The sequence below is a fragment of the Stenotrophomonas sp. B1-1 genome, assembly GCF_010894375.1.
Lineage (GTDB): Bacteria > Pseudomonadota > Gammaproteobacteria > Xanthomonadales > Xanthomonadaceae > Stenotrophomonas.
On record NZ_JAAIUZ010000023.1, the window covers coordinates 1 to 57,059 of the forward strand.

A 57,059-nucleotide genomic window follows, 5' to 3' on the forward strand; every position below is an offset into this window, starting at 1 on the left:
CCGTGCCTGTCTGCCAGACGGCCAAAATCCCATCCCACAACACAGTTGCTCCATGGATGGATTCACGGCGTCCCCCGCGCAACCCACCCGCCCGACCAAGCGCAGGGTTTTGCTTTCCGCGACCAACCCACAGCCACGAGGGGCTCAGCCGTTGGCCGGAACCCTCACCAGCCTTCCAGCACGATCTTGCCCTTGGCGCGGTGGCTTTCCAGCAGTGCGTGCGCGCGGCGCAGGTTGGCCGCGTTGATGCGCCCGAAGTGCTCGCCCAGCGTGGTCTGCAGCACGCCAGCATCGATCAGTTCGGCCACCCGGTTCAACAGATCGTGCTGCTTCTGCATGTCCGCCGTCTTGAACAGCGGGCGGGTGAACATCAGTTCCCAGTGCAGCGACAGCGCCTTGCGCTTGAGCGCCATCACGTCCAGTTGGCCCGGGTCATCAATCAGCCCCAGCTGGCCCTGCGGTGCCAGCACCTCCACGATCTGCGCGTAGTGCTGGTCGGTGTGGGTCAGGCTGGCCACGTGTTCCACCTGGGGGATGCCCAGCCGGGCCAGGCCTTCGGCCAGCGGCAGGCTGTGGTCGATCACGTGGTGGGCGCCCATGGCGTACACCCAGTCCTGGGTATCGGGGCGCGAAGCGGTGCCGACCACCGTCAGCTGGGTCAGCTGGCGCGCCAGCTGCACCAGGATCGAGCCGACGCCGCCAGCGGCGCCGATCACCAGGAGGGTCTGGCCCTCACCACCGCCCTCGGCGATGCGCAGGCGGTCGAACAGCAGTTCCCAGGCGGTGATCGCGGTCAGCGGCAGGGCTGCCGCCGCGGCATCGTCCAGCGTGGCGGGCTTGCGGCCAACACTGCGCTCGTCCACCAGCTGGTATTCGGCATTGCTGCCGGGGCGGTCGATCACGCCGGCGTAGTACACCGCGTCGCCCGGCTGGAACAGGGTCACCTCGCTGCCCACGGCGTCGACCACGCCCACCGCATCCCAACCCAGCACGCGCGGGCTTTCTGTGGCGGCGCTGCGACGAACCTTGGTGTCGACCGGGTTCACGGCCACCGCGCGCACGGCCACGCGAAGATCGCGCGGGCCGGGCTGGGGCAGGTCCAGATCGATATCGACCAGGGCCTGGGGGTCATCGATGGGCAGGCCGGCGTGGGTATAGGCAATGGCGCGCATGGGGCGGTCCAAGGGGGAAAGGAAGGCACAGCGTGCGCCGCGCACGCCTGCCGGGAAAGGCGCAGAATCAGTCAGCACTTTCACTCTGGCGATGAAAATGATCCGCTTCGACGACCTGCAGCTGTTCGTCCGCACTGCCGCCCTGGGCAGCTTCTCGCAGGCCGCGCGCGAGGCCGACCTGCTGCCTGGCCAGGTGGCTGCGGCCGTGGCGCGGCTGGAACGCGAGCTGGACCTGCGCCTGTTCGTGCGCACCACCCGCAGCCTGCGCCTGACCGGCGAAGGTGCGCTGTACCTGCCCTATGCGCAGGAAGTGCTGGCCACCCTGCGCGAGGGCCAGGCACGGGTGCAGGGCGACGCGGCCGAACTGCACGGCACCCTGCAGTTGTCGGCGCCGTCGGATTTCGGCCGCAACCTGCTGCTGCCGTGGCTGGCGACCTTCCGCGCCGCACATCCGAAGCTGCGCCTGCACCTGCGGCTGTCCGACGAAGTTGCCGATGTATTCCGCGACCCGGTGGACGTGGCGATCCGCCTGGGCCAGTTCGACGATGCCAACTACGTGGCCCTGCCCCTGCTGGAGGGCAATCGCCGCGTGCTGGCCGCATCACCGGCCTATCTGCAGCGACGCGGTGTGCCGGCGCGGCTGGAGGATCTGCGCGAGCACGACTGCCTGGCCTACCAGCTCGGGGGACGCACCTACGACCGCTGGGCCTTCGAGGTGGACGGGCGCCGGGTGGTGGTGCCGGTGCGCGGTCCACTGGTCTGCGACGACGCCGACGTGGTGCGGCGTTGGGCGGTGGCCGGTGAAGGCATCACCTACAAATCCTGGCTGGACCTGCGCCAGGACGTGCAGGAAGGCCGCCTGCAGGTGCTGCTGGGTGGCGTGGGCAGCCATATTCCGCTGCAGCTGGTCTGCCCGCACCGCAAGCAGTTCTCGCCGGCGGTGCGGCAACTGCACGCGCAGCTGCACCAGCACCTGCAACCGCTGCTGTCCGGCCTGCCCGCTGGCGACGGCGGCCCCCTGTCCGCGGCCAGCGCGGTGGCCGACAATGGCGCCCCCCCGCAACAACAATGAGCCAAGCCATGCCGTGGATGGGCATCCAGGACCTGTGGACGTTCCTGCTCGCCGTACTGGTGTTCCTTGCCCTGCCCGGGCCCGGCACCTTCACCCTGCTCACGGCCACCGGCCGTGGTGGCGTGCGCGGTGGCTACACCGCCCTGGCCGGCCTGCTGGTGGGCGATCAGATCCTGATGTGGCTGGCCCTGGCCGGCGTGGCCGCGCTGCTGAAAGCCAACCCGCTGGTGTTCCACGCCGTGCAGTACCTGGGCGCGGCCTATCTGGTGTGGGTGGGCATCAGCCTGCTGCGCACGCCGAAGCCTGATGGCGGCGATGGCGGCCCGATCCGCATGCAGCCCGGCCGCTATTTCCAGCAGGCGATCCTGGTCAGCCTGCTCAATCCGAAGGCGATCCTGTTCTACATGGCCTTCCTGCCGCTGTTCATCGATCCCACCGCGCACCACGGCATCGCCACGTTCGCGGCGCTGGCCGGCATCATCTTCGTAGTCAGCGTGGCCTACTGCTCGCTGCTGATCGGTGCGGGCAACCTGGCGCGGCGGCGGTTGATCCAGCACCCGCGCGTGAGCACGGCGCTGCGCCGCGTGGCCGGCCTGTTCCTGGTCGGCTTCGGTATCCGCCTGGGGTTGAACGGGTAAGACAGCCCGGTAGAGTCGAGCTTGCTCGACTGCTTCGCGCTCTTCGTAGAGTCGAGCTTGCGCGACTGATTTTCCGTGCCAGTCGAGCAAGCTCGACTCTACGACTCCTTCAGTCGAGCAGGCTCGACGCTACGGTGCCAGGTCGATGCCGCGACGCTTCGGGTCGACCACCGGCGCGGCGCCAGCCGCGGTCAACTGCGCCAGCACCGTTTCAAAGTCATGTTCGCGACCGAAGGCATGTTCTTCCAGGGTCAGCGGCAGCAGCTGCAGGAAATCGAAGCGGCCGGAGGGCAGCTGCTGTGGGCCGGGGAAATGCGGCGAGGGAATGAACACCATTGCCTGCAGTTCGCTTTCGGCACGGTCCACCGGCATGCCCAGCTTCAAACGATGCCACGGCGCCAGCGGCCCGCCCGGCATGCGCGAATGGCACAGCAGCAGCTGGTAGGCGGTGAACCAGCGCAGGGTGGTCAGTGCCCACGGCGCTTCGTCGCGCGTTTCCAGCAGCAGTTCGACACCAAAGCCCGAATCGCCGTCCTCGTGCGCACCTTCCCAAGGGTTGGACAGGCCCGAGCTGACATACACCCAGTGCCGGCGCTCGCCATGTGGGGGGCAGGCGAATACGCCCACGTGCAGCCAGCGCGGATCGATGTCCTCCTGCTGGAACACCCCGCGCAGCAGGTCCATGTCCAGCGGGTAGATGCCCGGGCCGGTGTCGCCGAAGTGCTGCTTGTACAGGGTCTCTTCGCGGATTTCCCAGCTGCGTTCGAGCAGGGTGTCGTCGTCCATGGGGGGCATCGTGCGTCCTTGGCGGTTGCGGGCGGGGCGGCAGGATAGCGCGGCCCCGCCCGTCGTTTCAGCGGTCCACCGTGGCCAGCACGGCCTGCGGGTAGCGTGCCCCGGCCGCCGCATGCAGCGGGAACACCGCATCCAGTCGAGCCAGCACGTCCGCGCCCAGCTGTACCTGCAACGCGCCCAGGTTTTCCTGCAGCCGTGGCAGGCGCGTGGTGCCCGGGATCGGCACCAGGTGCGGACCCTGCGCCAGTACCCAGGCCAGGGCCAGCTGTGCCGGAGTGATCTCCAGCTCGGCGGCCAGCGCCTGCACCTGCGACACCAGCGCCAGGTTGCGGGCGAAGTTGTCGCCCTGGAAGCGCGGCGAACTGCGGCGGTAGTCGTCGGCCTCGAAATCATCCGGGCTGCGGATGGCACCGGTCAGGAAGCCCCGGCCCAGCGGCGAATACGGCACGAAGCCGATGCCCAGTTCGGCGGTGGTGGCCAGCACCCCATTTTGTTCCGGTTCGCGCGACCACAGCGAGTACTCGCTCTGCACTGCGGTGATCGGGTGCACCGCGTGGGCGCGGCGGATCGTGGCCGCCGAGGCCTCGGACAGGCCCAGCCAGCGCACCTTGCCCTGTTCCACCAGCCGCGCCATCGCACCGACGGTGTCTTCGATCGGCACCGCCGGGTCGACGCGGTGCTGGTAGTACAGGTCGATGTGGTCCACGCCCAGCCGGCGCAGGCTGTCCTCGCAGGCGGCCTGCACGTATTCCGGGCGGCCGTCGATGCCCCGTGCCTGCGGGTTGCCCGGGTCCAGCTTCAGGCCGAACTTGCTGGCCAGGAACACCTCGTTGCGGCGCCCGGCGATGGCGCGGCCGAGCAGGCGTTCATTGCTGTGCGGGCCGTACACATCGGCGGTGTCGAGCAGGGTGACGCCACGGTCCAGGGCCTGCTGGATCAGGGTGATGGCCTCGTCTTCGCTGCCGCGCCCGCCGTAGAAGGCACTCATGCCCATGCAGCCCAGGCCCAAGGCGGACACGGTGGGGCCGGCGGGGCCGAGGGTGCGGGTGGTCATCGGTGTGGGGTTCATCGGGAAGTCTCCGGGTGGAAGTGGTCAGGCGCGCGGCTGCAGGCGGGTGCCGCCGCTCATCAACATGCGTGGCAGCGGCATCTGCAGGAAGTCGTGCGGGAAGGACGGGGCGACGGCGCTGATCGCGTCCAGTCGGGCGATGACGTCGGCAGGCAGCTGCAGGTCCAGCGCGTCCAGGTTGTGCTCGAGCTGGGCCAGGGTGCGGGCGCCAACGATGGGCAGGGCACCGGCAGCGGGGCGCTGCAGCAGCCAGGCCAGCGCGACCTGGGCCGGGGAGTGCGACAGGTCCTGGGCGATCTGTCGGACTTCATCGGCGATCTGCAGCGAACGTGGGGTCAACGCGCCGTTGATCAGGGCGACGTTGCGGCGTGAGCCCCCCGGCGTGGCATCCAGCGCCTCGGGCGGGGCCAGATCGGCGGCGCTGTACTTGCCGGTCAGCACCCCGCTGCCCAGCGGCGACCAGGCCACCACGCCCAGGCCCAGCGCCTGCGCCATCGGCAGCAGTTCGTGTTCCACGCTGCGCTGGATCAGGCTGTACTCGATCTGCAGCGCCACCAGCGGGGCCCAGCCACGCAGGTCGGCCAGGGTCTGCATGCGTGCGATCTGCCAGGCCGGTGTATCGGAAATGCCGGCGTAGAGCACCTTGCCACTGCGGACCAGATCGTCGAAGCCGCGCATCACCTCGTCCACGCCGGTGGTGTCGTCCCAGGCGTGCAGGTACAGCACGTCCAGGTAGTCGGTACCGAGCCGGCGCAGGCTGTCCTCCACCGAGCGCAGCATGCTCTTGCGGTGGTTGCCGGCGTTGTTGGGGTCGCCCGGCACGGTGGCCAGGGTGTACTTGCTGGCAATCACCAGGCGGTCGCGCCGGCCCTGGGCGAAACGGCCGAGCAGGGTTTCGGCGCTGCCATTGGTGTAGTTGTTCGCCGTATCGACGAAATTGCCGCCACGTTCGACGTAGGCGTCGAAGATGCGACGGGCCTCGGCTTCATCCGCGCCCCAGCCCCAGTCGGCGCCGAAGGTCATCGTGCCCAGGGCCATCGGGCTGACCCGCAGGCCGGAGCGGCCCAGCAGGCGGTAGTGGTCGAGCGACATTGCAGGTCTCCATCACGCAGGCGGTACATCCGCCGGGGAAGCCAGCTTCCTCCTGTCGATCATGTGGATAAACTGCGTACAACCAAACTTACCTTGAAGGAAGGCTTCACAATGGACGCCTCTGCGCCGCTTACCGCTGTGGTCGCTTTCGTCCACGTGGCCGACCATGCCAGTTTCACCCGCGCTGCCGACGCCCTGGGGGTGTCGACCTCGGCGCTGTCGCAGAGCGTGCGCGCGCTGGAAGCACGGATGGGCGTGCGCCTGCTGCAGCGGACCACGCGGCGGGTGGGCCTGACCGAACACGGCGCACGCTTCCTGCAGCGCGTGCGCGGCGGCCTGGAGCAGATCGACCAGGCCTTCGCCGAGCTGGACAGCGCGCGCTCGGTGCCGGCCGGTCGGCTGCGGGTGACCTTGCCGCGCATCGTGGCTGATCGCATGGTGCTGCCGCGGCTGCCCGATTTCCTCGCCCGCTACCCGCAGGTGCAGGTGGAACTGTGCGTGGACCCGGCGCTGACCGATCTGGTGGCCGAGGGCTTCGACGCCGGCATCCGCCTGGGCGAATCGCTGGCGCAGGGGATGATTGCCGTGCCGGTTGGACCGCCCGAGCGACAGGTGGTGGTGGCCACGCCGACCTACTTCGAACGCCATGGCGTGCCACAGACCCCGCACGACCTGCAGGACCATGCCTGCATCGTGCACCGGCTGGCCAACGGCCGGTTGATGCCCTGGGAATTCAGCCGCCAGGGCCACGACCTGGAGGTGGAAGTCAGCGGCAGGCTGGTGTTCAACGATGCCGGTGTCGCCCATCGCGCCGTGCTGGATGGTCTGGGCATGGCCCAGGGCTTCGCCTCGCTGGTGGCCGACGATATTGCCGCCGGCCGCCTGCGAAGCGTGCTGCAGGACTGGCAGCCGCCATTCCCCGGCTTCCACCTGTATTACCCGGCGCGCGAACAGATGGCGCCCAAGCTGCGGGTGTTCATCGACCACCTGCGCGCGGGAATGCCTGAGCGGTAAACGCCGCTGTCCGGGTGGTGGCCACCCTTGGTTGGCCGCCGTTGATTTACTGCAGTCGAGCAAGCTCGACTCTACCCACCCGAAGCCGTCGGGTACGCCCGACGTGACCGGGTGACCGTTTATGCCGATTCCGTCACCCTGGTCGGGGCGCAGCGCGCGACAGGGCGGGCATGACCCCCGTCAGTGGTAATGCTGCGCTGCGTTGGGTCACACTCGGGAACTTGTCGTTCCAAGTCATCCCCTTCCGAGGCCTGCATGTCCCTGCTCCGGCGCAAGTCCCTAGATTCCGTCACCGACCATGAAGCCGGCCGGCGGCTGGTCCCGACCCTCAGCTGGCCGCACCTGATCGCCCTGGGTATCGGCGCCATTGTTGGCACCGGCATCTACACGCTGATCGGCGTGGGCGCCAACCTGGCCGGTCCGGCAGTGCTGATCTCCTTCGCCATCGCCGGCGCGGTGTGCGCCTGCGCGGCGCTGTCCTACGCCGAACTGTCGACCATGATGCCGGCCGCCGGCAGCGCCTATACCTATAGCTATAGCGCGCTGGGCGAAGTGTTCGCCTGGGTGGTGGGCTGGAGCCTGATCCTGGAGTACTCGCTGGTGGTGAGTACCGTGGCGGTGGGCTGGTCGGGCTACTTCGTTGGTTTCCTGCAGTGGGTGCACACCCAGTTCGGCATCGACATCACCCTGCCCGCAGCGCTGGCCGCCGGGCCGCACGTGGCCGGCGGCTTCATCAACCTGCCGGCCATCGTCATCACCTGGCTGGTGGCGCTGATGCTGATGGCCGGCACCAAGGAAAGCGCCACCCTCAACGCGATCCTGGTGGTGTTCAAGCTGATCGCGCTGGCGGTATTCGTGGCCGTGGCCCTGCCCGCCTTCGACAGCAGCAACCTGCAACCGTTCATGCCGCACGGCTTCGCCAAATCCATGGGGCCGGACGGCGTGGAGCGCGGCGTGATGGCGGCGGCGGCCATCATCTTCTTCGCATTCTATGGCTTCGATGCCATTTCCACCGCGGCCGAAGAAACCAAGAACCCGGGCCGTGATCTGTCGATCGGCATCATCGGTTCGATGGTTGGCTGCACCATCGTGTACGTGCTGGTGGCGCTGGCCGCCGTGGGCGCGATGAGCTATGCGGTGTTTGGCCAGAGCGCCGAGCCGCTGGCACTGATCATGCGTGAACTCGGCAGCCCCAAGGCCGCCATGTTCATCGGCGTGGTCGCCATCATCGCCCTGCCCACCGTGCTGCTGGCCTTCCTGTATGGCCAGAGCCGCATCTTCTTCGTGATGAGCCGCGATGGCCTGCTGCCGCGCCGCCTGTCCAAGGTCAGCGCGCGCACCGGTACGCCGGTGGCGACCACGTTGTTTACCGCCGTGGTGGTGTCGGCGCTGGCCGGTGTGGCGCGCCTGGACGAGATCGCGGCGCTGGCCAACGCCGGTACCCTGGCCGCGTTCACCGCCGTGGGCATCTGCCTGGTGGTCCTGCGGGTGCGCGAACCCAACCGCGAGCGCAGCTTCCGCACGCCGCTGGCGTTCGTGGTGGGGCCGCTGGCCGCACTGGGCTGCATCTACCTGTTCATCAGCCTGCCGCACACCACCCAGCTGTATTTCCTGCTGTGGAACGTGGTCGGCCTGGTGCTGTACTTCGTGTACAGCCGCCGCAATGCGGTGATCGCGCGCTGATCTGTAGGGTCGAGCAGAAGCAGTCGAGCATGGCTCGACTCTACAAAGGTGCGGTCGAGCACGGCTCGACTCTACCGAGTGGCGGCGTAAGCCTGCGCCTGGCGCATCACCCGCAGCAGGTTGCCGCCCCAGATGTCGGCAATCTGCTGCTCGGTGTAGCCCTTGCGCAGCAGCCAGGCGGTGATCTTCGGCAGCTGGCTGACATCGGGCAGATCGCTCAGGCCGCCACCGCCATCCCAGTCCAGGCCGATGCCCACGTGCTCCGGGCCGACCACCTTCAGGATGTGCTCGAAGTGGGCGAAGAAGTCGTCCAGGCTCGCGTGGCGTACCGGATGTTCGTGGTCCAGTGCCTGCTCGGCCTGCTGCAGGGCGACGCCCTGGGCGATGGTCATGCCTTCCCAGCCACCCATCTGCCTGCTCAGCGCTTCTTCGGCCTGCTTGCGTTCGGGCGTCTTGCCGGTATCGATCAGATAGCCGCCGTAGGCGTTCACCTGGATCACCCCGCCGGCCTTGGCCAGCTTGCGCAGGCGCGCATCATCCAGATTGCGCGGGTGGTTGTAGACCGCCTTGGCCGAACTGTGCGACAGCACGAACGGCACCGGCATCATCGCCAGCAGATCGTCGAACACGGCATCTGAGGCGTGCGACTGGTCGATGACGATGCCCAGCTTCACCGCCGCACGCACCAGATCCTTGCCGGCCGGGCTCAGGCCCTTCCACTCCGGCCCCTTGGGATCGGTGGCCGAATCGGCGAATTCGTTGTTGGCGAAATGCACGGTGCTGAGCAGGCGCAGGCCGGCACGGTGGTAGAAGCTCAGCAGCGTGGGGTCGGCCACCAGCGGGCTGGCGTTTTCCATGCTGATGTAGACCACGCGCTTGCCTTCGCCCTTGATCCGCGCGGCATCATCGGCGGTCAGCGCCAGCGCGAAGCGCTCGGGGTTGGCGGCCAGCATCTGCCGGATCTCCAGCAGGCGCTGCAGGCCATGGTCGCGCTCGGCCAGGTGGGCGGCAGCGCTGCGGTCGCCCTGGTCGGTGTAGATGGCCCAGAAGCCGCCATCCAGTGCGCCATCCACCATGCGCGGGTAGTCGACCTGCGAGAGCGCGTTGTGGTCGTGGCGCTGCTCGATGTCAAAGCCGCTGCGGCCGAAGTTGGCTGGCGTATCCAGGTGGCTGTCCAGGGTCAGCAGGCGCTGCTGCAGGGCCTTGGCTCGGGCCAGTTCCTGCGCGCTGAATTCAACGGCATGGGCGGACAGCGGCGCACTCAGCGCCAGGGCGAGCAGCAGGGACAGGCGACGCAACGACGGCATGGGCATCCACCGGCAATGGGAAGAGCACGACCATAGCGCCGCGGCGGCCATCACCGGTAGTGCCGGGCAGCCGCGCGCACTCCATTACACTCAGCGGCAGCCGCTATCGACAGCGGCAGCCCACACGCTGCGCCACCGCTGAAACGGAATTCCAATGTCCCATCCCGTGCCGCCACCGCTTCCCACCGTACACCCTGCGCCTGACAGCGCGCCGCTCAGCGTCGAGCAACTCAAGCGCGATGTGCTGCCGGCCTTGTTCCTGGGGCGCATCGACATCGGCCGCTACGGACCGGCCGACCTGGCCAGCGCCAGTGCGGAGCCGGCGTGGCAGGAAGGCAGTGCCCACGCGCTGGCCCGGGCACTGGCCGATCTGGTCAGCCGCCTTTCCGAACACGACCCCAATGCACTGCTGGAACGCGCCAGCTGGTGGGACCGGTTCACCGGTGCCGATATCGAACGGCAGCTGCGCCGGCGCATCGCGATGGGCGGCAACGGTGACGTGCTGTCCGAAGTCGAGCACCAGGCCGCTGCGGTGCGCAGCAGCGTGGACCGTTTGAATGCGCAGTTGGATGCACACGACGAACAGGGGGCGCGCCTGCAGATCTACATTGATGCAGGCGTGCAGTTCCTGCAGGAACTGCCGGCCGACAGCGGCACCAGCGACGATCCGCTGGTGCTGGACCGCCCTGTGGAACGCCTGCAGCGGCGGGTGGCGAACCTGACCGCACTGCTGGCCAGCCATTCGATGAGCCGCATCCAGGTGCAGCTGGCGCGCAACCACGCCATTGAACTGCTCGACCGCTACTGCGAAACCGTGCAGATCCTGCTGCCGATCTGGCGGCAGACCATCCAGGCCCTGCAGAACAGCGACAACGCCAGCCCGCAGATGGTGGCGCGTGCGGCACAAGCACAGGACCAGCTGAAACAGGCCCTGCAGCAGCTGCTGCGCACCTCCGGAGCACCGGCATGACGTCTTCCAGGACCGATCCACTGCAGGTGCCAGCAGCGTTGCAGCCGCGGGTCGAAGCCATTCCCGGCCTGCGCGCGCTGTACCGCCGGGGTTCGTTCGCGCGCACCCTGGGTCTGGCGTGTTTCGCGGTGCTGCCGGCCACGGCGCTGCTGTCCATCATGCTGCTGCAGGGCCTGACCGGCAGTCCGCCCTCGGCGCACGTTCCCGCCGGCTACGGCAATGTGCCTTCCACGCTCGCCCTGCTGGCATTGGCCAACCTGAGCATCGTGGGCGGCCTGCTGGTCTGGATGGGGTTCGGCCTGCGCAGGGTGCTGCTCAACCGCGGCGTGCGCCACTTCACCTTCTCGTTCGTGATCGGTGGCTCGGTGCTGGTGGCCCTGTTGGTGGGCAACGGCTTCGTCAGCCCCGACTTCAGCCGGTCTGAGGCCGGCGATGGCAGCAAGCTCGACAGCTCTCAGCTGCCCGCGCTCATCGACAGCCCGGGATTTGCCGCGCTCAGCCCGCAATGGCAGGGCTATCTACAGGCGCAGCGCTCACTGGCACGCGCCTCCGCGCCCCTGAACGACACCGGCCTGGCCATCGCCCGCGGCGAGGATATCGGCATCGCCGTGCCCGCTGTGATCCGAGCGCGCTTCGAAGCCAAGGCCAGGCTTCCCTATTCGGCAGGCAGCCAGGCGTGGCAACGCGACCACTGGCTGCGCAACGGTGTGCAGCATGTGGTTGGCCTGGCGATCGCCTGGTCACTGCTGCTGCTGATCGTCGCCGGCATCGGCCTGACCACGCTGGGGTACCACGTGCGCGGCCGGGCGCGGGTGATCAATGGCCTGCTGCAGCAGTTGCAGGGGCCATCGGCAGCGGGTGGGGCAGATGCAGCGTCGAGCCATGCTCGACTGAACTGATCTGCACCTGTCGCGTCGAGCGCGGCTCGACGCGACAGGTCGGAATCAGTCGACCACGCGGCAGAACACGGCCTTCAGGTAGCGCGATTCCTGCACGTGCGCCATGAACGGATGGTCCGGACCGGCGCCGGCCACCTTCAGGATCTGGATCGTGCGGCCGGAGAAGTACGCCGCGCGGCGCAGCATGTCCAGGAACTGGTCCTCGGCCACCAGGCCGGTGCAGGAGAACGTGGCGAACAGGCCGCCCGGCTTCACCACGCCCAGCGCCAGCTTGTTCATGTCCAGGTACTTCTTCAGCGCGGTGATCACCTGGTCGCGGTCGCGGGTCATCTTCGCCGGGTCCAGGATCACTACGTCGTACTGCTCGCCGCGGTTGGCGGCATCGCGCAGCCACGGGAAGATGTCGGACTGGACGAACTTCGGGCGCACGTTGTTCAGGCGCGAATTGCCCTTGGCAATCTGGATCACGTCTTCATCGATGTCGATGCCGACCACTTCCGACGCACCACGCGCGGCCGCGTACACGGCGAAGCCACCGGTGTTGCAGCACAGGTCCAGCACGCGCTTGCCTTCCACCTGCTGGCTCAGCCACTCGCGGTTCTCGCGCTGGTCGGCGAAGAAGCCGGTCTTGTGCGCACCGGCCGGGTCGGCACGGAACTTGATGCCGTACTCGGTGATTACCGACGCTTCGGTGGTGGTGTTGCCGTGGAAGTCGAAGCTTTCCTGCTTCTGCACGTGTTCGTCGGCGAAGCTGTGGAAGCGGCAGCCCGGGAACTGCTCGCGCAGCGCGTCGTAGATCCACTCGCGGTGGCGGAACATGCCGGCGGCGAAGAATTCGACCACCACCAGGTCGCCGTAGCGGTCGACCACCAGGCCGGACAGGCCGTCGCCTTCGCTGTGCACCACGCGCCAGGCGTCGGACACCGTGTCGAGCTTCAGCACCTCACGGCGCAGCGACACCGCCTGGGCAATCTTGCGCGAGAACCAGCCGGCATCCACCGGCACGTTCTGATCGATTTCAAGGATGCGCACGGCAATGCGCGAGTGCCCGTTGTAGAACCCGCGGCCGATGAATTCGCCATCAATGCCGACCACGTCGACGATGGAACCGGGCTTGGGGCGGACGGTCGGCTTCTCGACCAGTTTCTGGAAGATCCACGGGTGGCTGGAGCGCCACGCGTTCTTGAGGCGGACAACGGGAAGGGGGGTATTCATCCGCCTATTGTAGCCGGGGGGCGCTTTCGTAGAGTCGAGCTTGCTCGACTGGCGTTGCTGAACGGTCCCGTTCAGTCGAGCAAGCTCGACTCTACGAGGGCCCGGGCAGCCGGGGTCGGATCCCCGCAGGGGCTCTGACCCCGATCAGCCGTGGTAGGTGCCAACCTTGGTTGGCACGCTGGTCGGGGTCAGAGCCCCTGCGGGGATCCGACCCCGGCTGGTCGGCCATTTGACGGCGGGCCGGCCAGGCCGCAGAATCGGCGCCAGAAGGGGAGTAGCTCCCAGACGTTGTCGCCGTCAATTCGAGCCCGCAGGCTCCGGTGCAACGGCAATCCCACCCGCGTGGGGTTGCGAGCGAGACCTTCGCCGTACTGGCGAAGCTCTGTCCCTGGATCCCCCTCCCGATCCTCCGTTGCAGATCCTCGCCGTACGGCCTGGCATTCATCTTTCCAACGGATATTCCCAATGCAGACGATCGGTAATGTGTGGATGTGGGGCGGCTTCGTGGCGGTGGTGATCATCGCCCTGCTGGTCGACCTGGTGTTGATGCGTCATGGCGGCCCGCACAAGGTCACCTTCAAGGAAGCCCTGTGGTGGTCCATCGGCTGGGTCGCCCTGGCCCTGCTGTTCAACGCGGGCCTGTGGTTCTACCTCAGTGAAACCGCCGGCCAGGTCGTGGCCAACAAGGTGGGCCTGGAGTTCCTGACCGGCTACCTGGTCGAAAAGGCCCTGGCGGTGGACAACATCTTTGTCTTCCTGATGATCATGAGCTACTTCGCGGTGCCGGAGGAACAGCGCCAGAAGGTGCTGATCATCGGCATCCTGGGTGCGATCGTGCTGCGTACGATCATGATCTTCGCTGGCAGCGTGCTGATCAGCCAGTTCCATTGGCTGCTCTACGTGTTCGGCGCCTTCCTGCTGTTCACCGGCTGGAAGATGTGGTTCGCCGCCGGCCAGGAACCGGATCTGGAAACCAACCCGGCGCTGCGCTGGATGCGCAAGCACCTGCGCCTGCTGCCGGGCTATGAAGGCAACGCGCTGAGTGTGAAGCGCGATGGCGTGCGCTGGTTCACCCCGCTGTTCGCGGTGCTGATCCTGATCGCGGTGACCGACGTGATCTTCGCCGTGGACAGCATCCCGGCCATCTTCGCCATCACCACCGACCCGTTCATCGTGCTCACCTCCAACGTGTTCGCGGTGCTGGGCCTGCGCGCCATGTTCTTCCTGCTGGCCGGCATGGCTGACCGCTTCCACCTGTTGCCGTACGGTCTGGCGCTGGTGCTGGGCTTCATCGGCATCAAGATGATGATCATCGACCTGTTCAAGATCCCCACCCCGGTGTCGCTGGGCGTGGTGGCGGTGATCATCGCCGCGACCGTGGTGCTCAGCCTGAAATACCCGCCGAAGGAAGGCACCGGCGCGGCCTGATCCTGGCCGGGCCTGCAACACGGCCGGCGGGATTGTCCCGCCGGCCGCGCCCACTCTCCCGCAGCGGTGGCCTTGGTTTCGCGCCAGCCACCGCCATTGCTGAAGCATGGACAACAACGCGCCCCTGCCCGCCGGCGACGTGCCGGCCCCCCGCAATGACCGCCAGCGCATCGTGCGGGCGTTCAACACCAGCCTGGCCGCCGTGCTGGTGCTGGTGGTCGTGTTCGCCCTGCAGGGCAGCTTCGACTGGCGGCCATGGGCGGTGGCCCCGCTGGAAGCCAAGGGCCTGCTGGGCCTGATCGGTGGGCCGATGCTGCACGCTTCGGTGGAGCACATCGCCGCCAACAGCATCGCGATCCTGATCCTGGGCACCTTGGCCGGCAGTGTCTATCCGAAGGCAACCCTGCGTGCCCTGCCCCTGCTGTGGCTGGGTTCGGGCGTTGGCGCATGGATGCTGGGCAACCCGGGCAGCGTGCACCTGGGCGCCAGTGGCGTCACCCACGGGCTGATGTTCCTGCTGGCCAGCCTGGGCCTGCTGCGCCGCGACCGTGCGGCCATCGCCACCGGCCTGATCGGCATGCTGTTCTACGGCGGCATGCTGATGACCATCCTGCCGCATGCCGACGGCGTGTCGTGGCAATCGCACATGGGCGGTGCCTTTGCCGGCATCATCGCCGCCCTGCTGTTCCGCAACGCCGACCCGCTGCCGCCGCGCCCGCACTACAGCTGGGAAGACGAAGAAGACGAGGTGCAGCCGCTGGCCGACGACGAGCTGGAGCCGCCGTCGCCGCAGCGCGTGCCGGTGCTGTGGCAGCCGCGCGAAGGGCAGGATTACGTGGTGATTCCGTTCCGCCGGCCGGAAGACCCGCGCGGTTGACCGGTGCCGGGGTCAGATCCCCGAAGGGGCTCTGACCCCATTCGGGGTCTTCACGGCCCGGTAGTGGCCGACCTTGGTCGGCGCGGTTGTTGTGTGCCAACCAAGGTTGGCACCTACCACGGGTGCATCAATCCGCCGCATTCCCCGCCGCGCCCGTGCCATCCACCGCCTGCCGGCCCAGTGCCGGGTCATCGGTGAAGAACGCATCGATGCCCGTCGCCAGGTAGGCGCGCATTTCCGCAATCGAACCTTCCGGGTTGCGCGCGTTGTCCGCGCCCTTGCGCAGGTTGCTGGCCTGGAAGTGGTTTTCCGGGCGGAAGGTGTAGGGAATGACCAGCAGCCCGGCCGCATGCGCATCGCGTACCAGGGTCGTGGGCGTACCCAGCGCGCCATCGGCCTGCAGCGGAATGATCGAGCGCAGCTCCGGGCCGATGCCATCGGCATAGGTGGCGATCTGCTCAAGACCGGCCGGGGTCATCATCTGTGCGTAGGTCAGGCTGCCACCGGCCTTGGCGATGTCCGCCGGCTTCACCTCGCCCTTCCACATCAGCTGCAGCAGGCGGATGTTGCTGCCGCGCCCCAGCTTGCCGCGCAGGTAGCGCAGGTTGGCGGTCTCGAACGACTGGATGGTGACTGGGCCGACGTTGGTATACGCGTTGCCACGCAGCGCGGCCAGCAGTGCGTCTTCCATCGGCAGGCCGATGGACTGGAAGTAGGTCGGGTGCTTGATCTCCGGCACCAGGCCGATGCCGCGGTTGGCACGCCCGGCCTGCTGCACCAGGAAGGCCAGGATCTCGTCCAGGGTGGCGATGCGGAACTGGCCATCGAAGGCGGTGCTGCGCAGCTCGGGCAGGCGCTCGCGGGTGTACAGGGTCTTCAGCTCGGCCAGGGTGAAGTCTTCGGTGAACCAGCCGGTCACGCGCTGGCCGTCGATCACCTTGGTGGTCTTCCGCTTGGCGAATTCTTCGTGCTCGGCCACGTCGGTGGTGCCGCCGATCTCGTTCTCGTGGCGGGCCACCATCACCCCGTCCTTGGTCATCACCAGGTCCGGTTCGATGTAATCGGCGCCATCGGCAATCGCCTGGGCATACGCGGCCAGGGTGTGTTCGGGCAGCAGCGCACTGGCGCCGCGGTGGCCGTAGACCAGCGCCTTGGGCGCGGCCGGGGTGGACGATTCAGCACTCATGGCCACCGATGGTGCCACGGCCAGCGACAACAGCAACGCACAACCCCACGACTTCACTGCGACGTCCCCAAACGGTCTGTGATGGCCGTCAGTATGCGGCGGGAATGTGACAGCCGGGGGAAGCAGGGGGTCGGATCCCCGCAGGGGCTCCGACCCTGGCTTCTGGCTTGGGCCTTATGCCAACCAAGGTTGGCATCTACCAGAGGCAGAGCCTATTTGCCGATGCAGAAGCTGGAGAAGATCCTGCCCAGCAGGTCATCGGCGCTCATCTGGCCGGTGATCTCGCCCAGCGCGTCGTGCGCCAGCCGCAGTTCTTCGGCGGCCAGTTCCAGGTGTTCGTGGGCCAGCTCGCCATCGGCGCGCTGCGCGTGTTCCTGCGCGCGTTCGATCGCATCCACGTGGCGGGTGCGCGCGGAGAACTCACCGTCCACCTGCTCCCCTGCCCCGGCCGAGGCAATGCTGCGCAGGCGCGCGTGCAGGTCCTCCAACCCCGCGCCGGTTGCCGCCGAAACGAACACCCGGTCCGGGTCGTCCAGCGCAGGCAACGCGTCCAGCAGGTCGGATTTGTTGTGGATGTAGACCTTGTGCGGCACGTCGGCCACGGCCTGCCCTAGCGCGGCCTCGCCGGCAGCCGGGTCGCGCGCGTCCAGCACGATCAGGGCCAGGTCGGTGCGCTCGATCTCCACATGGGCGCGGCGCATGCCTTCGCGTTCGATGACATCGCCGCCGTCGCGCAGGCCGGCGGTGTCGACCAGGGTCAGCTCCAGCCCGTCCAGGCGGATGGTCTCGCGCAACGTGTCGCGGGTGGTGCCGGCGATGTCGGTAACGATCGCGCGTTCGCTGCCGGCCAGTGCGTTCAGCAGCGAGCTCTTGCCGGCATTCGGCGGGCCGATCAGCACCGCATGCAGGCCATCGCGCAGGCGGCGGCCGCGCTCGGCATCACGGCGCAGCAGGGCCAGGTCGCCGCGCGCCTGTTCCAGCCCACGCCGCACCTGCGCGCCACCCAGGGTATCCAGCGGTTCGTCGGCGAAGTCGATGGCCGCTTCCACGTGGATGCGCAGCAGCACCAGTTGTTCCACCACGGTGTCGATGCGGCGCGAGAACACGCCGTCCAGTGAACGCCGTGCAGCACGCGCGGCACGGTTGTCACCGGCAGCGATCAGGTCGGCGATGGCTTCGGCCTGGGCCAGATCCAGTTTGCCGTTGAGGAAGGCGCGTTCGCTGAACTCACCCGGCCGCGCCTGGCGCGCACCGAGCGCGATGCAGCGCGCCACCAGTTGCTGCAGCAGCACCGGGCTGCCGTGGCCCTGCAGTTCCACCACCTCTTCGCCGGTGAAGCTGTTCGGCGCCGGGAACCACAGCACGATGCCATCGTCGATCACCTCGCCGTCGGCATCACGCAGACGTGCGTAGTGGGCGTGGCGCGGGCGCAGCGTGGGCGCGCCGAGCGCGGTGGCGATGGCGGCGGCTCGCGGGCCGGACAGGCGCAGCAGGCCGACACCGCCTGCGCCCGGCGCGCTGGCGATGGCGACGAGGGTATCGGTGCGGGTCACATCGTTCATGGCTCAGAGCTTCTCCAGCTGTGCGCGCGCCTGTGCGGCACCACTGCCCTGCGGCTGCAGCGCCAGGTAGGTGGTGTAGGCCTGCTTCGCCTTGGCCTTGTCGCCGGCGTTGAAGTAGGCATCGCCCAGGTTGAGATGGGCGACCGCGCGCGACGGGTCGATCTTCAAGGTGTTTTCCAGCCAGCGCGCCGCTTCGGCGTAGCGCTGCTGGCGGTAGTAGACGAAGCCGAGGTTGTTGGCGGCCTGGGCGAAGTCCGGACGCAGCTTCAGCGCCTCGGCGAACTGCGCGGCGGCTTCGTCGTACTGCTTCTCGCGGTACAGTTGCAGGCCGCGGTCGTTGGCCTGCTGCGCGCGCTGGCGGTCCGAGGCCGGGCCGGCGGTGGGCACCACCAGCTTGGCTTTGCCGCCCTGCAGGTCGGCCACGGTCACCGGCGCCTGGGTGTTCTTGGCGTCCTGCGCCGCGTCCACCTTGTTGTTCAGCGCGATCGCATCGGCGGTCAGCTGGCGGGTATCGGCGTTGAGGTATTCCTGGCTGTCCGGCACCTGGAACACGAACTCGCCGCCCTGCGAACCGGGCAGGCTGCCGAAGGCCGGGGTCTGCTGCGAAACCGCCGACACCGCCGGCGCCACGTAGGCGGCCAGCTCGGTACCGGTGATCAGGCCATCGCCATTGAGGTCGCCCTTGCCGGCCAGCGCCTGCAGCAGCACCCAGGTGAACACCGAATGGCCGTTCGGGCCGGCATCGGCCACCTGCTGGTCGGCGCCGCCGGCGGTCAGCATCTGCCGCGCGCTGCGGCGTGCATTCTCGCGCAGGAACGACGACGACGAAGGGCCGCCGCGGGTCAGACCCAGGCCGCTGTAGCAGGCATCCATCACGAACATCACGTGCTTGGCCTGCATGCTCTCGGCGATGTTCTGGATATCGGTCATCGCGATGGCGTCGGTGGCGAATTCCTTCGGGTCCGAATCGACGGGAATGATGTAGCCAAGGTCGCGTCCCGAGGCGAGCTGGCGGGTCGCGCCGTGGCCAGCGAAGAACACGAACACGCGATCGTTCTTCCCGGTGCGGTCGTCGGCCAGGCGGTCGTGGAAGGCGGCCAGGATGTTGTTGCGGGTGGCCTGTTCGTTCTTCAGCACGATCACCTGCGAAGACGGGAAGCCGAACTGCCCGGTGAGCGTATCGGCCACCGCCTGCGCATCGTGGCTGGCGTATTCCAGCTTCGGCCACTTGGCGTAGTTGTCGATGCCGACCACGATCGCCCACGATTTCTCGTAGCCGGTGGTGACGGTGGCATCGTTGCTGGCGCCCTTGCGCGGGCGCGCGACGGTGAATTCGCGGCCGTTCCAGCCGGCGAACTGGTAACCGTCGGCAATCAGGCGATCGAGGATCTGCGGCAGCGCCTTCACCGCGCGGTCGTGGATATCGTGGAACAGGATGATGCCGCGCTGTTCCTTGTTCACCTGGCCCAGCACGCGCTGCACGATCGATTCCGGCACCGGGTCGGCCCAGTCCATGGAATCGATGTTCCACATGATCGACTTCAGCCCTGCTTCGTTCAGCAACTGCAGGCCTTCGGCGTTGCGTGCCCCATACGGGAAGCGGAACAGCGGCGCGCGCTTGCTGTCCACGTCCTTCAACAGGGTGTCGGTGTCCAGCACCTGCTGTCGCAGCGCATCGCCGGTGGTGCGCGAGAGCTGGGCGTGGGTCAGGCTGTGGTTGCCCACCGCGTAGCCTTCTTCCATCAGGCTGCGGCTGATCTTGGCCATCGGCCCCAGGGTGACCTTGCCGTCGGCTTCCACCTTGCCCAGGTTGCGGCCCACTTCGAAGAACACGCCCGGCACGTCGTAGCGCTTGAGGATGGCCACCACTTCATCGGTGTAGGCCTTGTGCGGGCCATCGTCGAAGGTCAGCACCACGGTCTTCGGCGGCAGGTCGCGGCCGAAGATCTCGCGGTCGCTGTCCTTCATCGACATCGGGTACGGCTCGATCACCCCGTAGTCGCGCAGGATCGCCTCGCGGCTGTAATCCTTGTGCAGGTGGGCGATGTAGTCGTCCCACTTCTCGCGCTTCAGGTCGATGGCGCGGGTGCGCTCGAAGCGGCTGAAGATGCGGGTCAGTTCCTGGTTGTAGTTGCGTTCGATCTCGTCCAGCGCGTCCAGGTCTTCGCCGATGCGCTGGTGCAGCTTCACTGCCGGCAGCGAGGAATCGGTACCGACACGGTCGTGCAGGTCACGCAGCACTTCGCGGAACGCCAGGCGGTCGGCGTCGAACAGCTCCGGCGCCGATTCGATGTAGTCCAGCACCGTGCCCAGGGTGGCGAAGCGCTGGGGGCTGCCACTGCGCAGCAGGCCGTCGAACTGCGCGGCGATGGCGCCGCGCTGCTCCAAGCCATCGTGGAACAACTGCTGGCCGATACGCGTGGAGGTGCCACGGTCGGCGGCGCTCTGCTGCTCTTCGTCGGCCAGCAGCACCACGATGCGGCGGTAGCCATCGAGCTGCTTCTGCAGCGCAGCCAGCAGCGGCGCGGCGGCCGGATCAGCGGCGGCGGCGGCCTGTGCGCTGGGCTGGGTCACCGCGCTCGCCGGCGCCTTCGCGTCCTTGTCGCCACAGCCGGCAACGACCAGGGTCAACAGCAGCGAGGGCAGGAACAGGCGGAACGACGGCACTCGCGGCATGGCAGACTCGAAGGTGGGAGAAGCGGTGTGCGGGCGATTCTACCCCCGCATGCGAAAAGCCCGCCTTGCGGCGGGCTTTTGCGTCGTTTGGACCGGGTCGGGTTACTTCTTCTTGACCGGTGCCGGGGCGGTGCTGGCGGCAACCGGCTCGCTGCCGTGGCGCTTGGTCATCCACCACTGCTGCAGCAGGCCCAGGCCGCCGTTCACCACCCAGTACAGCACCAGGCCGGACGGCATGAAGGCCATCATGACGCCGAACACCAGCGGCATGAACTGCATCATCTTCTGCTGCATCGGGTCCATGCCCGGTGCCGGGGTCAGCTTCTGGGTGAACCACATCACCGCCACGTTGATGACCGGCAGGATGAAGTACGGGTCGCGTGCGGTCAGGTCCTGGATCCAGCCGAACCAGGGCGCCTGGCGCAGTTCGACCGATTCCACCAGCACCCAGTACAGGGCGAAGAAGATCGGCATCTGGATGAGGATCGGCAGGCAGCCGCCCATCGGATTGATCTTTTCCTTCTTGTACAGCTCCATCATCGCGGTCTGGAACTTCTGGCGGTCATCGCCATAGCGTTCCTTCAGCTGCGCGATGCGCGGCTGGAAGCGACGCATCTTCGCACCGCTCTTGTACTGGGTGGCCGACAGCGGGTACAGCACCAGCTTCAGCAGCACCACCAGGCCGACGATCGCCCAGCCCCAGTTGCCGACCAGCTTGTGCACCTGGTTCAGCACCCAGAACAGGCCCTGGCCGATCACCGCCATCATCGAGAAGCGGCTGTAGTCGACCACGCGGTCCAGGCCCGGCACGTCTTCCTTGGCGATCTGGTTCACCAGCTTCGGGCCCACCCACAGGCGGGCCTCGGTGCTGGTGGACTGGCCCGGGGCCACGGTGAAGGCCGGGCCACGCGCTTCGATCAGGTCACGACCGGCTACCTGCGACAGCACGTAGTGAGCGGTCTGGTCCTTCTGCGGAATCCACGCGGTGAAGAAGTGGTGCTGCAGCATCGCCAGCCAGCCGCCGGTGATGTTCTGGTTCAGCGCGCCATCTTCCAGATAGTCCTTGAAGGCACGGCGCTGGTACTTCTTGTCGTTGTCGTACCAGGTCGCGCCATTGAAGCTGAACGAATCCGGGTTGGTCATGCTCCGCGACAGGATGGTCGGGGTGCGGTCCAGGGTGCGGTAGACGTAGCCGTTCCACGGCGCGGCGCCGGCATTGATCACTTCGTCCTTGAAGCGCACGGCGTACTCGTTGCGCGAGACGGTCAGGGTGCGCTTGATGGTCACGCCGTTGGCGGTCCATTCGAACGGGATCTGCAGTTCGTTCTGGCCGTCGGCCAGCACAAAGTCGCGGGTATCACCGACCAGCTTGAAGCCGTCGGCGCCGGGCACCGGGGCGCTCTTGTCTTCGCTGGCCCAGCCGCTGATCGCGCTGTAGGGGTGCGCGGGGTCTTCGGTCAGCAGGCGAACCGGCGGGCTGCCTTCATCCTTGCTCTGCGGGAACTGCAGCAGCTCGGCGTCCAGCACGCGGCCGCCGTCCAGCACCAGGCGCAGCACGTCGGTGGTGACGGTCACGCGCTGGGCAGCCGGGGTCGCGCTGGCCTGGGCCTGGGTCGCGGCGGCCTGACCCGGCGCGCCGGGAACCTGTGCACTGGGGATGCTGCCCGGGGTCGCGCCCGGAACGCTCTGTGCAGCGGCCGGGGCCGAGCTGCTGGTCGGGGCCGGGGTCGGAGCGGCCGTTTCACGGCTCCACTCCATCCACAGCAGCACGGCCACCATCAGCCAGGCAAAAATGAGGAATACGCGGGTCTGGTTCATCAGCGGGCAGGCTCAGCGGGGCCGGAACGCGATGCCGGCTCGGTCAAAGAGGGAGTTGCGATGCCATCAGGCGGCGGCATTGTGCCGTCCACGCCCGGCGCGGGCAATGCGCGCAGGCGCCGCAGCAGGCGCAGGAAGGCCTGGCGGATGTCGTCGTTGCTGGCAGAACGCGCAGCACTACGGGCCACGACGACGAAGTCGCCTGGCTGGATGTCGGTACGTGTCTGACGCAGGATGTCGCGCAGGACGCGCTTGATCCGGTTACGCCCAACGGCGTTCGGATCAACCTTGCGGGAAACCGCCAGACCCAGCCTGGCCGGCCGGTCAGCCGGCAGCCAGTGCAGGGTCATCAGCGGATCGGACACACGGCGGGAGCCGTTGAAGACCGTTGAATATTCGGCACGCGTGCGAACCCGCGCAGAGCGAGGGAATCGCTTGCGCGGGTCTGCAGTATTCACTGTCGAAGGGATTGCGTCTGCCGCGGTGAGCGGCATGGCAATCAGGCGCTCAGGACTTTGCGGCCCTTGGCGCGGCGACGCGACAGGATCTTGCGGCCGTCAGCGGTCTTCATACGGGCACGGAAGCCGTGGTCGCGCTTACGCTTGAGGTTGCTGGGCTGGTAGGTGCGCTTGGTGGCCATGTGGGCCTCTCGTATGAATGGGACGGGAAAGAACCGGAAATTCTAGAGAGGTCGCCCCCCTCCCGTCAACCCCTGTTGACTACGCGAATTCACCGGCCTGTGCAATAGCTGTGGATGTTTTTGTGAATAAGTGGGGGACAACCATTCCGAAGGCGCGCGCGCGGTGGTAGTCTGAGCCATCCATTTCCCCCTTTCCGGCCTGTGTCTGGGCGCGTTGTCGCGCCTATCCACCGGCCACCGGACGATTATTGCCGATGGATGCCTGGACCCGAAGTCTCGAACGCCTCGAAGCGGAGTTTCCGCCGGAAGACGTTCACACCTGGTTGAAGCCACTGCAGGCCGATCTGCGCGTGGACAGCCTGGTGCTGTATGCACCGAACGCCTTCATCGTCGACCAGGTGCGCGAGCTGTACCTGCCGCGCATCCGCGAACTGCTGGCCCATTTCGCCGGTTTCAGCGACGTTTTTCTTGAAATCGGCTCGCGCCCGCGGCCCTCGGACACGCAGAACGCGCCGGTTTCGAGCCCGGCAGCGGCCGTGGCTGCAGAACCGCAGGTGCCGTTTGCCGGCAACCTGGACAACCACTACACGTTTGCCAACTTCGTGGAAGGCCGCAGCAACCAGCTGGGTCTGGCCGCGGCGTTCCAGGCGGCGCAGAAGCCGGGCGACCGCGCGCACAATCCGCTGCTGCTGTACGGGGGCACCGGCCTGGGCAAGACCCACCTGATGTTTGCCGCCGGCAATGCCATGCGCCAGGCCAATCCGGGGGCGAAGGTGCTCTACCTGCGTTCGGAACAGTTCTTCAGCGCGATGATCCGGGCCCTGCAGGAAAAGACCATGGATCAGTTCAAGCGCCAGTTCCAGCAGGTGGACGCGCTGCTGATCGATGACATCCAGTTCTTCGCCGGCAAGGATCGCACCCAGGAAGAGTTCTTCCACACCTTCAACGCGCTGTTCGACGGCAAGCAGCAGATCATCCTGACCTGCGACCGGTACCCGCGCGAAGTGGAAGGCCTGGAAGCGCGCCTGAAGTCGCGGCTTGCCTGGGGCCTGTCCGTCGCGATCGAACCGCCGGACTTCGAGACGCGCGCAGCGATCGTGCTGGCCAAGGCACGCGAGCGCGGCGCGGAGATTCCCGATGATGTTGCGTTCCTGATTGCCAAGAAGATGCGCTCCAACGTGCGCGACCTGGAAGGTGCGCTCAATACCCTGACCGCCCGCGCCAATTTCACCGGCCGCGCGATCACCACCGAATTCGCCCAGGAAACCCTGCGCGATCTGCTGCGCGCCCAGCAGCAGGCGATCAGCATTCCCAACATCCAGAAAACCGTGGCCGACTACTACGGGCTGCAGATCAAGGATCTGCTGTCCAAGCGCCGGACCCGTTCGCTGGCCCGCCCGCGTCAGGTCGCCATGGCCCTGACCAAGGAACTGACCGAACACAGCCTGCCCGAGATCGGCGACGCCTTTGCCGGTCGCGATCACACCACGGTGCTGCACGCCTGCCGTCAGATCCGCACCCTGATGGAAACCGACGGCAAGCTCCGCGAGGACTGGGACAAGCTGATCCGGAAGCTGAGCGAATGATGCACCGACGCCGATAAGGCGTCATCGCACAAAACGGTGCAGAATCCGGTAGCAAGCGCGGGATGAGTTGTGGATAAAAAAGCGGTTTGAAATCGCTGCAGATTTATCCACAGCTTTCCCCACCCCTTGGGGGTCGGTAATGCAGAGGGTTTCGCGGTCTGAAAACTCTTTAATTACAAAGACTTAGGGTTGTTTTCCAGCAATTCTGTCTCTACCAGCACCACCAAGCTTTTGATTTATTCCACATTTTTTTAAAGCATAGGGGCACGGAACCACATGCGTTTCACACTGCAGCGCGAAGCCTTTCTCAAGCCGTTGGCACAGGTCGTCAACGTGGTCGAACGCCGCCAGACCCTTCCGGTTCTGGCCAATTTCCTGGTCCAGGTGCAGAACGGCCAGCTGTCGCTGACCGGTACCGACCTGGAAGTGGAGATGGTGTCGCGGATCGCGGTTGAAGATGCCCAGGACGGCGAAACCACCATTCCCGCCCGCAAGCTGTTCGAGATCATCCGCGCCCTGCCCGACGGCAGCCGGATCACCGTCTCGCAGACCGGTGACAAGATCACCGTGCAGGCCGGCCGCAGCCGCTTCACCCTGGCCACCCTGCCCTCCAACGACTTCCCGTCGGTGGACGAAGTGGAAGCCACCGAGCGCGTGGCCATTGGCGAAGCGACCCTGAAGGAACTGATCGAACGCACGGCGTTCGCGATGGCCCAGCAGGACGTGCGCTACTACCTCAACGGCCTGCTGTTCGATCTGCGCGGCGATGCCCTGCGGACCGTGGCCACCGATGGCCACCGCCTGGCCCTGTGTGAAACCGATCTGGCCAAGCCCAGCGGTTCCAAGCGCCAGATCATCGTGCCGCGCAAGGGCGTGACCGAACTACAGCGTCTGCTGGAAAGCGGCGATCGTGAGATCGAGTTGGAAGTCGGCCGCAGCCACGTGCGCGTGAAGCGCGACGATGTCACCTTCACCTCGAAGCTGATCGACGGCCGCTTCCCGGACTACGAAGCGGTGATCCCGATTGGCGCCGATCGCGAAGTGAAGGTGGACCGTGAAGCGCTGCGTGCCTCGCTGCAGCGCGCCGCGATCCTGTCCAACGAGAAGTACCGCGGCATCCGCGTGGAAGTCTCGCCGGGCAACCTGAAGATCAGCGCGCACAACCCGGAGCAGGAAGAAGCCCAGGAAGAGATCGAAGCCGACACCACGGTGAGCGACCTGGCCATCGGCTTCAACGTGAACTACCTGCTGGATGCCCTGTCCGCCCTGCGCGACGAGGAAGTCATCATCCAGCTGCGCGATTCCAACTCCTCGGCGCTGGTGCGTGAATCCAGCAGCGAGAAGTCGCGCCACGTGGTGATGCCGCTGCGTCTCTGACGCTTGCGTTGTTCCACGTGAAACAAGAAGACGCCCGGGAGATCCGGGCGTTTTTTTTTGTTCCACGTGGAGCATTACCGAGAACAGGCGGATGACGGTGGCCACGTCATCGATGGGAGACGCACATGGCTGCGGTGGTCGGAGTCGATTCCTTCGACCCCGGGTCTGCGCTGACTTCGCAGGTCAACAGTCGGCGAGGCGAAGCCGCATCTGCTGACGTTACTGTCCACAGGCCTGGATTCGTGCGCTCGAGGGCGTCCCAAGCTTTTAAATCTGGGTATAAATCTAAAGCATGGTGGTGCTGGTAGAGCCAGATTTCGTGGAAAACAGGCTTATCTCTTTGTTTTTAAAAAGATTTATGACCCTGAAACCCCCTGTATATCGGGCTCTGGGGCTGGGGGGGAAGCTGTGGATAGTTTTACCAGCGGTCAAAACCGGCTTTTTTATCCACAGATTGTCCATGGCTTGTGTATAAGTCATACAGACCTGCTGTGGACAGCGTGGAACGCAGCGCCTGAATTTCTTGAAATCTGTGGAACGCTCGGCTGCTCCGCCCCGCAGATTTCAAGCAATCAACGCACTGGCTCGCCCGCTGCCCTGCGCCGCATTGCGCGACGGGACCTGGCGAAGGCGAAAATCTGTTGAATTCTGCTCACGCCAGCCCTGCCAGGGCCCGCAGATTTCAAGAAATCCACGCTGTTCCAGCGGCCGGCATGGGCAGCAATCGGCACGGCTGCACGTGGAACCCACTTGGTGTCCGAAACGCGCGTTGCCGTCGCCCGCCATGCCCCCGCAACACGGTGCCGGCCTTGACCGATGCAGTAAGCTGATGGATTCCCTGCCCTGTTGCCGCCCCGCGCGGCTGGTCCCCCGCGTCCCATGCTGATCCGCCGCCTCGCCTTGAACCAATTGCGCCGCTTCAGTGCCGTGGAGCTGTCGCCCCAGCCGGGGCTGAACCTGCTGACCGGCGACAACGGTGCGGGCAAGACCAGTGTGCTGGAAGCGCTGCACCTGATGGCCTATGGCCGTAGCTTCCGCGGGCGCGTGCGCGACGGACTGGTCCGCCAGGGCCAGGAAGCGCTGGAGATCTTCGTCGAATGGGACGAACAGCGTTCCAGCCACCCGCCCCACCGCCGCAAGGCTGGCCTGCGCCATAGCGGGCAGGAATGGAAAGGCCGGCTGGATGGCGAGGATGTGGCCCAGCTCGGCAATCTCTGTGCGGCCCTGGCGGTCGTGACGTTCGAACCCGGCAGCCATGCCCTGGTCAGCGGCGGCGGTGAACCGCGTCGGCGCTTCCTGGATTGGGGCCTGTTCCACGTGGAACCAGACTTTCTTTCGCTGTGGCGCCGCTACTCCCGTGCACTGAAGCAGCGCAATGCGCTGTTGAAGCAAGGCGGGCCCTCGCGGATGCTGGACACGTGGGACCACGAGCTGGCCGAGGCCGGCGAACCGCTGACCAGCCGGCGCCAGCACTACCTGGAGCGGCTGCAGGAGCGGACGATCGCCCTGGCGTCGCAACTTGCGCCCCAGCTGGGCATCCAGGGCCTGAATCTCAGTCCTGGCTGGCGCCGGCACGAACTGCCGCTGGCCGATGCGCTGCTGTTGGCCCGCGAACGTGACCGCCAGGCCGGTTACACCTCCGTGGGCCCGCATCGCGCCGACTGGAGCGTGGAGTTCCACAGCATTCCCGGTCGCGATGCTTTGTCCCGTGGCCAGGCCAAGCTGACGGCGCTGGTCTGCCTGCTGGCACAGGCCGAGGACTACGCCGAGCAGCGTGGCGAATGGCCGGTGATCGCGCTGGATGACCTGGCGTCAGAGCTGGATCGCACCCATCAGGCCCGCGTGCTGCAGCGCTTGCTGGCCGGGCCGGCACAGATCTTCGTCACCGCCACCGAAACACCGGCGGCGCTGGTGGATCTGCCCGAGATCACCCGGTTCCACGTGGAACATGCACGGATCGTGGCTGTGCCATAGTGGCAACATCAGGGCCCGCAAGGCCCGACTGGTATAATTCACGCTGTACCCCTACTTACCCGGCGCACCGCTCCACGTGGTGCCCGACCTGCGGAGCCTACGGCAAGCGCAATGACCGACGAACAGAACACCCCGGTAAACAACGGCAACTACGACGCCAACAGCATCACCGCCCTGGAAGGGCTCGAGGCTGTCCGCAAGCGTCCTGGCATGTACATCGGCGACGTCCATGACGGCACCGGTCTGCACCACATGGTGTTCGAGGTTGTCGACAACTCCATCGACGAAGCGCTGGCCGGCCATGCCGACCACGTCGCGGTGACGATCCACGCCGACGGCTCGGTGTCGGTGTCGGACAACGGCCGCGGCATCCCCACCGGCAAGCACGAGCAGATGAGCGCCAAGCTCGGTCGCGAAGTGTCGGCTGCCGAAGTGGTGATGACCGTGCTGCACGCCGGCGGCAAGTTCGACGACAACAGCTACAAGGTGTCCGGCGGTCTGCACGGCGTGGGCGTCAGCGTGGTCAACGCGCTGTCGCAGAAGCTGCTGGTGGACGTGTTCCAGAATGGCTTCCACTACCAGCAGGAATTCAGCGATGGCGCCGCGGTAACGCCGCTGAAGCAGCTGGGCACCACCACCAAGCGTGGCACCACCGTGCGCTTCTGGCCGTCGGTGGTGGCGTTCCACAACAACGTGGAATTCCACTACGACATCCTGGCCCGCCGCCTGCGCGAACTGTCGTTCCTCAACTCGGGCGTCAAGATCGTGCTGGCCGACGAGCGTGGCGATGGCCGCCGCGATGATTTCCACTACGAAGGCGGCATCCGCAGCTTCGTGGAGCATCTGGCCCAGCTGAAGACCCCGCTGCACCCGAACGTGATCGCCGTTACCGGCGAGCACAACAACATCGTGGTGGACGTGGCGCTGCAGTGGACCGACTCCTACCAGGAGACGATGTACTGCTTCACCAACAACATTCCGCAGAAGGACGGCGGCACCCACCTGGCCGGCTTCCGCGGCGCGTTGACCCGCGTGCTCAACAACTACATCGAGCAGAACGGCATCGCCAAGCAGGCCAAGATCAACCTGACCGGCGACGACATGCGCGAAGGCATGATTGCCGTGCTGTCGGTGAAGGTGCCCGATCCCAGCTTCTCCAGCCAGACCAAGGAAAAGCTGGTCAGTTCCGACGTGCGCCCGGCGGTGGAAAACGCCTTCGGTGCGCGCCTGGAAGAGTTCCTGCAGGAAAACCCGAACGAAGCCAAGGCCATCGCCGGCAAGATCGTCGATGCCGCGCGTGCACGTGAAGCGGCACGCAAGGCCCGCGACCTGACCCGCCGCAAGGGCGCGCTGGATATCGCCGGCCTGCCGGGCAAGCTGGCCGATTGCCAGGAGAAGGATCCGGCGCTGTCCGAACTGTTCATCGTCGAGGGTGACTCGGCAGGTGGTTCGGCCAAGCAGGGCCGCAACCGCAAGAACCAGGCCGTGCTGCCGCTGCGCGGCAAGATCCTCAACGTGGAACGCGCACGCTTCGACCGCATGCTGTCCTCCGACCAGGTCGGTACGCTGATCACCGCGCTGGGCACCGGCATCGGCCGCGACGAGTACAACCCGGACAAGTTGCGCTACCACAAGATCATCATCATGACCGACGCCGACGTCGACGGCGCGCACATCCGTACCCTGCTGCTGACGTTCTTCTACCGTCAGATGCCGGAGCTGATCGAGCGCGGTTACGTCTACATCGGCCTGCCGCCGCTGTACAAGATCAAGCAGGGCAAGACCGAGTTGTACCTGAAGGACGACCCGGCGCTGGACAGCTACCTGGCCAGCAGCGCGGTGGAAAACGCCTCGCTGGTGCCGGCGTCCGGTGAACCCGGCATCGAAGGCGTGGCGCTGGAGAAGCTGCTGCTGGCCTACGCCGGCGCGCAGGATGCGATCGCCCGCAACGCGCACCGCTACGATCGCCTGCTGCTGGAAGCGCTGGTCGATTTCGTGCCGATGGATCTGGAAAGCCTGCGCAATGCGCCGGCCGGCGAAGGTCTGGACGCACTGGCCAAGCAGCTCAACCAGGGCAGCCTGGGCAGCCCGCGCTTCACCCTGGAACTGCAGGACGCCACTGAAGAGCGCTCCGCCGCTGTGCTGGTCACCCGCCGCCACATGGGCGAGGAACATCTGCAGGTGCTGCCGCTGTCGGCCTTTGAAAGCGGCGAGCTGCGCGCCATCCATCAGGCCGCCAAGCTGCTGCACGGCCTGGTGCGCGACGGTGCCACCATTGCCCGCGGTGCCAAGTCCATTGAAGTGGACAGCTTCGCCAAGGCACAGAACTGGCTGCTGGACGAAGCCAAGCGCGGCCGCCAGATCCAGCGCTTCAAGGGCCTGGGTGAAATGAACCCGGAACAGCTGTGGGATACCACGGTGAACCCCGATACCCGCCGCCTGCTGCAGGTACGCATCGAGGACGCGGTCGCGGCTGACCAGATCTTCAGCACCCTGATGGGCGATGTGGTCGAACCGCGTCGTGACTTCATCGAAGACAACGCGTTGAAGGTCGCCAACCTGGATATCTGACACACTCGACTGCTGGCCGGTGCGCGGGGAGGCGCGCCGGCCGTCGTCCCTTGACCACAGGTACCCGATGTCTGCTTCCGCTCCGGTTTCCGTACCGCCGCCGGTTCCCCCGGCATCCGCCGCGCCCCGCGCCTCCTCGCCGCTGGCCGGCTTCTTCATCGATCTGGGCATTGCCGTGGTAGCGCTGTTCGGGCTCAGCCTGATCAGCGGCATGGTCTGGGGCCTGACGCGTACCGTGGCGATCAGCGTGGCCAATGCCAAAGCCGGTGGCGAAGCCGCCGATGCCGGCGCACTGGCCGCCCAGCTCGGCCAACCCGGTGCCCTGGCACAGGTGGTGATGGCGCTGGTGGCCACCGGTGGCGCCGCGTTGCTGGTCTATTTCTGGCGCCGGCCGGCCAATGCCGCCGAACGCCAGCGCTCCCTGCAGGCACTGCGCCGCCCCGCGACCTGGGGCTGGACGCTGCTGGTGGCCACCCTGATCGTGATCGGCAGCAACGGCACCGCGTTCCTGGCCAAGCAGCTGGGCGTGGAACCGGTGCCCACCAACCTGCACCTGATGCAGAACGCCATTGCCCAGTTCCCGGTGTTCCTGGTGCTGTTTGCCGTGGTGCTGGCGCCGGCATACGAAGAACTGCTGTTCCGCCGCGTGCTGTTCGGGCGCCTGTGGCAGGCCGGCCGGCCCTGGCTGGGCATGCTGCTCAGCAGCCTGGCCTTCGCCCTGATCCATGAAATTCCCGGAACCAGCGCCAACGGTCCGGCCGAGATCGCCCAGCTGTGGCTGGTCTACGGCGGCATGGGCGCGGCGTTCTGCTGGCTGTACAAGCGCACCGGCACGCTGTGGGCCGCCATTGCCGCGCACGGCCTGAACAACGCCGTGGCGCTGGCGGCACTGGTGTTCTTCGGCGCCACGTAAGGCCACGCGCGCTTGACGAAAGATTAAGCAGGCGCGGTACACACTGCCTGCATGAACACGGGGGATTCCATGAAATCACTGCTGCTCGCCCTGCTCATTACGTCGCTGGTGGCCGCGTGCGCGACCACCACCTCGCCCACCGGCCGCCGCCAGATGGTGGGCGGCGTGTCGCAGGCTCAGCTGGACCAGCTGGGTGCGCAGGCGTTCGCCGAAACCAAGCAGAAGGAAAAGATCAGCACCGACGGCCGCCAGAACGGCTACGTGCAGTGCGTGGTCAATGCGCTGGTAGCCCAGCTTCCCGATCAATACCGTGGCGTACGGTGGGAAACCGCGGTGTTCGTCGACAAGGAACCCAACGCCTTTGCCCTGCCCGGCGGCAAGGTGGGGGTGAACAGCGGCATCTTCACCGTGGCCAAGAACCAAGACCAGCTGGCGGCGGTCATCGGCCACGAGATCGGCCATGTGATCGCCCGCCACCACGAAGAGCGCATCACCCGGCAGATGGGCGCGCAGACCGGCCTGGCGGTGCTGGGAGCGCTGGCCGGTGCCTACGGCGGCGATGGCGCGGCCAGCACGGTCAATCAGCTGGGCGGCATGGGCGCGCAGGCGGCCTTCCTGCTGCCGGGCTCACGTACCCAGGAAAGCGAGGCCGATGTGATCGGCCAGCGGCTGATGGCCCAGGCCGGTTTCAACCCCGCCCAGGCCGTGGATCTGTGGCAGAACATGATGGCCGCCAGTGGCGGACGCAGCCCGCAATGGCTGTCCACCCACCCCGATCCGGCCAACCGTATCCGCGAACTGCAGCGTGACGCCCCTGCCCTGGCGCCGGTTTACCAGCAAGCCCAGGCGGCCGGTCGCCGGCCAAAGTGTGGGTGAGTGCGCAGATTCATGCTGTACTGCAGCACATAAAACGATTTCTCATGCCATCCGTTTCTGATACGTTTGGCGGCTCAGATTTTTCTGACAGTCCGACTTTGCCGCTCCGGGCGGTTCGATCGAGGTGAACGATGATTTTCCGTAACCACAAAGCTGTGCTTTCCGTCCTGATCGCCACTGCCCTGACCGGCGCCGTGGTCACCGATGCGTTCGCGCAGTCCTCGCGTTCGTCCGAGCGTGGCAACCGCGGCGGCAAGCAGGCCAAGGCCGAAGTCCTGTACCCGAACGCCACCCGTGAGGAGCCGAAGGAAAAGGCGTCCTCGAAGATGGGCAGCAAGCTGCAGAAGCTGATTGACAACTACAACGATCAGAAGTTCCCGGAGACACTGCAGGTTGCCGGTGAGATCCTGGGCAACAGCGCGTCGAACAACTACGACAAGTCGCTGGCTGCGCAGCTCGCTTCGCAGGCCGCCTACCAGACCGACGACACCGCCGGCGCGATCACCTACCTCAAGCAGGCTCTGCAGCTGAACGGCCTGGACAACAACGGCCACTTCCAGGCCATGCTGATGCTGGGCCAGCTGCAGCTGCAGGAAGACCAGACCGCCGAAGGCCTGGCCACGCTGGACAAGTACTTCGCCGAGAGCAAGTCGAACAAGCCGGAAGAGCTGATCGCCAAGGGCCAGGCGCTGTACCAGCTGGAGCGCTACCAGGAAGCGATCCCGGTGCTGCAGCAGGCCATTGCCGGCGCCACCGAGCCGAAGGACAACTGGAACCAGCTGCTGATGGCGGCCCTGTCCGAAGCCGGCCAGACCGGTGAAGCGGTGAAGACCGCCGAGGCGCTGGCAGCGAAGAACCCGAACGACAAGAAGGCGCAGCTGAACCTGGCCAACATGTACATGCAGGCCGACCAGATGCCCAAGGCCGCCGCGGTGATGGACAAGCTGCGCAGCAGCGGCCAGCTCACCGAAGAGCGCGAGTACAAGCAGCTGTACTCGATCTATGCCAACACCGAGAACAAGGAAAAGGACGTCATCGCGGTCATCAACGAAGGGTTGCAGAAGGGCATCCTGAAGCCGGATTACCAGGTTTACCTGGCCCTGGCCCAGTCCTACTACTACTCCGACCAGGTGCCGCAGGCGATCGAGGCGTGGCAGAAGGCTGCCCCGCTGTCCAAGGACGGTGAGACCTACCTGAACCTGGCACGCGTCCTGCATGCCGAAGGTCGCGTTCCGGAGGCCAAGCAGGCCGCCCAGCAGGCGCTGGCGAAGGGCGTGAAGAACCAGGCTGATGCCAAGAAAATCATCAACCTGAAGTAAGTAGGAATAACGCCTGAACGCCTGCGAGATTAATGCGCAGGCGCTCAGGATTGGTATAAGCTTGGAGGTTCCTGCGGTGTCATGCACCGCTGATCAGGGATCCCGCCCCCCGGGACTCCGGCCCCACTATTGAGCTCTTGGCGCATGACGGAACAACTAGTCGTTCACCGGTACGAACAACCCGATGACAAGGGGCTGAGCTGGCCTCGCATCGTCGGCATCGCGTTTGTAATCGCCCTGCATCTGGCCGCCTTCATGATGCTCCTGATCCCCGCTGTGGCCCCCAAGGCCGTGGCTGAGAAGGAGCGCAACGTCATGGTGACCATCGTCGACGCGCCGCCGCCACCGCCGCCGCCGCCGCCGCCGCCGCCGCCGCAGGATACTCCGCCGCCGCCGGTGAAGAATCTGTCGCCGCCGAAGCCGTCGCCCGTCCCGCCGCCGCCGCAGGCGCCGGTCGTCGACGTGCCGGAACCGCGCCCGAACGATATCGTCACCCCGCCGTCGCCTCCGTCGCCCCCGGCACCGCCGGCGTCGATCGAGGCCAGCGTCGACATCTCGTCGAAGGCCATGAATCCGCCGCGCTACCCGCCGGCCGCTTTCCGCGCTGGTATCCAGGGCGAAGTGATCCTGATCATTGATGTCGATGCCCAGGGCAACGTCACCAATGTCACGGTGGAAAAGTCCAGCCGTAACCGCGACCTGGACCGTGCTGCGATGGAAGCCGCGCGCAAGTGGCGTTTCAACGCCGCTGAATCTGGCGGTAAGAAGGCTGCTGGTCGCGTCCGCGTCCCGGTCAACTTTGCGCTGAACTGATGCGAGCGGGTGGCCGCCGGCCACCCCTCCTCCGGTTCGATTGTCTAGCTTAGCTACACCCTTTATCACCACACACAACAAAGGTAAGCGTCATGCTGCAGGAAATTTTCATCGCCGCTGCTGCCGGGGGCAATCCGTCCAACGCCCTGTCGCAGATGGGCTTCGAGCACCTGATCCACGAAATGACCACCAAGCCGGGTGATTTCGCCGTTTCCTGGGTCGTGCTGCTGACCCTGGTCGTCATGTCGGCCATGTCCTGGTACTGGACCGTCATCAACATCTTCCGCGCTACCCGCCTGAAGAGCGCTGCTGACCGCGTCGTCAGCCTGTTCTGGGATACCCCGAACGCACAGGACGCCATCCGTGCGATGGAAGAACAGCCGGCTTCGGAGCCGTTCTCGAAGATCGCCCTGGATGCTGCGCAGGCTGCTGCCCACCACCAGCGCGCTGAAGGCGGCGCCACCGGTGGCCTGGGTGAAAACCTGAGCCGTTCGGAGTTCGTCGACCGCGCCCTGCGCCAGGCCGTCACCCGCGAAAGCAACAAGCTGCAGTCGGGCATGACCCTGCTGGCCACCGTCGGTGCAACCGCTCCGTTCGTCGGTCTGCTGGGTACCGTGTGGGGCATCTACGGCGCGCTGATCAAGATCGGTGCCACCGGCTCCGCTTCGATCGACGCCGTTGCCGGCCCGGTGGGTGAAGCGCTGATCATGACCGCCATCGGTCTGTTCGTCGCGATCCCGGCCGTGTTCGCCTTCAACTTCTTCAGCAAGATCAACAGCGCGACCATCAGCAAGTTCGATACCTTCGCGCACGACCTGCACGACTTCTTCGCCACCGGTTCGCGCGTCCGCTAATTGCGACGCGCTGTACCCAGCGAGAACGTAGTCAACACGATCTAGACGGAGCCCGTTATGGCTTTCAGTAGTGGTAACAGCGGCGGCCCCATGGCCGACATCAACGTTACGCCCCTCGTGGACGTGATGCTGGTGCTGCTGATCATCTTCATCATCACGGCGCCCCTGATGTCCCACAAGGTCAAGGTGGATCTGCCGGAGGCCAATCTGGTCCAGAAGCCGGACGACACCAACGACCGCAAGGGCCCCATCACCCTGGCAGTCAAGGAAGACGGTTCGATCTACTGGAACGACGAGGAAATCGACAAGCAGACTCTCGAGTCGCGCCTGGCGACCGCCGCCCAGCAGACCCCGCAGCCGCCGCTGAACCTGCGTGGTGACCGCACCACCAAGATGCGTGTCATCAACGAGATGACCAAGGTCGCTCAGGAACAGGGCATGCTGGACGTCGGCTTCGTCGCTACCAAAGAAAAGGGGCAATAAGCCATGGCATTCAGTAGTGGTGGTGGCAAAGGCCCCATGGCTGACATCAACGTGACGCCCCTGGTGGACGTGATGTTGGTTCTGCTGATCATCTTCATCGTGACCGCGCCGATCATGACGTACCCGATCGCCGTGGATCTGCCGCAGCGCGTGCTCAACCCACCGCCGCAGCTGGTCGAACCGCCGCCGCCGATCGAACTGAAGATCGACGCCAGCAACCAGGTCTCGTGGAACAACAGCCCGATCAGCACGCACGAACTGCAGCAGCGGATGGAACAGGAGGTCCAGCGTGACCCGACCAACCAGCCGGAACTGCGGATCGATGCAAGCCCGGATTCCGAGTACGACGTGATGGCCAAGGTTCTGGCCGCCGCGAAGAATGCTCAGATGAAGAAGATCGGCTTCGTGCAGCAGTAATACGCAATACCGCAGCACAACAGTCATGACGCGACTGCAGACGCCCCTGGAGACAGGGGCGTCTTTTTTTGTGCCCGGGGGTGGGGTCAGAGCCCTTCCCTGCGGGAAGGGATCCGACCCCGGGGGCTCTGACCCCACCACCACGCACCCGCCCGCTATCATCGGCGCATGCTCGCCCTCTTCGATTCCCTGCGCGTCTGGCTCGATGGCATCGCCCATCTGGGCACGATCCTGGCCGTGGCCTACCTGCTCTACCTGCTGGCACTGGCCGGCTGGATCATGCTGCAGAAGCGCGAACCGGTCGCCACGCTCAGCTGGATCCTGTCGCTGGCCCTGCTGCCCTACCTGGGCCTCTTCATCTACTACCTGCTGGGCCCACAGAAGGTGAAACGGCAGCGCCTGCGCCGTGGCCGCGCGCGCTCGGGCATGGAGCACTACAGCGATGTCTGTCCGCCCGATGCCGGCTGCACCGAACTGGCCAAGGTGGCCCAGGCGACCACCGGCCTGGCGCCCAGCACCGCCACCGAAGTGACCTGGCTGGTGGATGGCGCGGCCACCTATGAAGCCCTGCTGCAGGCCATCGCCGAGGCGCGCGACCACGTGCACCTGGAGTACTACATCTTCAGCCCCGACCATGCCGGTACGGCGCTGCGCGATGCCCTGGTAGAACGTGCACGGGCCGGCGTGCAGGTGCGCCTGCTGCTCGATGCGGTGGGCTCGTCGTCGTTGCCACGGCGCTTCCTGCAGCCGCTGCTGGATGCCGGCGGCGAGGCCATCTGGTTCCATCCGCGGCAGCTGCTGAAACCTTTCAAACGGCCGTGGTTGAACCTGCGTACCCACCGCAAGCTGGTGCTGGTCGATGGACGCCTGGCCTTCACCGGTGGCATCAACATCACCGACGAAGAAGACGAGAGCCGCAACCCCAACGCCTACCGTGACCTGCACATGCGCATTGCCGGCCACGTGGTGCGCAGCCTGCAGCTGGTGTTCGTGGAAGACTGGCTGTACGCCAGCGGCCAGGAACCCTCGCGCTTCGACATCGCGCGGCTGTGGCCGGCCGACATGCCGCTGCGTGGCGATGGCAGCATCGATGCACAGGTGCTGGTGTCCGGCCCCGATTCGGGCTGGGAAACCATCCACCGCCTGCATGTGGCGGCCATCCAGGAAGCGCGCGAACGGGTCTGGCTGGTCACCCCCTACTTCGTGCCCGGCGAAGCGGCGCGCATGGCGTTGACCTCGGCCGCACTGGGCGGGCTGGACGTGCGCCTGCTGGTGCCGAAGATGAGCGATTCCTGGTTCGTCACCCAGGCCGCGCGCTCGTACTTCGACGAACTGCTGCATGCCGGGGTGAAGATCTACGAATACGGCCCGCGCATGCTGCACACCAAGGCCTTCATTGCCGACGATGATGTCTGCATCGTCGGCAGCGCCAACTTCGACCACCGCAGCTTCCGCCTGAATTTCGAACTGTCGATGATGATCAGCGACCGCGACCGGGTGGCTGCGCTGGCCGAGCTGCTGCAGGCCGAATTCGACCGCTCGAGCCGTGTACAGGACCAGGCGGCCCGTTCGCTGTGGCTGCACCGCCTGCCCGAGGCGTTCGCGCGGCTGGCCTCGCCGCTGCTGTAACGCAGCGCTACACTGCCGCCTGACCTGCGGGAGATCGCACATGTACTGGCTGTACCTGCTGCTGGCGCTGGGCTGCTTCGCCTTCGCCCTGAAGACCCCGCACATGGGGCTGATGTCGCTGGCCCTGCTGGCGGCGCTGGCCTTCCTGCTGGCCTGGGTGCGTGGCCGCTACGTGGCCCGCTTCGGCGATCTGCAGCGCGACCCGTCCACCCTGGTCGACGCCGAACAGGTGCGCCGGCTGCGCGAGCAGGCCCCCCAGGCGCATGCCTCGCAAGGGCACGCCCCGCGCGAACCGCACGATCCCCCTTCCCCGACCCCGTAGTTCCGTTCCATGACCCAGCTCAGCGTCAACGTCAACAAGATCGCCGTCCTGCGCAACTCGCGCGGCGGTGCCGAACCGGACGTGGTGCGCGCCGCCCAGGCCTGCCTGGATGCCGGTGCGCATGGCATTACCGTGCACCCGCGTCCCGACCGCCGCCACATCACCGCCGAGGACGTCCTGGCGTTGTCCACGCTGACCCGCGCCCGCGGCGTCGAGTTCAACATTGAAGGCAACCCCTTCGCGCCGCCGCGCGAGGGTTACCCGGGTCTGCTGCCGCTGTGCGCGCAGACCCGGCCGGCGCAGGCCACCCTGGTGCCCGACGGCGATGGGCAGATCACCTCCGACCACGGCTTCGACTTCGAACGCGACGGCGAGCGCCTGCGCCCGCTGGTGGCCGAGCTGAAAGCCATGGGCTGCCGGGTCAGCCTGTTCGTGGATGCCGGCAACCCCTTGCTGGAACAGGCCGCCGCAGTTGGTGCCGATCGCATCGAGCTGTACACCGGCCCATACGCCGAAGCCCACGCCGCCGGCGACGCGCGCGCCATGCTGGAGCTGTTCGCCAACGCCGCACGTCGCGCCCAGGCGGTCGGTTTGGGGGTGAATGCCGGCCATGACCTGTCGCAGGACAACCTGCGCGATTTCCTGGCGGCCGTGCCGCAGGTACTGGAAGTGTCCATTGGCCACGCGCTGATCGGCGAGGCGCTGTACGACGGCCTGGACGCCACCGTGAAGGGCTATCTGGCCCTGCTGTAAACCCTGGTCGCAGTTGTTGAGACCGCCGTGGCCCAGGCTTCTGGATTGCCACGGCGTTCGGCTGCGCCTGCCCCGTGAAACCTGTGGATAACCTTGGGGTCAACCTGCACCGGGATTCGCCTGTACGCCTACAGCTACGTGAATTCCCGCCGCTTGCGCCGCCTGTGGTTAGCAATAATACTAACGGCCCAGCAACGGCCGGAGGGCGACATGCAGCACCTGCCTCTCAAGGCCCACGCCGCCATCAAGGGTCGCGGCTCCACCTCGCATCTGGCCGGCCGCTTCGAAAGCACGGTCAGTGAGGCCATCGATGACGGCTGGGCGCCAGACGAAAGCGACGAGTTCAGCGCCCCCCGCCTGCGCACCGAAGTGCGTGCGGAGACCGCGCGCAGCATCATCAGCCGCAACAATTCCCCCGACGTGGGGTTCAGCCAGTCGGTGAACCCCTACCGAGGCTGCGAGCACGGTTGCTCGTACTGTTTCGCGCGGCCCTCGCACGCCTATCTGAACCTGTCGCCGGGCCTGGACTTCGAAACCAAGCTGTTCGCCAAGACCAACGCGCCGCAGCTGCTGCGCAAGGAGCTGGCGAAACCGGGCTACGTGCCGCAGCCGATCGCGCTGGGCATCAACACCGACGCCTACCAGCCGATCGAACGCAAGTTGAAACTCACCCGCCAGCTGATCGAGGTGATGCTGGAAACGAAGCATCCGTTTTCGCTGATTACCAAGAACGCGCTGGTGGAGCGGGACATCGATCTGCTGGCACCGCTGGCGGCGGAAAACCTGGTCAGCGTGCATTTCTCGGTCACCTCGCTGGACCTGCACCTGTCCGCCAAGCTGGAACCGCGCGCATCGGCACCGCATGCACGCCTGCGTGCGATGAAACGCCTGCACGAGGCCGGCATTCCGGTGGGCGTGATGGTGGCGCCGGTGATCCCGTGGATCAACGACAGCGAGCTGGAGGCCGTGCTGGAGGCCGCCCATGACGCCGGCGCCAGCACCGCCGGCTACGTGCTGCTGCGCCTGCCGCTGGAAGTGGCACCGCTGTTCCGCGATTGGCTGGAAACCCACCACCCCGACCGCGCCGCGCACGTGATGAGCACCATCCAGCAGTTGCGCGGCGGCAAGGATTACGACAGCCAGTTCGGCACGCGCATGCGCGGCCAGGGCGTGTATGCGGATCTGTTGAACAACCGGTTCAAACTGGCGCGCAAGCGGCTGGGTTTCAATGCGCAGAACAGCCATTGGCCAAAGCTGGATTGCAGCCGGTTCCTGAAGCCGTTGCCGCCGCAGAAGGAATCGCCGCAGGGAACGCTCTTTTAGTAGAGTCGAGCTTGCTCGACTGAAGTTGAAAGCAGTCGAGGTAGAGTCGAGCTTGCTCGACTGATGATGAAAGCAGTCGAGCACGCTCGACGCTACGGGGTGGACGCGGCGCCCTGCTTCGGCCAAGAATCGGGGCGAGGCCCATGAAGGGCCGGACAGGAGATGCCCGTGAACGATGGCGCACTTGCCGCAGCGATCGCCGCTTCCGCTGCCAACACCCATCCTTGGATGCAGGCGCAGCATCGCCAGGTACTGGAGTACTTCGAACAGCGGCAGGCATTTTCGCCGGCGACCTCGATTCCGTTGGCCGCCTTCGACGTGGAGCTGGAAGAGGTGGTGTACGACATGATCGACGACGGCCTGGTCGAGGTCGTGGCGACCGACCGCTGCTATCTGGACCGGCAGACGCTGCTGCAGCGCGTGCAGGACGACGAACGATCGGCCGAGCGCCTCAACCGCGTGCTGCTGCGCTACGTAGTGCCCGTTCTGGTGATCGTACTCATCGCCGTGGGCGTAGCGCTGGCCCTGTAGCGTCGAGCTTGCTCGACTGAGCGCGCCGCAAAGAGCAGCAAAGCGCAGTCGAGCAAGCTCGACTCTACGGCGTCGTCAGCCCCCGAACAGCTTCTGCGCGCTCTGGAACAGGATCCAACTCGTCGCGATGAACTTGTCGCCACCCTGCGGCCGATTGCCACGATGGGTATGGGTGAACGCTGTCGGCGCGATCAGCAGGCTGCCGGTGCGCGGTGCGATCTTGCGGCCCTGGAACAGGAATTCGGTTTCGCCTTCCTCGAACTCATCGTTGAGGTAGAGCGTCCACAGCACGTGCCGGTGCAGGGTCTCGGCCTGCGGGTCCTTCGGGTACAGCTCACAGTGCCAGTACGGGTAACCGCCCTCGCCCGCCGCGTACCACTGCAGGTTGATGGCACCCGGGCGCAGGCAGGTGCGGGCCAGGTCGGCCAGCTGTTCCTGCGCCATGTCGGGGAAATCCTCGGCCGACAGTCGGCGCGGCTGGCCGCTGCTGTCCTGGATCTGCAACATCAGGGGCGCGATCAACGCCTGTGGATAACGACGTAGATAAGTCAACAGTCCTGCGAAAACCGCCTGCTGCAGCGCGCTGTCCACATCCTTCCAGCCCTCCGCGCCACTGATGCGCAGATCCTTGCTGCGCTTGAGTTCCGGGAACACGCCGCTGCCCACTGCGCCGGGTTTCAGGTGCTGGCTGGCGCGCATGCGGGCGACGATCGCGGCGCAGACGTCGCTGGGGACGGCGTTGTGGATGACTTCGATGAAATCGACCGGACCCGGCTCGTGCATGCGTACATTCCTTCGGCGGCAAGGGCCTGATGGTGCCGTTTGCCGCCGCTGCTGTCACCCTGCGGTCATGTCATCGTTGTGCCATGACCGCCGTAGGGATGGCCGCCGTCAGACGCTCTTCGCGTCGTGCTCCTGGTGATAGCGCACCGCTTCGGCCACTTCCTCGCGCGAACCCAGGAACACCGGCACGCGCTGGTGCAGATGCTCGGGCTGGATGTCGACGATGCGTTCGCGGCCGGTCCACGCGGCGCCGCCGGCCTGTTCCACCAGCAGGCCCATCGGGTTGGCTTCGTACATCAGGCGCAGCTTGCCGGCCTTGCCTGGTTCCTTCTTGTCCCACGGGTAGATGAAGATGCCGCCGCGGGTCAGGATGCGATGCACGTCGGCCACCATGCTGGCGATCCAGCGCATGTTGAAGTTCTTGCCGCGCGCGCCTTCCTTGCCGGCCAGCAGATCGCCCACGTACGCCTGCATGGGAGCTTCCCAGTGGCGCTGGTTGGACATGTTGATGGCAAATTCCTGGGTGGCGGCGGGAATCTGCATGTTGGCGGTGGTCAACACGAACTCACCGGTTTCGCGGTCCAGGGTGAAGGCGTGGGTGCCATGGCCGACGGTCAGCACCAGTTGGGTGCTGGGCCCGTAGATGCAGTAGCCGGCGGCAATCTGCTTGCTGCCCGGCTGCAGGAAGGCATCATCCCCCGGCAGTTCGACATTGGTGGGGCAGCGCAGCACCGAGAAGATGGTGCCGACCGAGACGTTGACGTCGATGTTCGAGCTGCCGTCGAGGGGATCGAACAGCAGCAGGAAATCGCCACGCGGGTAGATGTCCGGCACCGGCTGGCTGTGGTCCATTTCTTCCGACGCGCACGCGGCCAGGTGGCCGCCCCAGGCGTTGGCTTCCAGCAGGATCTCGTTGCTGATCACGTCCAGCTTCTTCTGCGCTTCGCCCTGTACGTTGCCGGTGCCGGCATCGCCCAGTACGCCGCCCAGGGCGCCCTTGCTGACGGCGATGGAGATGCTGGTGCAGGCGCGGGCGACCACGGCGATCAGCTGGCGCAGGTCGGCGTTGATGCGGCCGGCGTGCTGTTCTTGAATCAGGTACCGGGTCAGCGAAGTACGGGACATGGCGGGCGGGCCTTGGCAGCGGGGAAACGGCTATTGTCGCTGCTGCGCGCGGCGCGTGCGTGATTGGTTTGAGGGGAAATCGATTACAACGGCGTTGCGCTGTGCGGCGCCGTCTTTCTATCGAGGCCCGCGGGAGGGACAGGCTGCGCGGGACACGCCGTTAACCCATCCATGGGGGCTCGTAGGCGCCATCCTTGGCGCCTGCGGTCCCGCGCAGCCTGTCCCTCCCGCGGGCTTCAGGGTTCGCCGCGAGCGCGGAGGGTGTGGCAAAGGCAGGAGCAAAGGCAGAGCAAAAAACAAAGGCGCCTTTCGGCGCCTCTGTTTTCAAGCATGTGCAGCGGTGCTTCAGCCCTTGGCGACGGTGGCCACGGCCTTGGCGACGTATTCCAGGTTGTTCTGGCTCAGTGCGGCCACGCAGATGCGGCCGGTGCCGACGGCGTAGATGCCGAACTCGTCACGCAGACGCTCGACCTGCACGCGGCTGAGGCCGGAGTAGGAGAACATGCCGGCCTGCTGGTTGATGAAACCGAACTGCGGCGCGCCGGCGGCGGCCAGCTTTTCCACCAGACCGCCACGCAGGGCGTGGATGCGTTCGCGCATCTCGGTCAGTTCCTGTTCCCACAGCGCGCGCAGTTCCGGGCTGTTGAGCACACCAGCCACCAGTGCGGCACCGTGGGTGGACGGGCTGGAGTAGATGGTGCGGATGATGCGCTTGATCTGCGACTGCACGGCCTTGGCGTCGTTGGCGGTCGGGGCGACCACCGACAGTGCGCCCACGCGTTCGCCGTACAGCGAGAACGACTTGGAGTACGAGTTGGCGACGATGAAGCTGTCGATGCCGGCTTCGGCGATGATGCGCACGGCCGCGCCGTCCTGCTCGATGCCCTTGTCGAAGCCCTGGTAGGCCATGTCGATGAAGGGGAACAGCTGGCGGTCCTTCAGCAGCTGTGCCACCTGCTTCCACTGGCTGACGGTGAGGTCGGCGCCGGTGGGGTTGTGGCAGCAGGCGTGCAGCAGCACCACGGTGCCCGGCTGCAGCGTCTGCAGGTCGGCCAGCATGCCGTCGAAGTTCACGCCATGGGTGGCGGCGTCGAAGTAGGTGTATTCCACCACCTCGAAACCGGCCGCACCGAACACCGCGCGGTGGTTTTCCCAGCTGGGGTTGCTGATGGCGATGGTGGCGTGCGGCAGCAGCTTCTTCAGCAGGTCAGCGCCGACACGCAGCGCACCGCTGCCGCCCACGGTCTGGGTGGTGGCCACGCGGCCGGCGTCCAGCAGCGGCGAGTCCTTGCCGAACACCAGTTCACGGGTGGCCTGGGTGTACGCCGGCAGGCCGTCGATCGGCAGGTAGCCGCGCGGTTTTGCTTCGGTGGCGAGCTGCTGCTCGATCTGCTTGACGGCACGCAGCAGCGGAATGCGGCCGCTTTCGTCGTAGTAGATGCCTACACCCAGGTTGACCTTGGTCGGGCGGCTGTCGGCGTTGTACGCCTCGGTCAGGCCCAGGATCGGGTCGCCCGGGACCAGTTCCACGTTTGCAAAGAAGGACACGGCGGTACTCGTTCGATATGAGGGGGAGAAGAAGCGCGGGTCGCGTGGTTGCAGCCGTCGGCCGCAACCGTCCCATCGTAACAAAGCGTGCCACCGGCGCGGCGCTCATCGTCACGCTGCAGCCCGTACCATGCCGTGTTGTTTTCCCCCCGTGGTTGAAGCTGAACAATGAACGAGCCCGTGGCGCGTCGCCGCCTGCCCCTGCTGATCGCCCTGCTGCCGGCTGCCGCCGTGGCGCAGGCCCAGACCACCACCGCGTTGCCCACGGTGGAGGTGCAGGCCGCACGGGTACAGGGCATCGACCCGTTCGCGCTGCCGGCCAGCCAGGACACGGTCTGGGTGGACGACGACCGCAGCGGCGCCAGTGCCCAGCTTTCCGAGGCGCTGGCCGGCGTACCGGGGCTGCTGGCACGTGACCGGCAGAACTTCGCCCAGGACACCCAGCTGTCGATCCGCGGCTTCGGCGCCCGTTCCACCTTCGGCGTGCGCGGCGTGCGCGTGGTGGTGGATGGCGTGCCGGCCACCATGCCCGACGGGCAGGGCCAGCTGTCGCATGCCAGCCTGCTGGGTGCCGAGCGCATCGAGGTGCTGCGGGGGCCGTTCTCGGCGCTGTACGGCAATTCATCCGGTGGCGTGCTGCAGGTCTGGAGCGCGCAGGGCCAGGCCGGCGATCCCTGGCGGCTGCGGGTCAATGCCGGGGCCGACAACACCCTGAGCGTGGGTGCGCAGCTGCGTGGCGCCAGTGCCGGCATCGATTACAACATCGCCGCCAACCACTTCCGCACAGACGGCTGGCGCGACCACAGCCGGGCCCGGCGCGAATCGTTGAACGCGCGCATCGGCGGCGAGCTGGCCGGTGGCCGCCTGGAGCTGCTGCTGAACGCGCTGGACGCGCCCGACGCGCAGGACCCGCTGGGCCTGACCCGCGCACAGGTGGCCGCCAATCCGCGCCAGGCCACGTCCGTGGCCACGCAGTACAACACCCGTAAATCGGTCAGCCAGCAGCAGGCCGGGCTGCGCTGGACCCGTGAGACCGGCGCCCAGCGCTGGCAGCTGATGGGATACGGCGGGCAGCGCGAGGTGACCCAGTACCTGGCCATTCCGCCGGGCCCGCAGGCCAACCCGCTGCACGCCGGCGGGGTGATCGATCTGGACGGCAACTACGGCGGCGTGGACGCGCGCTGGGGCTGGCGCGGCGATCTGGCCGGTCGCCCGCTGGACGTGGTGGTGGGCGCCAATGCCGACCGCCAGCGCCAGCACCGCACTGGTTACGAGAACTTCATCGGCAGCACGCTGGGCGTGCGCGGTGCGCTGCGCCGCGACCAGCGCGACACCGTGCAGAACGTGGACCAGTTCGCCCAGGCCTGGTGGCAGTGGAGCCCGCGCTGGTCGCTGCTGGCCGGGGTGCGCCACAGCACGGTGCGCTTCGAGTCGGACGACCACTACATCGTTGGCCGCAACCCCGACGACAGCGGTCGCCGCCGCTACCAGGCCACTACCCCGGTGGCCGGGGTCAGCTTCGAGGCCACGCCACAGTGGCGCCTGCATGCGGCGGTGGGCCGTGGTTTCGAAACGCCCACCTTCAACGAACTGGGCTACCGCGCCGATGGCCAGGCCGGGTTGGCGCTGGACCTGGCCGCCGCGCGCAGCCGCAACCTGGAAGTGGGCAGCAAGTGGCATGCGCAGAACGGCACCCAGTTCGACGTGAGCGTGTTCCGCGCCGACACCGATGACGAACTGGCGGTGGCCAGCAACACCAACGGCCGCAGCACCTACCGCAACATCGGCCGCACCCGCCGCCAGGGCGTGGAACTGCAGTACCGGCAGCCGCTGGCCGAACAGCTGGAACTGCAGGTGGCCTGGACTTGGCTGCAGGCGCAGGTGCGGTCCGGCTACCTGGCCTGTGCCGGCAGCGGCTGCAGCGTGCCCGATACCGAAGTGCGTGCCGGCAGCCGCCTGCCCGGCGTGCCCCGCCAGCAGGCCTATGCGCGCCTGCAGTGGTCGCCCGGTGCCTGGCAGTGGGCGCTGGAAGGCACCGCCAGCAGCGACGTGGTGGTGAACGATCTGGCCACCGAACGGGCGCCCGGCTACGTCGTGCTGAACCTGGAAGCTGGCCACCGCTGGTCGCTGGCCAGTGGCGATCTGCGCGCGTTCGCCCGCCTGGACAACGTGCTGGACCAGCGCTACATCGGCTCGGTGATCGTCAACGATGGCAACGGTCGCTTCTTCGAACCCGGCCCGGACCGCCGTGCCAGCGTCGGCCTGCAGTGGTCGTGGCGCTGAGCGCGCAGCGCGGCCCGTTACACACGCTTACATTCCCACACGCAGGAACACAGGACGGCGTCGCTATCATGACGCAAATGGGAATCGATCCCATTTGAATCTCCGATAAGGACTCCCCCTGTGACTGCCGATGCCCTCACCCGCGCGGGCCTGCCGCGCGCTGTTCTGCCGTGCCCGCATGCGCCTGGCCTGCGCCGCGCCCTTGCCCTGGCCGTCGCGCTGGCGCTGCCGCTGGCCGCCCATGCCGAGGCCCCGGCCGATGCCAACCCCACCACCCTGGACGGGTTGGAAGTGACCGCGCGCCGCCAGTCGCAGGCCGACAGCTACACCCTGCCGGTCAGCCGCGCCGCCATCGGCCTGGACCTGAGCGTGCGCCAGACCCCGCAGTCGGTCACCAGCGTCACCCGCCAGCAGATGGACGATCTGCAGATCGAATCCATCGATGACGTGCTGACCAGCACCACCGGCATCACCACCTATTCGCTGGACAACGCCGGCCGCACCACGTTCCGCGCGCGCGGCTTCGACATCGGCAACTTCAAGGTGGACGGCATGCTGGTGAACGGTGCCAGCAGCTTCAGTGGCGGCGGCGCGGCGCTGAACATGGATCTGTACGACCACGTGCAGGTGGTGCGCGGTGCCAACGGCCTGCTGGGCGGCACCGGCGATCCCTCGGCCACGGTCTACCTGGAACGCAAGCGGCCGACCGCCGACTTCGGTGGCGCCGCCGCGCTCACCCTCGGCAGCCATGACAAGCGCCGCCTGATGGGCGATGTGAACGTGCCGCTGACCGCCGATGGTCGCGTGCGCAGCCGCTTCGTGGTCAGTGCCGAGGATTCGGACACCTTCCGCCAGCGCGAAGACATCCAGCGGCTGGCGGGGCTGGCCAGCTTCGAGGCCGACCTGGGCAGCGCCACCGTGCTGAACCTGGGCGTGCAGTACGAAAAGACCCGCAACGGCGGCGCGTCGTGGGGCAGCAACGTGCCGATCTGGTGGGCCGACGGCAGCCGCGCGCAGTTGTCGCGCAGCACCAATCCTGCCGCCGACTGGAGCCTGGCCAAGCGGGACAACACCACCGTGTTCGGCAGCGTGGAACAGGGGCTGGGCGCGGACTGGACGCTGCGCGTGGCGTTCGCCCACGACAGCGGTGAAAGCTTCACCAACTACGGCGTGGCCAAGGTCAACAACGCCGCGCGCAACCAGGGCTTCGCCGGCTTCTGGAACCCGGACGGCAGCGGCGCCTTCCTCAATGCGATCCACAGCGAATCGGAAACCCGCCGCGACAACCTGGACATCAGCGCCAGTGGCCCGCTGCAGCTGTTCGGCCGCGAGCACCAGCTGATGGTGGGCTTCAACGGCTACCGCAGCGAGATCACCGACTACAGCTTCAGCGCCGCGCTGGGCAACTGCACCATTGCCGGCGTGGCGCCGTGGAGCGGCTGCCAGTACCGCGCCGTGGGCCTGCCGATCGCCGACTGGCGCAGCTGGGATGGCAGCTACGCGGGCTTTGAAACCTTCCGCACGCCTGCACGCAGCAAGACCATCACCGAGAACCTGGGCGGCTACCTGGCCGGTCGTTTCAGCCTGGCCGACCCGCTGTCGCTGGTGCTGGGCACGCGGCTGAGCAACTACAAGACCTATACCCAGACCTACACCCAGGCCGACGTGCGCACCCGTGGCGCGGCCACTGGCGAACAGCAGGTCGTCACCCCGTACGCCGGCCTGGTCTGGGACTTCGCCGCGAACTATTCGGCGTATGTGAGCTACACCGATGTGTTCAGCCCGCAGGGCAACGTGCGCGATGCCAACGACACCCTGCTCGATCCGGTGACCGGCAAGAGCTATGAGGCCGGCATCAAGGGCGAATGGGCCGACGGCGCACTGAACGCAGCGCTGGCCCTGTTCCGCAACGAGCAGAACAACGTGGCCGAAAGCACCGGCGAGGTGCATCCGGACACCGGCCTGACCATCTACCGCGCGGTGGACGGGGTGAAGTCCAAGGGTGCCGACCTGGAAATCAGCGGCCGGCTGGCCCAGGGCTGGAACGTCTATGCCGGCTACACCTGGCTGCAGGTCGATGGCCTGTCCTACCAGCAGGACCCGCGCCACCTGCTGCGCTTGAACATCACCTGGACCCTGCCCGGTGCGTTGTCGAAGCTGACCGTTGGCGGTGGCCTGTCGGTGCAGAGCGGCACGGTGATGTCGACCAACCCCGGCCGCCCGCTGGGCGGTGGGCGCTACGACGCCAGCAACCTGCCGATGGGCGGCTACACCCTGGTGAACCTGATGGCGCGCTATGCCCTGACCGATACCGTGCAGCTGGCGGTGAACGTGAACAACCTGACCGACAAGACCTACTACACCCAGTACGGCTTCTACGACGGGTTGATCTTCGGCGAGCCGCGCAGCACCACCTTCAGCGTGCGTGCGCGCTTCTGATCCCACCAACGGCGGCGCCTGCACTGCGGGGCGCCGCCGCTTCTGGGAAGATGCAGCAATGACTGACAACGCCGCTGCCACTGCGCGCATCCTGATCGTCGATGACGATCCGGAAATCGGCGCGCTGCTGGCCGAATACCTGGGCCGGCACGGCCTGCACACCGATACTGCCGCCGAAGGGATGGCCATGTGGGCAGCCCTGGATCGCCAGCGCTTCGACGCGGTGGTGCTGGATCTGATGCTGCCGGGCGAGGACGGCCTGTCCCTGTGCCAGCAGTTGCGTGCGCGCACGGCGCTGCCGGTGATCATGCTGACCGCCCGCGGGCGCGCGGCCGACCGCATCCTGGGGCTGGAACACGGTGCCGATGACTATGTGGCCAAGCCGTTCGACCCGCGCGAGCTGCTGCTGCGGCTGCAGGCGGTGCTGCGCCGGGCGCAACCGGCGGCGCTGGCCACGCGGCTGCGCTTTGCCGGCTGGACCCTGGACACGCGCACCCACCAGCTGCAGGCCGACGATGGCCGCCGCCACCTGCTGGGCGAGACGGATTTCATCGCGCTGCAGCTGTTCCTGCGCCACCCCGACGAAGTGCTGGAACGCGATTACCTGGTGGAACAGGTCTACGGGCGCGACCGCCTGCCCAGTGATCGCAGCATCGACATGTGCATCAGCCGGCTGCGGCAGATGCTGGAACACGACAGCCGCGCGCCGCTGCTGATCCGTACCGTGCGCAACCGCGGCTACTGCCTGGCCGGGCCGGTGCACGCCGATGGCTGAGCCGCGCCAGGGCTGGCCGCGCACCCTGTATGGCCGCCTGGTGCTGGTGCTGGTGGCCGGCATGCTGCTGGCCCAGCTGCTGACCGGCACGATCTGGCATGACGCCCGCTACGAGCGCGTGGCCGAGATTCCCGCGCGGCTGGCCGCCGCCCACGTCGCGCAGAGCCTGCGCCTGCTGGAAGCGCCGGGATCGCCACTGGCCGGTGCCGACCCGGCGTTGCTGTCCACCGCCGACCTGACCGTGCACGCGGTCGACGACGGTGGCCCGGTGCCGCTGCGTGCGCGTGACCGGGCGGTCGAACACCTGCTGCAGGCCGCACTGGCCAGCGAACTGGGCGCGCCGCGTGAACTGCACCTGCAGCACCTGCGCCTGTACGACGGGCAGGGACGCGAGGACGACAAAGCGCTGTCGGCCCGCCACGTGGCCGGGCAGTTCCAGTTGCGGGTGCGCAGCAGCACCGGCCGCTGGCTGCAGTTCGACGTGCGCGAAGGCCAGGCCGGCCTGCAGCTGGAGCCGGGCCACGCCCTGAGCGACTACCTGCTGCGCATCTATGGGCTGCGCACCTTGCTGATCGTGCTGCTGGCCCTGCTGGTGGTGCGCTGGCTGACCCGCCCGCTCACCCGCCTGGGCGCCGCCGCGCAGGCGCTGGGCCACAACCTGCACGCACCGCCGCTGCCACTGGAGGGACCGCGCGAAGTCCGCCAGGCCGCGCAGGCCTTCAACCAGATGCAGCAGCAGCTGCAGCAGGCCGCGCAGGCGCGCGAGGAGCTGCTGGCCGCGGTATCGCACGACCTGCGTTCGCCGTTGACCCGGCTGCGCCTGCGTACCGAACTGCTGGCTGATGAAAGCGCGCGCACGCGCTGGCGTGCCGATCTGGACGACATGCAGGAGCTGGTGGATTCGATCCTGGACTACAGCAGCGCCACCCAGCTGCGCGGCGAACGCGCGCCGCTGGATATCGACGCCCTGCTGCGCACGGTGGTGGACGATGCACGCGAGGCCGGGCATGCGGTACAGCTGCAGGGACAGGTGGGCGTGGCCTACCGCGGCTTCCCGCGCAGCCTGAAGCGCGCGCTGGCCAACCTGCTGGACAACGCCGGGCGCTATGGCGGCGGCGCCTGGGTAAAGGCCTGGAGCGATGCTCGGGCCATCCACATCCGCATTGTCGATGAAGGGCCAGGCATTCCTGCCGAACAACGCGCGCGCATGTTGCAGCCGTTCCAGCGCTTGGAAGCCTCGCGCAGCGCGCGGCATGGCGGTACGGGGCTGGGCCTGAGCATTGCCGTGGCCGTGGTGCAGGCGCACGGTGGGGAACTGCTGCTGGAAGACGGCGAGGAGGGGCGCGGTCTGTGCGTGCGCATCACCCTGCCGCATGCGCCCGGGTAGAGTCGAGCTTGCTCGACTGGCTTCTGTAGAGCCGAGCCGTGCTCGGCTGTCTTGAAGCAGTCGAGCAAGCTCGACTCTACCAACAGCAGTCGAGCAAGCTCGACTCTACCAACAGCAGTCGAGCAGGCTCGACGCTACGCGTTCAATCCGGTGCCTTGGCCGGCACGAACGGCGAGGTCGGGTCGCTGGCCGGGAAGGTCTCCTCCAGTGCCTGGTCCTGGTTGTCGCTGGCGTGCTGCTTGCGCTCGCGGCGCTTGAGCGGGCTCTCCTGCCCGCCCCGGTGGCGGTCGCCACAGTCCTTGCGGTCCTGCGCTGCCTGTTCAGGGTGGTGGACCACGGGCAGGGCGTCCACGTGCTCGGCAGGCATGCCGGCGCCGCGGTCTTCGGCATCGGCCAGATCATGCTTGGCACGTTGTTCGCCCGGAACCGGGGTGTGGGTCTGGCGCAGGGGATCTCGGCTGGACATGGGCGTGCTCCGCGGACGGGGTGTCCACTACAGCGCCGCGCGGGTAAAGGAACCGCGAACCCGGCGTCATGAACATATCTGTCACGGCTGGATAACGGCACCGCCGGTATTCCTGCCCTCCCGCCTCGCTGCAGGAGCCGGCCATGCCCCGTCTTGAACGCCCCGCCCCGTCCGTGTTCAACGCCCTGCTGGACCCGGCCGCGCCGCGCCCGGCGCAACGTCGCAGCCGGCGCCATGAAGATCCGCAGGCCGTGGGGCAGGACTACCTGCAGTACATGCTGAACGACTACGAGACCCGCCGTGCCCACGGCCACCGCAACTGGCGTGACCTGTGCCCGGTGTACGCCTTTGCATTGACCACCCACGCCGCCGACTGGCCACGCGGCGATGCCGCCGACACCTGCGAGGAACTGGCCGAGCACTGGGAACAGATGCGCGGGCAGTCGCGCATGGGCTGGGCACAGGCGCGCCCCGTGGTGGAAGACGCCTGGCGCGCGCTGGACCACATTCCGACGGCAGCGGTGCGGCCATTGCTGCAGTGATGCAGCACCGAACCCACGCGCGCCTGCACCACCCGCCCTGCACGGCCCCGACACGGCTGTTTCACGGCGGCCGACGGAAGCTGTGCGCCCCGCCGCTATGCAGGTGCGCGCCATGGCCCGCCCGATCTGGACCGGAACCCTTTCCTTCGGCCTGCTGAACGTGCCGGTGTCGCTGATGTCCGGTGAACGCAAGGTCGACCTGCAGTTCCGCATGCTGGATTCACGGGATCGAAAGCCGATCCGCTTCGAGCGGGTCAACGCCGATACCGGCGAAGAAGTGCCGTGGAAGGACATCGTCAAAGCCTACGAGTACGACAAGGGCAGCTATGTCGTGCTGGAAGAAGGCGATATCCGCTCGGCCGCACCGGAAAGCCACGAAACCGTGGAAGTGGAAACCTTCGTCGATGCCAACGCCATCGATCCACGCTACTACGAGAAGCCCTACCTGCTGCTGCCTGGCAAGAAAGCCGAGAAGGGCTACGTGCTGCTGCGTGAAACCCTGCGCGACACCGGCAAGGCCGGCATTGCGCGGGTGGTGGTGCGCACCCGCGAGTACCTGTGTGCGGTGATGCCGCAGGGCCATGCGCTGGTGCTGATGATCCTGCGCTATCCGCAGGAACTGGTCGATCCGGAAGATTACAAGCTGCCCACCGGCAGCCTGGCCGACTACCGCATCACCGCCAAGGAAACGGCGATGGCCGGCCAGCTGATCGAATCGATGGCCGCCGACTGGGACCCTTCGCAGTACCACGATGAATTCCGCGAGCGACTGCAGCAGGTATTGAACAAGCGCATCAAATCCAAGGGCGGCACCACCCGCGTGGAAGAAGAGCCGGAACCGCGCGAGGACGCCACCACCAACGTGGTGGACTTCATGGCGCTGCTGCAGAAGAGCCTGGATGCGAACACGCGCACGCCGGCGAAGAAAACCGCTGCACGCAAGGCGCCAGCGAAGAAGGCCAGCAAGGCGAAGAAGGCGACCGCGAAAACCGCTGCCAAGACCGGCAAGGCAACGAAGAAGGCCGCGCCGCGCCGCAAGGCAGGCTGAGCCATGTCCCTGCACCAATACCGCCGCAAGCGCCGCCTGGGCGGGGGCAGCGGGCAGACACCCGAGCCCGACGATGCCCCGGCAGCCGGCAACCCGAAGCGGCGCCCGCAGTTCGTCATCCAGCTGCACCACGCCAGCTCCCGCCACTACGACTTCCGTCTGGAGATGGACGGCGTGCTGAAGAGCTGGGCGGTGCCCAAGGGCCCGTCGCTGCGCGTGGGCGAGAAACGCTTGGCGGTGGAGGTGGAAGATCATCCACTTTCCTATGCCGGTTTCGAGGGCGACATTCCCGAAGGCCACTATGGCGCGGGCCATGTGCAGGTATTCGACCACGGCAGTTGGGCCTGCGAAGGCGACCCGCTGCAGGCCCTGGCCGACGGCAAGATCGACTTCGTGCTGCACGGGCAGCGCTTGGCTGGCGGCTGGAAGCTGGTGCGCACGGCCATGAAGGGCCGCCAGGTGCAGTGGCTGCTGATCAAGCGCGATGATGCGCAGGCACGCGATGCGGAGGCCGATGATCTGCTGCAGGAAGCCACGCCATCGCGCGCGGTGGCCCGCACGCGCGGCACGACACCCACCGCGCCACGCAAGGCCGATGCGCGCTGGCACGCGCGCGCGCTGAAGCTGGCCGGTGCACGTGATCATGCATACCCGCGCGGCTTCAAGCCGCAGCTGACCGACCACCGCGACAGCGCGCCCGACGGCGAGCGCTGGCTGCATGAGATCAAGTGGGATGGCTATCGCCTGCTGGCCGACCTGCACGAGGGCGAGGTGAAACTGCGCTCGCGCAATGGCCTGGACTGGACCGCCGACTTCCCCGAAGTCACCCAGGCCGTGCGCGCGCTGCCGGTGCGCGATGCGCGCCTGGATGGCGAGCTGGTGGTGCTCGATGCACAGGGACGCAGCGACTTCGCCGCCCTGCAGCGGGTGATCGATGGCAGTTCGAAGCAGCCGCTGCGCTACATCGTGTTCGACCTGCCCGGCGTGGCCGGCGTGGACATCAGTCGTGCGCCACTGGTCGAACGCAAGGCCTTGCTGAAGCAGCTGATCGGGACGGAACCGGGCACGCTGGCCTTCAGCGAGCACGTGCTCGACCACGGGCCGGCGGTGTTCGCCGCCAGTGGCGACGCCGGCTTCGAGGGCATCGTCAGCAAGCAGGTGGACGCGCCCTACGTGAACACGCGCGCGCGCAGCTGGGTGAAGGTGAAGCATGAAGACAGCGACGAGTTCGTCATCGTCGGACACACCGCACCCAAGGGCAGCCGGGTCGGCTTCGGTTCGCTGCTGCTGGCCACGCCCGATGGCGACGGCCTGCGCTATGTGGGGCGGGTCGGCACCGGTTTCGATGATGCAAGCCTGAAGAGGCTGGGCAGCGTGCTGGCGCCTTTGGCGGTGAAGACGCCGGTGCTGGAACTGCCCGCCCATGTCCCGTTGCGAGCGTCCAGCGTGCGCTGGGTGAAGCCGCAGGTGGTGGCCGAGGTCGCCTTCCGTGGCTGGGGCAAGGAAGGACTGCTGCGCCAGGCCAGCTTCAAGCGCCTGCGCAGCGACAAGGGAAAGCAGGACCTGGGCGTGACACAGCCCGCTGCGGGGCGCGATGACACTGCGGTAGCCATCAGCCATCCCGAGCGGGTGGTGTACCCGCGGCAGAAGCTCAGCAAGGGGGATGTGGCCGACTACTACCGGCAGATGGCGCGCTGGATTCTGCCGGAGATTGCCGCTCGCCCGCTGTCACTGCTGCGTTGCCCGGACGGCGTCGGCAAGGCCTGCTTCTTCCAGAAGCACCACGGAGCGGGCCTGGGCGATGCGGTGCATGCCGTGCCGCTGCAGCAGAAGAGCGGGCGCGAGGACTACGTCTATATCGACGATGCGCGCGGTTTGCTGCAGCTGGTGCAGATGAACACGCTGGAGCTGCATCCGTGGGGCGCGACGGTGGATGATCCCGAGCATCCGGACCGGCTGGTGTTCGACCTGGACCCCGGTGACGGTGTGTCCTGGGCGCAGGTAAAGACGGGTGCCCGCGATGTGCGCGACCGCCTGCTGCAGGTCGGCCTGCAGAGCTTCGTGCGGTTGTCCGGTGGCAAGGGCGTGCACGTGGTGGTGCCATTGCAGCCGAAAGCCGATTGGGAACAGGCCAAGGCATTCTGCGAGGCCTTCGCGCAGGCGATGGCGCTGGAACAGCCCGACCGCTACGTGGCGACGATGAGCAAGGCCAAGCGCAGCGGCGTGATCTTCATTGACTGGCTGCGCAACACCCGCGGTGCCACCAGCGTGTGCTCGTGGTCGCTGCGGGCACGCGACAGCGCCGGCGTCGCCGTGCCGTTGCGCTGGGACGAGCTGGCGCGGGTGAGTGCTGCCGATGCCTTCCCGATGCCCAAGGCGTTGGCCCGGGCGAAGCGGCTGAAGGCCGACCCCTGGCAGGGCATCGAACGGTTGCAGCAGGTGTTGCCGGGCGGTAATCGGTAGCGCCGGGCCACGCCCGGCGCTACCAGATCACTGCGGCGCCGATCAGAAGTCCGCGCGGATGCCGAAGGTCACCCGGCGTCCGGAGAACTCGTACTGGGTCGGGAAGGCCTTGTTGATCGTATAACCGCTGGTCTTTTCATCCAGCAGGTTGATCGCTTCCAGGTTCACCTTCCAGGTGTCGTTCAGGCGCAGGCCGATGGACGCGTCCAGCTGACCGTAGGCATCGCGGTAGACCGGGTACATGTTCAGGTGGATGTACTCGACGTACTTGTCCTTGTAGTTGTACGAGGCGCGCGCGCTGAAGCGATCGTTCTCGTAGTACAGGGTGAAGTTGTACGCCTTCTCGGCAAGGCCTTCCGGCGGGGTGGGAATGTCCAGGTCCGAAGCGCCGGTCAGCGAGTTGTCCAGCTGGGTGTAGTTGGCATTGATACCCCAGCCTTCCAGCGCCGGATGCAGCATCGACAACGGCAGCTGCGCCACCAGCTCCACGCCGGTCACCTTGTAGGAACCGTCCGCATTGACCGGCTGGTAGACCTCGAAGTCGTAGTAGCCGTCGAGCGACCCGTTGGCATTGAGCTTCTCCACGCCGGGCACGATGCCGGTCAGCGACTGCCGCACCACGCCATCGATCTTCTTGGAGAAGTACGATGCGGCCAGCAGCCCGCCGTTCTGCAGGTACTTCTCAAGGCCCACTTCCCACTGCCGGGCGGTGGTCGGCTTCAGTGCCGGGTTGCCGTCCATGAAGCGGAAGCTGCTCCAGCTGACCGTGCGGCGATAGGCGATGTCGGTCAGCGACGGGCGCATCAGCGTTTCCGATGCGGCGCCGCGCAGCACCAGGCCATCGGCAATCTCGGCGGTCATGTTGAAACTGGGCAGCACATCGCTGTAATCGCCGCTGCTGGAAATCGGCGTGGGCGTGTAGCCGTTGCTGCCATCGGCGTTCTGCACCGGGTGGAAGCCGGCCGAATCCACATCGGTGTCGATCGAGCGCACACCCAGGTTGGCATACACCGGCACCCGGCCGATATCGAAGTAGAAATCGGCCATGGCGTACAGCGCCAGGGTCTTCTCCTTCACTTCGTAGTACTGGCCTGGATCAATCGGCGTGCTGTAGCCGGGGTAGCGGAACGTCGCGCGTGCATAGGCGTTGGACACCTGCTGCCAGTCCAGATCGCTGGGGCGATAGCCGCCGCCCGGCGCCAGCTGGCTGATCCAGGTCGGGTTGCTGTCGGCCAGGGTGCGGGTGTTCACCCAGGCCACGCTGCCGGCGCTGGGGCCCTGGATCTTGCCGCTGCCGAACGCGCGTTCCTTGGTCTTGTCGGTATAGCGCGCGCCGAACTGCACGG

The 57,059-nt window shown here is 66.9% G+C and carries 48 protein-coding genes (1 of these 48 running past the window's edge); 31 read left to right on the forward strand and 17 right to left on the reverse strand.

Translation table 11 applies throughout. The features are described 5' to 3' along the window. Nucleotides 1-164: 164 nt before the first annotated feature. Complete coding sequence (locus G4G00_RS16525) at nucleotides 165-1,172, reverse strand: zinc-binding alcohol dehydrogenase family protein (protein ID WP_164275105.1); 1,008 nt, start codon at nucleotides 1,170-1,172, stop codon at nucleotides 165-167. A 91-nt stretch (nucleotides 1,173-1,263) separates the two neighbouring features. On the opposite strand from G4G00_RS16525, the gene G4G00_RS16530 reads away from it, so the two are divergent. Further along, a complete protein-coding gene (locus tag G4G00_RS16530; protein ID WP_108754663.1) occupies nucleotides 1,264-2,244 on the forward strand; it encodes a LysR family transcriptional regulator in 981 nt (326 codons plus the stop codon). A gap of 8 nt (nucleotides 2,245-2,252) precedes the next feature. Beyond that, nucleotides 2,253-2,882, forward strand: coding sequence for a leucine efflux protein LeuE (leuE, locus tag G4G00_RS16535; protein ID WP_108751417.1), 630 nt, complete (start codon nucleotides 2,253-2,255; stop codon nucleotides 2,880-2,882). 129 nt (nucleotides 2,883-3,011) lie between these two features. Here the strand turns inward: leuE and G4G00_RS16540 are convergent, their stop codons facing one another. The 3 genes from G4G00_RS16540 to G4G00_RS16550 all read right to left on the reverse strand — a co-directional run bounded on the left by G4G00_RS16540 (nucleotide 3,012) and on the right by G4G00_RS16550 (nucleotide 5,838). After that, a complete protein-coding gene (locus G4G00_RS16540) occupies nucleotides 3,012-3,668 on the reverse strand; it encodes a suppressor of fused domain protein (protein WP_234414592.1) in 657 nt (218 codons plus the stop codon). 67 nt (nucleotides 3,669-3,735) lie between these two features. Continuing rightward, a complete protein-coding gene (locus G4G00_RS16545) occupies nucleotides 3,736-4,731 on the reverse strand; it encodes an aldo/keto reductase (protein ID WP_164275291.1) in 996 nt (331 codons plus the stop codon). Nucleotides 4,732-4,770: 39 nt separating this feature from the next. After that, complete coding sequence (locus G4G00_RS16550) at nucleotides 4,771-5,838, reverse strand: aldo/keto reductase (RefSeq protein ID WP_164275108.1); 1,068 nt, start codon at nucleotides 5,836-5,838, stop codon at nucleotides 4,771-4,773. A gap of 111 nt (nucleotides 5,839-5,949) precedes the next feature. On the opposite strand from G4G00_RS16550, the gene G4G00_RS16555 reads away from it, so the two are divergent. Both G4G00_RS16555 and G4G00_RS16560 read left to right on the forward strand, forming a co-directional pair. Further along, nucleotides 5,950-6,852, forward strand: a complete 903-nt coding sequence (locus G4G00_RS16555; RefSeq protein ID WP_164275111.1) for a LysR family transcriptional regulator — start codon at nucleotides 5,950-5,952, stop codon at nucleotides 6,850-6,852. A 255-nt stretch (nucleotides 6,853-7,107) separates the two neighbouring features. Then, nucleotides 7,108-8,535 (forward strand): amino acid permease, encoded by a 1,428-nt coding sequence (locus G4G00_RS16560; RefSeq protein ID WP_108754668.1) that lies wholly within the window; start codon nucleotides 7,108-7,110, stop codon nucleotides 8,533-8,535. A 71-nt stretch (nucleotides 8,536-8,606) separates the two neighbouring features. Here the strand turns inward: G4G00_RS16560 and G4G00_RS16565 are convergent, their stop codons facing one another. Next, nucleotides 8,607-9,842, reverse strand: coding sequence for a dipeptidase (locus tag G4G00_RS16565; protein ID WP_164275114.1), 1,236 nt, complete (start codon nucleotides 9,840-9,842; stop codon nucleotides 8,607-8,609). 154 nt (nucleotides 9,843-9,996) lie between these two features. Between G4G00_RS16565 and G4G00_RS16570 the strand changes: the two genes are divergently transcribed. After that, nucleotides 9,997-10,812, forward strand: coding sequence for a protein klaA (locus tag G4G00_RS16570; RefSeq protein WP_108754669.1), 816 nt, complete (start codon nucleotides 9,997-9,999; stop codon nucleotides 10,810-10,812). Further along, complete coding sequence (locus G4G00_RS16575) at nucleotides 10,809-11,711, forward strand: hypothetical protein (protein WP_159094031.1); 903 nt, start codon at nucleotides 10,809-10,811, stop codon at nucleotides 11,709-11,711. The genes G4G00_RS16570 and G4G00_RS16575 overlap by 4 nt, the downstream gene beginning before the upstream one ends. Before the next feature lie 45 nt (nucleotides 11,712-11,756). Here G4G00_RS16575 and G4G00_RS16580 read toward each other — a convergent pair whose 3' ends face one another. Beyond that, complete coding sequence (locus G4G00_RS16580) at nucleotides 11,757-12,926, reverse strand: class I SAM-dependent rRNA methyltransferase (protein ID WP_108754671.1); 1,170 nt, start codon at nucleotides 12,924-12,926, stop codon at nucleotides 11,757-11,759. Between the two features lie 465 nt (nucleotides 12,927-13,391). On the opposite strand from G4G00_RS16580, the gene G4G00_RS16585 reads away from it, so the two are divergent. Then, on the forward strand, nucleotides 13,392-14,354 hold the full coding sequence (locus G4G00_RS16585) for a TerC family protein (RefSeq protein ID WP_108751422.1): 963 nt from the start codon (nucleotides 13,392-13,394) through the stop codon (nucleotides 14,352-14,354). 106 nt (nucleotides 14,355-14,460) lie between these two features. After that, nucleotides 14,461-15,231, forward strand: coding sequence for a rhomboid family intramembrane serine protease (locus G4G00_RS16590; protein WP_108757592.1), 771 nt, complete (start codon nucleotides 14,461-14,463; stop codon nucleotides 15,229-15,231). A gap of 127 nt (nucleotides 15,232-15,358) precedes the next feature. Here the strand turns inward: G4G00_RS16590 and G4G00_RS16595 are convergent, their stop codons facing one another. From G4G00_RS16595 to rpmH, 6 genes are all read right to left on the reverse strand, one after another. Continuing rightward, nucleotides 15,359-16,474, reverse strand: coding sequence for a glycerophosphodiester phosphodiesterase (locus tag G4G00_RS16595; RefSeq protein ID WP_108754673.1), 1,116 nt, complete (start codon nucleotides 16,472-16,474; stop codon nucleotides 15,359-15,361). A 155-nt stretch (nucleotides 16,475-16,629) separates the two neighbouring features. Further along, the gene (mnmE, locus tag G4G00_RS16600; RefSeq protein WP_164275117.1) at nucleotides 16,630-17,979 is read right to left on the reverse strand and encodes a tRNA uridine-5-carboxymethylaminomethyl(34) synthesis GTPase MnmE; all 1,350 of its coding nucleotides are present in this window, start codon (nucleotides 17,977-17,979) and stop codon (nucleotides 16,630-16,632) included. Between the two features lie 3 nt (nucleotides 17,980-17,982). After that, entirely contained in the window at nucleotides 17,983-20,655 is a 2,673-nt protein-coding gene (locus G4G00_RS16605) for a polysaccharide deacetylase family protein (protein ID WP_164275119.1), read from the reverse strand. 102 nt (nucleotides 20,656-20,757) lie between these two features. Next, complete coding sequence (gene yidC, locus G4G00_RS16610) at nucleotides 20,758-22,473, reverse strand: membrane protein insertase YidC (RefSeq protein ID WP_108751427.1); 1,716 nt, start codon at nucleotides 22,471-22,473, stop codon at nucleotides 20,758-20,760. After that, a complete protein-coding gene (gene rnpA / locus G4G00_RS16615; protein ID WP_164275122.1) occupies nucleotides 22,473-22,967 on the reverse strand; it encodes a ribonuclease P protein component in 495 nt (164 codons plus the stop codon). Before rnpA ends, yidC begins: the two co-directional genes overlap by 1 nt. 5 nt (nucleotides 22,968-22,972) lie before the next feature. Then, a complete protein-coding gene (gene rpmH / locus G4G00_RS16620; RefSeq protein WP_005411729.1) occupies nucleotides 22,973-23,113 on the reverse strand; it encodes a 50S ribosomal protein L34 in 141 nt (46 codons plus the stop codon). Between the two features lie 254 nt (nucleotides 23,114-23,367). Between rpmH and dnaA the strand changes: the two genes are divergently transcribed. From dnaA to G4G00_RS16700, 16 genes are all read left to right on the forward strand, one after another. Continuing rightward, a complete protein-coding gene (gene dnaA / locus G4G00_RS16625; RefSeq protein ID WP_108747903.1) occupies nucleotides 23,368-24,699 on the forward strand; it encodes a chromosomal replication initiator protein DnaA in 1,332 nt (443 codons plus the stop codon). A 276-nt stretch (nucleotides 24,700-24,975) separates the two neighbouring features. Beyond that, on the forward strand, nucleotides 24,976-26,076 hold the full coding sequence (gene dnaN / locus G4G00_RS16630; protein ID WP_005411731.1) for a DNA polymerase III subunit beta: 1,101 nt from the start codon (nucleotides 24,976-24,978) through the stop codon (nucleotides 26,074-26,076). A gap of 879 nt (nucleotides 26,077-26,955) precedes the next feature. Continuing rightward, nucleotides 26,956-28,050 (forward strand): DNA replication/repair protein RecF, encoded by a 1,095-nt coding sequence (recF, locus tag G4G00_RS16635; protein WP_164275125.1) that lies wholly within the window; start codon nucleotides 26,956-26,958, stop codon nucleotides 28,048-28,050. A gap of 111 nt (nucleotides 28,051-28,161) precedes the next feature. Then, entirely contained in the window at nucleotides 28,162-30,621 is a 2,460-nt protein-coding gene (gyrB, locus tag G4G00_RS16640; protein WP_108751677.1) for a DNA topoisomerase (ATP-hydrolyzing) subunit B, read from the forward strand. 67 nt (nucleotides 30,622-30,688) lie between these two features. Next, nucleotides 30,689-31,534 (forward strand): CPBP family intramembrane glutamic endopeptidase, encoded by an 846-nt coding sequence (locus tag G4G00_RS16645; RefSeq protein WP_164275128.1) that lies wholly within the window; start codon nucleotides 30,689-30,691, stop codon nucleotides 31,532-31,534. A 69-nt stretch (nucleotides 31,535-31,603) separates the two neighbouring features. Continuing rightward, on the forward strand, nucleotides 31,604-32,410 hold the full coding sequence (locus G4G00_RS16650; RefSeq protein WP_108747907.1) for a M48 family metallopeptidase: 807 nt from the start codon (nucleotides 31,604-31,606) through the stop codon (nucleotides 32,408-32,410). 131 nt (nucleotides 32,411-32,541) lie between these two features. Beyond that, nucleotides 32,542-33,729, forward strand: a complete 1,188-nt coding sequence (locus G4G00_RS16655; protein WP_108747908.1) for a DUF4032 domain-containing protein — start codon at nucleotides 32,542-32,544, stop codon at nucleotides 33,727-33,729. A gap of 255 nt (nucleotides 33,730-33,984) precedes the next feature. Beyond that, the gene (locus G4G00_RS16660) at nucleotides 33,985-34,542 is read left to right on the forward strand and encodes an energy transducer TonB (RefSeq protein WP_199911433.1); all 558 of its coding nucleotides are present in this window, start codon (nucleotides 33,985-33,987) and stop codon (nucleotides 34,540-34,542) included. Nucleotides 34,543-34,634: 92 nt separating this feature from the next. After that, complete coding sequence (exbB, locus tag G4G00_RS16665) at nucleotides 34,635-35,396, forward strand: TonB-system energizer ExbB (RefSeq protein ID WP_108747910.1); 762 nt, start codon at nucleotides 34,635-34,637, stop codon at nucleotides 35,394-35,396. Nucleotides 35,397-35,453: 57 nt separating this feature from the next. Beyond that, entirely contained in the window at nucleotides 35,454-35,879 is a 426-nt protein-coding gene (locus G4G00_RS16670; RefSeq protein ID WP_025875550.1) for a biopolymer transporter ExbD, read from the forward strand. Between the two features lie 3 nt (nucleotides 35,880-35,882). After that, nucleotides 35,883-36,296, forward strand: coding sequence for a biopolymer transporter ExbD (locus G4G00_RS16675; RefSeq protein ID WP_065200109.1), 414 nt, complete (start codon nucleotides 35,883-35,885; stop codon nucleotides 36,294-36,296). Nucleotides 36,297-36,464: 168 nt separating this feature from the next. Continuing rightward, nucleotides 36,465-37,925: a cardiolipin synthase gene (gene cls, locus G4G00_RS16680; RefSeq protein ID WP_108760788.1), complete on the forward strand. Its 1,461-nt coding sequence runs from the start codon at nucleotides 36,465-36,467 to the stop codon at nucleotides 37,923-37,925. Nucleotides 37,926-37,965: 40 nt separating this feature from the next. Next, entirely contained in the window at nucleotides 37,966-38,247 is a 282-nt protein-coding gene (locus G4G00_RS16685) for a hypothetical protein (RefSeq protein WP_108751681.1), read from the forward strand. Nucleotides 38,248-38,256: 9 nt separating this feature from the next. Beyond that, nucleotides 38,257-39,000, forward strand: a complete 744-nt coding sequence (locus G4G00_RS16690; protein WP_108754964.1) for a pyridoxine 5'-phosphate synthase — start codon at nucleotides 38,257-38,259, stop codon at nucleotides 38,998-39,000. A gap of 210 nt (nucleotides 39,001-39,210) precedes the next feature. Beyond that, the gene (locus G4G00_RS16695) at nucleotides 39,211-40,323 is read left to right on the forward strand and encodes a PA0069 family radical SAM protein (protein ID WP_108751683.1); all 1,113 of its coding nucleotides are present in this window, start codon (nucleotides 39,211-39,213) and stop codon (nucleotides 40,321-40,323) included. A 168-nt stretch (nucleotides 40,324-40,491) separates the two neighbouring features. Then, entirely contained in the window at nucleotides 40,492-40,854 is a 363-nt protein-coding gene (locus G4G00_RS16700; protein ID WP_159093921.1) for a hypothetical protein, read from the forward strand. 75 nt (nucleotides 40,855-40,929) lie between these two features. Here G4G00_RS16700 and G4G00_RS16705 read toward each other — a convergent pair whose 3' ends face one another. The 3 genes from G4G00_RS16705 to G4G00_RS16715 form a co-directional block, all read right to left on the reverse strand. After that, nucleotides 40,930-41,637: a 2OG-Fe(II) oxygenase gene (locus G4G00_RS16705; protein ID WP_108751685.1), complete on the reverse strand. Its 708-nt coding sequence runs from the start codon at nucleotides 41,635-41,637 to the stop codon at nucleotides 40,930-40,932. A 108-nt stretch (nucleotides 41,638-41,745) separates the two neighbouring features. Next, nucleotides 41,746-42,762: a class 1 fructose-bisphosphatase gene (locus G4G00_RS16710; protein ID WP_108751686.1), complete on the reverse strand. Its 1,017-nt coding sequence runs from the start codon at nucleotides 42,760-42,762 to the stop codon at nucleotides 41,746-41,748. A 345-nt stretch (nucleotides 42,763-43,107) separates the two neighbouring features. Continuing rightward, entirely contained in the window at nucleotides 43,108-44,310 is a 1,203-nt protein-coding gene (locus tag G4G00_RS16715) for an amino acid aminotransferase (RefSeq protein WP_108751687.1), read from the reverse strand. A 168-nt stretch (nucleotides 44,311-44,478) separates the two neighbouring features. Between G4G00_RS16715 and G4G00_RS16720 the strand changes: the two genes are divergently transcribed. The 4 genes from G4G00_RS16720 (at nucleotide 44,479) to G4G00_RS16735 (ending at nucleotide 51,194) form a co-directional block, all read left to right on the forward strand. Beyond that, nucleotides 44,479-46,593: a TonB-dependent receptor gene (locus G4G00_RS16720; RefSeq protein ID WP_108751688.1), complete on the forward strand. Its 2,115-nt coding sequence runs from the start codon at nucleotides 44,479-44,481 to the stop codon at nucleotides 46,591-46,593. Between the two features lie 120 nt (nucleotides 46,594-46,713). Then, nucleotides 46,714-49,032: a TonB-dependent siderophore receptor gene (locus tag G4G00_RS16725; protein WP_205515572.1), complete on the forward strand. Its 2,319-nt coding sequence runs from the start codon at nucleotides 46,714-46,716 to the stop codon at nucleotides 49,030-49,032. Between the two features lie 58 nt (nucleotides 49,033-49,090). Then, nucleotides 49,091-49,807 (forward strand): response regulator transcription factor, encoded by a 717-nt coding sequence (locus G4G00_RS16730; protein WP_164275131.1) that lies wholly within the window; start codon nucleotides 49,091-49,093, stop codon nucleotides 49,805-49,807. After that, nucleotides 49,800-51,194 (forward strand): ATP-binding protein, encoded by a 1,395-nt coding sequence (locus G4G00_RS16735; RefSeq protein ID WP_164275134.1) that lies wholly within the window; start codon nucleotides 49,800-49,802, stop codon nucleotides 51,192-51,194. The genes G4G00_RS16730 and G4G00_RS16735 overlap by 8 nt, the downstream gene beginning before the upstream one ends. Nucleotides 51,195-51,336: 142 nt before the next feature. Here the strand turns inward: G4G00_RS16735 and G4G00_RS16740 are convergent, their stop codons facing one another. Further along, entirely contained in the window at nucleotides 51,337-51,660 is a 324-nt protein-coding gene (locus tag G4G00_RS16740) for a hypothetical protein (RefSeq protein WP_108747923.1), read from the reverse strand. Between the two features lie 143 nt (nucleotides 51,661-51,803). Between G4G00_RS16740 and G4G00_RS16745 the strand changes: the two genes are divergently transcribed. The 3 genes from G4G00_RS16745 (at nucleotide 51,804) to ligD (ending at nucleotide 55,713) form a co-directional block, all read left to right on the forward strand. Beyond that, the gene (locus tag G4G00_RS16745; protein ID WP_164275137.1) at nucleotides 51,804-52,202 is read left to right on the forward strand and encodes a hypothetical protein; all 399 of its coding nucleotides are present in this window, start codon (nucleotides 51,804-51,806) and stop codon (nucleotides 52,200-52,202) included. A gap of 112 nt (nucleotides 52,203-52,314) precedes the next feature. Then, nucleotides 52,315-53,250: a Ku protein gene (locus G4G00_RS16750; protein ID WP_164275140.1), complete on the forward strand. Its 936-nt coding sequence runs from the start codon at nucleotides 52,315-52,317 to the stop codon at nucleotides 53,248-53,250. 3 nt (nucleotides 53,251-53,253) lie between these two features. Continuing rightward, on the forward strand, nucleotides 53,254-55,713 hold the full coding sequence (gene ligD / locus G4G00_RS16755; RefSeq protein WP_164275142.1) for a DNA ligase D: 2,460 nt from the start codon (nucleotides 53,254-53,256) through the stop codon (nucleotides 55,711-55,713). 42 nt (nucleotides 55,714-55,755) lie between these two features. Here ligD and G4G00_RS16760 read toward each other — a convergent pair whose 3' ends face one another. Continuing rightward, nucleotides 55,756-57,059, reverse strand: partial view of a TonB-dependent receptor gene (locus G4G00_RS16760; protein ID WP_240336173.1) — the 3' portion only. It continues 1,450 nt past the right edge of the window; 1,304 of the gene's 2,754 nt are visible here — the last part of the coding sequence; its start codon lies beyond the right edge, outside the window; the stop codon is at nucleotides 55,756-55,758.

What these genes read in the sequence shown, in the direction of transcription:
- G4G00_RS16590 (WP_108757592.1), top strand. Translation starts at nt 14,461, where the DNA reads ATGGACAACAACGCGCCCCTGCCCGCCGGCGACGTGCCGGCCCCCCGC.
- G4G00_RS16570 (WP_108754669.1), top strand. Translation starts at nt 9,997, where the DNA reads ATGTCCCATCCCGTGCCGCCACCGCTTCCCACCGTACACCCTGCGCCT.
- G4G00_RS16565 (WP_164275114.1), bottom strand. Translation starts at nt 9,842, where the DNA reads ATGCCGTCGTTGCGTCGCCTGTCCCTGCTGCTCGCCCTGGCGCTGAGT.
- G4G00_RS16650 (WP_108747907.1), top strand. Translation starts at nt 31,604, where the DNA reads ATGAAATCACTGCTGCTCGCCCTGCTCATTACGTCGCTGGTGGCCGCG.
- G4G00_RS16645 (WP_164275128.1), top strand. Translation starts at nt 30,689, where the DNA reads ATGTCTGCTTCCGCTCCGGTTTCCGTACCGCCGCCGGTTCCCCCGGCA.
- recF (WP_164275125.1), top strand. Translation starts at nt 26,956, where the DNA reads ATGCTGATCCGCCGCCTCGCCTTGAACCAATTGCGCCGCTTCAGTGCC.
- G4G00_RS16580 (WP_108754671.1), bottom strand. Translation starts at nt 12,926, where the DNA reads ATGAATACCCCCCTTCCCGTTGTCCGCCTCAAGAACGCGTGGCGCTCC.
- G4G00_RS16720 (WP_108751688.1), top strand. Translation starts at nt 44,479, where the DNA reads ATGAACGAGCCCGTGGCGCGTCGCCGCCTGCCCCTGCTGATCGCCCTG.
- G4G00_RS16525 (WP_164275105.1), bottom strand. Translation starts at nt 1,172, where the DNA reads ATGCGCGCCATTGCCTATACCCACGCCGGCCTGCCCATCGATGACCCC.
- G4G00_RS16560 (WP_108754668.1), top strand. Translation starts at nt 7,108, where the DNA reads ATGTCCCTGCTCCGGCGCAAGTCCCTAGATTCCGTCACCGACCATGAA.
- G4G00_RS16605 (WP_164275119.1), bottom strand. Translation starts at nt 20,655, where the DNA reads ATGCCGCGAGTGCCGTCGTTCCGCCTGTTCCTGCCCTCGCTGCTGTTG.
- G4G00_RS16655 (WP_108747908.1), top strand. Translation starts at nt 32,542, where the DNA reads ATGATTTTCCGTAACCACAAAGCTGTGCTTTCCGTCCTGATCGCCACT.
- G4G00_RS16660 (WP_199911433.1), top strand. Translation starts at nt 33,985, where the DNA reads ATGATGCTCCTGATCCCCGCTGTGGCCCCCAAGGCCGTGGCTGAGAAG.
- ligD (WP_164275142.1), top strand. Translation starts at nt 53,254, where the DNA reads ATGTCCCTGCACCAATACCGCCGCAAGCGCCGCCTGGGCGGGGGCAGC.
- G4G00_RS16705 (WP_108751685.1), bottom strand. Translation starts at nt 41,637, where the DNA reads ATGCACGAGCCGGGTCCGGTCGATTTCATCGAAGTCATCCACAACGCC.
- mnmE (WP_164275117.1), bottom strand. Translation starts at nt 17,979, where the DNA reads ATGAACGATGTGACCCGCACCGATACCCTCGTCGCCATCGCCAGCGCG.
- G4G00_RS16710 (WP_108751686.1), bottom strand. Translation starts at nt 42,762, where the DNA reads ATGTCCCGTACTTCGCTGACCCGGTACCTGATTCAAGAACAGCACGCC.
- cls (WP_108760788.1), top strand. Translation starts at nt 36,465, where the DNA reads ATGCTCGCCCTCTTCGATTCCCTGCGCGTCTGGCTCGATGGCATCGCC.
- dnaN (WP_005411731.1), top strand. Translation starts at nt 24,976, where the DNA reads ATGCGTTTCACACTGCAGCGCGAAGCCTTTCTCAAGCCGTTGGCACAG.
- G4G00_RS16540 (WP_234414592.1), bottom strand. Translation starts at nt 3,668, where the DNA reads ATGGACGACGACACCCTGCTCGAACGCAGCTGGGAAATCCGCGAAGAG.
- G4G00_RS16740 (WP_108747923.1), bottom strand. Translation starts at nt 51,660, where the DNA reads ATGTCCAGCCGAGATCCCCTGCGCCAGACCCACACCCCGGTTCCGGGC.
- yidC (WP_108751427.1), bottom strand. Translation starts at nt 22,473, where the DNA reads ATGAACCAGACCCGCGTATTCCTCATTTTTGCCTGGCTGATGGTGGCC.
- G4G00_RS16530 (WP_108754663.1), top strand. Translation starts at nt 1,264, where the DNA reads ATGAAAATGATCCGCTTCGACGACCTGCAGCTGTTCGTCCGCACTGCC.
- G4G00_RS16550 (WP_164275108.1), bottom strand. Translation starts at nt 5,838, where the DNA reads ATGTCGCTCGACCACTACCGCCTGCTGGGCCGCTCCGGCCTGCGGGTC.
- dnaA (WP_108747903.1), top strand. Translation starts at nt 23,368, where the DNA reads ATGGATGCCTGGACCCGAAGTCTCGAACGCCTCGAAGCGGAGTTTCCG.
- rnpA (WP_164275122.1), bottom strand. Translation starts at nt 22,967, where the DNA reads ATGCCGCTCACCGCGGCAGACGCAATCCCTTCGACAGTGAATACTGCA.
- G4G00_RS16695 (WP_108751683.1), top strand. Translation starts at nt 39,211, where the DNA reads ATGCAGCACCTGCCTCTCAAGGCCCACGCCGCCATCAAGGGTCGCGGC.
- leuE (WP_108751417.1), top strand. Translation starts at nt 2,253, where the DNA reads ATGCCGTGGATGGGCATCCAGGACCTGTGGACGTTCCTGCTCGCCGTA.
- G4G00_RS16585 (WP_108751422.1), top strand. Translation starts at nt 13,392, where the DNA reads ATGCAGACGATCGGTAATGTGTGGATGTGGGGCGGCTTCGTGGCGGTG.
- G4G00_RS16675 (WP_065200109.1), top strand. Translation starts at nt 35,883, where the DNA reads ATGGCATTCAGTAGTGGTGGTGGCAAAGGCCCCATGGCTGACATCAAC.
- G4G00_RS16545 (WP_164275291.1), bottom strand. Translation starts at nt 4,731, where the DNA reads ATGACCACCCGCACCCTCGGCCCCGCCGGCCCCACCGTGTCCGCCTTG.
- gyrB (WP_108751677.1), top strand. Translation starts at nt 28,162, where the DNA reads ATGACCGACGAACAGAACACCCCGGTAAACAACGGCAACTACGACGCC.
- G4G00_RS16730 (WP_164275131.1), top strand. Translation starts at nt 49,091, where the DNA reads ATGACTGACAACGCCGCTGCCACTGCGCGCATCCTGATCGTCGATGAC.
- G4G00_RS16750 (WP_164275140.1), top strand. Translation starts at nt 52,315, where the DNA reads ATGGCCCGCCCGATCTGGACCGGAACCCTTTCCTTCGGCCTGCTGAAC.
- G4G00_RS16690 (WP_108754964.1), top strand. Translation starts at nt 38,257, where the DNA reads ATGACCCAGCTCAGCGTCAACGTCAACAAGATCGCCGTCCTGCGCAAC.
- rpmH (WP_005411729.1), bottom strand. Translation starts at nt 23,113, where the DNA reads ATGGCCACCAAGCGCACCTACCAGCCCAGCAACCTCAAGCGTAAGCGC.
- G4G00_RS16670 (WP_025875550.1), top strand. Translation starts at nt 35,454, where the DNA reads ATGGCTTTCAGTAGTGGTAACAGCGGCGGCCCCATGGCCGACATCAAC.
- G4G00_RS16575 (WP_159094031.1), top strand. Translation starts at nt 10,809, where the DNA reads ATGACGTCTTCCAGGACCGATCCACTGCAGGTGCCAGCAGCGTTGCAG.
- G4G00_RS16685 (WP_108751681.1), top strand. Translation starts at nt 37,966, where the DNA reads ATGTACTGGCTGTACCTGCTGCTGGCGCTGGGCTGCTTCGCCTTCGCC.
- G4G00_RS16555 (WP_164275111.1), top strand. Translation starts at nt 5,950, where the DNA reads ATGGACGCCTCTGCGCCGCTTACCGCTGTGGTCGCTTTCGTCCACGTG.
- G4G00_RS16735 (WP_164275134.1), top strand. Translation starts at nt 49,800, where the DNA reads ATGGCTGAGCCGCGCCAGGGCTGGCCGCGCACCCTGTATGGCCGCCTG.
- exbB (WP_108747910.1), top strand. Translation starts at nt 34,635, where the DNA reads ATGCTGCAGGAAATTTTCATCGCCGCTGCTGCCGGGGGCAATCCGTCC.
- G4G00_RS16745 (WP_164275137.1), top strand. Translation starts at nt 51,804, where the DNA reads ATGCCCCGTCTTGAACGCCCCGCCCCGTCCGTGTTCAACGCCCTGCTG.